We start from the raw sequence: 57,671 nt of genomic DNA on the forward strand, positions 1-57,671 counted from the left end.
TACACTTTAATGCGCAGAGAACTCGAATCGGTGAGAGGAAAAAGACTGCCAGATCTTAAGATCTGGCAGCCTGCTGATTAAAGGGAGACAGGGACAGTAGACATAGAGAAAAATTCCTCATATAAGGCTTGAACAGCTTCTTTTTCTTGAGCCGCTTTGACGCCAAACATCATGCTGACCTCTGAAGAACCTTGATTGATCATTTCAATATTGACCTTCGCTTTTGACAGCGCTTTTGCCGCTCTTGCTGTTGTGCCAACATTATGACGCATCGCTTCTCCTACAACCATAATCAGCGAGAGATTCCGCTCTAAAACGACCTCATCTGCATCAAGCACGAGCTTTAAGCGGTCTAGCAGCTCTTCTTCAATATGCTGCTCCTCCAGCTGATCCTGCCGTAAAATAATGGTCATATCGTCAATGCCAGAAGGAACATGCTCATACGTAAGCCCATATTCCTCTAGTGTTTGCAGCACCTTACGTCCAAAACCGACTTCTCTGTTCATCAAATATTTACTAATGTAAATACTGCAAAATCCATTGTCTGAAGCGATTCCAACAACAGGTCCATTTGTATGGTCCCGCTGATTCACGATTTTTGTACCCTTTGCCGACGGGTTATTGGTGTTTTTAATCTGAACTGGAATGCCTGCACGGAAGGCCGGAATAAGTGCTTCATCATGGAACACAGAAAAACCAGCATAAGACAGCTCGCGCATTTCCCGGTATGTCAGCTCTGTAATCTCTTTCGGTTCATGAACGATCGTTGGATTGACAGCATAGACAGCATCCACATCTGTAAAGTTTTCATACACATCTGCCTTTAGACCGTTTGCCAAAATGGAGCCGGTAATATCGGAGCCACTTCGCGAAAAGGTGACGATGTCTCCTGTTAGGCTAAAGCCAAAAAAGCCAGGGAATATAATAATGCCAGAGCGCTCTCTTAATTTGTACAAATGATCATATGACTCCGGCAGGACTTGCGCTTGGCCAGGCTCATCGCTCACAAACAAACCAGCTTCCTTTGGATTCACATAATGAGCTTCAACACCCTGGTGGCGGAAATAGGCAGCAATGAGCTTAGCGTTATTGTCTTCACCGCTTGCTTTAATGGCATCAAGATAGCACTCAGGGCGGGATGAATCAGCCTGTAATAATGTGTCGAGATCTTGCCTGATGGTATCGATAATGTCTTGACCTAATCCGAGTTCATCCGCTATTGAGGCATATCTCTCGATGACGGCTTCCTTTAAATCATGTGCTTCGCCTAAACGTAAATATTGTTCACCACAGCTAATTAATAGATCGGTGACCTTCGTATCCGTTGAATGCCGTTTTCCTGGTGCGGAAACAACGACTGCTTTTCGAGCTGGATCTGCTGTTACAATGTCAAATACCTTTTGCAGCTGCTTGCCAGATGCAAGTGAACTGCCACCAAATTTCACGACCTTCAATGCATACATCTCCTATAGTAAAAATTTTCTCACAAATTGAATAGTTCCTATTATCAACTCTTTTCTTTAAATTATCAAGGTTTTTCTTTTCTAGAAATACAAATGTATTTACAGAGAGGACGGTGCTGTATGATGATATGAAAAAAGAGCCGGCCATAAGCCGAGCTCTTTTTCTTATGAAGAAGAGGAGGAGGAAGATATCTCCTGCTTCATCACTTTGTTATCACGTTTTGCCTTTAAGAAAAAGGAGAGGATGAGTCCAATGACTGCAATCAGACCAGAAATGAAAAATGACGTATTCATTCCATGAACGGCTGATTTTAATGGATTGGCCAATTCTGCATTTGCAGCAGAGCTGCTCATGATGGAAACAAGCACAGCCGTTCCAATGGAACCGCCTACTTGTCTCATCGTGTTATTCATCGCTGTCCCATGCGGGATCAAATGAGGCGGTAATGCGTTAATACCTGCCGTTGTCAGCGGCATCATGATCATCCCAACCCCGATTAAGCGAAGCGTATAGGCGACCGTAATGAGAGCGATCGATGAATCAAGGGTGAGCAGCATAAATGGCAGGGTGGTAACGGTGAGGATCGTAAATCCGCCTAATGCCAGCCCTCTTCCGCCGACTTTATCAAAAATCCGTCCAATAATCGGTGACAGGAGTCCCATGAAGAGAGCACCCGGCAATAAGATCAGCCCTGTATCAAGTGCAGACAGCCCTCTGACATTCTGCGTATAAAGCGGCAGAATCGTCTCTGTACCAATCAATAAAGCAAAGACAAGCATCCCGAGGAAAGTTGTTAAGCTAAAGATCGCAAATTTAAATACGCCAAACTCAAGCATCGGTCTTGTTAAGTTCGACTGGCGCAGGATAAAGAAGAACAAGCTCACGGCGCCGACAATCAGCGAAATGAGAACAGTTGCACTCGTCCATCCATATGTGCCGACACTAGAAAATCCGTAAAGCAGCCCGCCGAAACCGAAGGACGACAAGATGACAGATAACACATCAATACGTGTCTCTCTTTGCTGCGTCACATTTTTCATTAAGAAGAAAGCAAGAATGAGATCAATGATACCGATTGGCAGAACAATATAAAACAGAGCCTTCCAGCTGAAGGAATCGACAATCCAGCCGCCAAGTGTTGGTCCAAGCGCTGGTGCGAACGAAATGACAAGTCCGACCATGCCCATTGCCTGTCCGCGTTTTTCTTTCGGGAAAATGGTTAAAAAGATCGTTTGCATCAGCGGCATTAAAATCCCTGCGCCGGCTGCCTGTACGATACGCGCTGCAAGTAACACCGGGAAATTCGTTGCAAATGAAGCAAGAATTGTACCGGCTGTAAAGATGCTAAGTGCCGTTAAAACTAAAGAACGGCTCGAAAATTTCTCAATTAAGAAAGCCGTTATCGGGATGAGAATCCCGTTTGTCAGCATAAAGGCTGTTGTAAGCCACTGTCCTTTGCTGACCTCAATATTGAAGTCCTCCATGATATGTGGGATCGCTGGAATAAGAAGCGTTTGGTTTAATATCGCGACGAATGCCCCAACGAGAAAAATCCCAACAATCACAGATCGATTGTAAGATGTTGTTGATTGGTTCATGTTATCCCTTCTTTATCTATAAAATGATGCTTTTCAGCTGTGACACGTTTTGTGATAAAACGCTGTTTTTGCCTAAATAATCGAGCAGTGAGCTGATTAAAAAGGTTCTCGGTTGGTCCTTTGATAATTCCTGATTGAGCAGCTCATACGCAGAGAGGAGATCATCTTTTTCTTCTCCGTTTGGCCATGAGTGAAGCTCTTGTTTGATCTTTGTTAAGTACGAATTGACAAGTTTTTCTTCGTCATATTCGTCCTGTGAGGAAAGCAAATAAGAGTTCATCAGCTCGTCTGTTAACACAGGTTCAATGGAACAAGGCTTTTTCGATACACGATCCATTACACCGATGATCATTTCGGCAGCAATTTCTAATTGGATGTTTTTTTGCTCAATCGCCAGCATTAAGATGAATTCTCTCATTAATCCATTGAGAACAATCACTAAATCCCAGACATATGGAGCGACAGATTCACCATACGTACTTAAAATAATGTCTCTGTGCCGCTGCATGATAATGGAGCGTGTTTCACGTAAATGCTTAATGACAATGGGCGAATGCTGAGAAAAAGCTTCAAAGGACAGCATGTTCAAAAATTTATGATTCTCTTTAAACTCTTCAAGCTCAAGCTTGATCTTCTTTGTGAATTTTTCCTTTTTGGACAGCGTCGTTTCTGAATGAATGATGCGGGAAATCTCTCTCATTTTGCGCTGATTGTATTTAATCAGTTCTAATAGAAGAGCTTCCTTTGAATCAAACAGTTTATAAATAGACGCTTTGGATATTTTACAGGCATCGGCAATTGACTGCATGGAGACACTCATATAGCCTTTTTGAGAAAACAATTTCTTCGAAACCCGCAAAATCTCTTCTTGCTTTTCGTTCATCTTCTTAAGTCCTTTCCGAATCGGCAAAACCATATGGTCACAATGGAAACCGAGTGGTCACTTTGGCTATCATAACAAAACCAATGCCTTAAGACAAGAAAATGAACTTAAAAAATACCCGTCTGTATGACAGGTACTTTACCCTTCCGCATGTGCGACATATATTTTTGTTTTGCCGTGAAGTTCAACGACCAAAAGGTCTTCTCTCTCCTTCACAGAGTAAATAGCGGTCCCTTTTTGCAGCCTAGAAGCTGTACCATGTTCAAAATTTTTGGCGGCTGTTTTCTGAATGACACCTACTTGCTGATGTTTTGTGACGTGTAAGGATGTCGTCCAATCTACATTTGTTTCATACACGGTTCCTTCCCATTGAAATAAATCTGCCTGCTGATCCATAGCTAATAACTCTTCCGCACTAGGTGGTTTTGACTGGGAATGATATTGGACTGACTGGCAGGCGCATAAGGAAAACGTGAGCAGCAAGAGCAATAAACTAAACCATATGTTACGTATCAAAAAAGGTTCCTTCCCTTCAATACAGCGTCTCTTAAGTAATGGACGTGAATGAAGTTAAATCGTTACATGCCTAGTCAGTTCATGAGTTTTAGGTGAATGAGATTGTATGTTGGCACAAAATACGATACATTTATCGTATGACGAATCCAAACCATCCAAACAAAGAAGATATGAGACTGATTTCTGTGCTGCACGCATTGGCTGATCCAATCCGGTTAGAAATTGTCCGCTGCTTGGCAGAAGCGGGGGAGAGGACATGCGGCACGTATGAGATGAATATTGCCAAATCCACGCTTTCCCATCACTTCAAAGTGCTGAGGGAGGCAGGCGTCGTGAAAGTGAGAATTGACGGGAAGCACCGTTACTATTCTTTAAGAAAAGAAGACATCGAGACCGCTTTTCCTGGACTCATGTCATCGATTCTAGCTGTAGATAAAAAGCGGTGGTAAGCCAGCTGTCTATAAAGAGCAGCTGGCTGTTTTATTTCCCGAAAATGGCATCATACAGCCTTTTCACTGCCGGCTGAATATCCTCTCGCCTCATATGTGAGAAGCCGAGGACTAGCGGAACAAAGCCTGGCTGATGCCCCGGCAATTGCTCATCAAGGGTAAACCGATCCATACCGTACATTTTCAGCTTCCTTTCTTTCGCTCGCTGTAAAATCTCATGCTGCGTCCGATTTGAGCGGAACTCTGCGATAAAATGAAGCCCGGCATTTTCTCCAATAATCCGCACATTGTCAGCAAAAACCATATTGAGCTCTTCAATGAGCTGCTTCCGTTTTTCCTCATATAAACCATTCATGCGTTTAATATGCCGTTGATACGCCCCATCTTTTATAAAATGAAGAAGGGTGTATTGTGTAAAAAGATTAGCAGTTTGAATGAAAAAATGCTGTTCCTCCTTATATCGTCTTAATAAATGCTGAGGCAGCACCATATAGCTTAGCCGCAAGCCGGGCAGCAATGATTTTGAAAAGGTGCCCATATAAATGACTTTGTCATATCGATCGAGACTTTGCAGCGCTGGAATGCTGTCTGTGCCATATTTAAATTCACTGTCATAATCATCCTCAATGATATAACGATCTGGCTGATCAGCTGCCCAGTTTAACAGCTGAATGCGCCGGGAAATCGGCATAATCACCCCTGTTGGAAATTGATGTGAAGGGGTGATGATCAATACATTCGGCTGTTTCTTATAAATGTCGTTCATCCGCACACCTTTTTGATCAATGCCAATCGTTTCAATTTGATGATGATTGTTTTTCAGCATTTGATACAGCCGGCGGTAGCCAGGGTTTTCTAGCCCGTATACTTGATCGGCTGGAAGAATGCTTGATAACGAATGGATCAGTGACTGTGTGCCTGCACTTAAAATGAGCTGTTCTGGATAGCATTTGACTCCTCTCGCAAGTCCGATCAGCCGGGCAATCGTTTCCCTGAGCTCATACACACCTTGTGGATGCGGAAGCTCACCGAAGGCATCTTGGTGGAGATGGATCGCCTTTTGTTCGCTTTTTAGCCAGCTTTTAAATGGGAAGTTCGCTGTATCGACGGAGATATGTGAAAAAGAATACCAGTCGTCTCGTGCAATCGGTTCTTCCTTTAAATCTACAGGAAGAGAAGAGGGTTTTAGCTGACCAGATTCATGAAACGTTTCTAGTGACTCCACGAAAAAACCTTTGCGCTCAACCGAGTATAAATACCCCTCGGCAAGCAGCTGCTGATAGGCGCCATTCACTGAATTAACGCTGACGTTTAATGTATCGGCTAACTCTCGTTTGGACGGTAATTGATCGTGTGGCTGCAAGTTGCGATTTAAGATTTCTTCTTTGATTTTCATATAAATTTGATGATAAATATATCCGTTTTGCCCTGTTTGATCTAGTTGAATTGTCAGCATCTCACCATTCCATCCTCTCTGGTACCATGAAAAAAATGATATTGGTACTTTCTATCATACCAAAAAATATTCAGAATAATAAAAAAGGATATAAAGGGGATGGATGACAATGAGTCAAACGACAACAAACCGTTTTTCAACTGAAGAATGGCAGGGGAAAAGAGATCAATACGTCGCAAGAGGCGTGAGTAATGGCAACCGTCATCTTGCAGCGAAGGGGAAAGGAGCCGAGCTGTTCGATATTGATGGGAAGCGATTTATCGATTTTGCAGGCGCCATTGGCACATTAAACGTAGGACATTCACATCCAAAGGTGGTGGAAGCGGTCAAAGCACAGGCAGAGAGCCTGATTCATCCAGGTTTTAACGTGATGATGTACGAATCGTATATCGAATTGGCAGAGAAGCTTTGCCGCCTCACACCAGGAGACCATGATAAGAAAGCCATTTTCCTTAATTCAGGTGCAGAAGCTGTTGAAAATGCCGTGAAAATAGCCCGTAAATATACGAAAAGACAGGCCGTTGTGTCGTTTACAAGAGGTTTTCACGGCAGAACGAATATGACAATGAGCATGACGAGCAAGGTCAAGCCATATAAATTTGGCTTCGGACCATTCGCATCTGAGGTGTACCAAGCACCGTACCCTTATTACTATCAAAAGCCTGAAGGATTAAGTGATGCCGCGTACGATGAGTACATCATTGATCAATTCAATCAATTCTTCGTCGCAGCCGTTGCACCAGAAACCGTTGCTTGTGTGGTCATGGAACCAGTCCAAGGGGAGGGCGGATTCATTGTGCCATCGAAGCGTTTCGTTCAGCATGTTGCATCATTCTGTCAGCAGCACGGGATTGTCTTTGTTGCAGATGAAATCCAAACCGGTTTTGCGAGAACAGGGAAATACTTTGCGATTGAGCACTTTGATGTGGTGCCGGACTTAATTACTGTGTCAAAATCTCTTGCAGCTGGCTTGCCGCTGAGTGGTGTCGTTGGTAGAAAAGAAATGCTTGATGCGGCAGATCCAGGGGAGCTCGGGGGAACATATGCAGGAAGTCCGTTAGGCTGTGTAGCAGCAATGGCTGTTCTTGATATCATTGAAACTGAACAATTGAATCAACGTTCTGAACACATTGGACAAGTCATTGAGGACAAAGCCAATGAATGGAGAACAGCGTATCCATTCATTGGGGAAGTACGCCGATTAGGGGCAATGGCGGCCATTGAAATTGTAGAAGATCAAACAACACGTACACCGGATAAGAAAACAGCCGCAGCGATTGCAGCATATGCAAATGAGCACGGGCTGCTTCTTTTAACGGCAGGGATTAATGGGAATATCATTCGCTTTTTAACACCACTTGTCATCACAGATGAGCTGCTTCACGAAGGACTAGGGATCATCGAGGACGCCTTCAAAGCACGCTAAACAACAAAGGGGGATGGTTGTATGCAAAAACAACAAATGGCAAAAACGATGTCGCAGTCAGACGTGCTGTTTTTGTCCATTGGTGCAATGCTTGGCTGGGGCTGGGTTGTACTTCGGGAGATTGGATTTTAACAGCGGGCTTTTTAGGCAGTGTGATTGCTTTCGTTATAGGCGGTATTCTCGTCATCTTTATTGGACTTACGTATGCTGAGCTTTCGTCTGCGATTCCAGAGACAGGCGGAGGGCTCGTCTTTGTCCAACGGGCATTTGGGATGAAAGCAGCGTTCGTCTCAGCATGGGGCGTATTGTTTGGTTATGTGTCTGTGATTACGTTTGAAGCTGTCGCCTTGCCGACCGTCATTGATTATGTGATTCCAACACAGCATGCTGGCTTTCTATGGAATATAGGGGGCTGGGACGTGTATTTCACGTGGGTATTGATTGGATCTGGCGGTGCATTGTTTTTAACAGCGCTGAATTACATTGGGGCGAAGCCTGCTGCCATTTTTCAATCCGTGTTCACAGTGGCGATTATTCTGACAGGTTTTCTCCTTTTAGGCGGCGCAACATTTAATGGAGATTTTGCAAACCTTGAGCCTATGTTTCAAGGCGGGGCTGGTGGTCTCATGGCGGTATTAGTCATGATTCCCTTTTTATTCGTTGGGTTTGATGTCATTCCACAAGTAGCAGCGGAAATTCATGCACCAAAGAAAATCATTGGGAGAATCTTGATTATTTCTATCGTAAGCGCGGTCGTTTTTTATCTGCTTATTGTCTTTGGGGTAGCTGCTGGAATGTCAAAAGGACAGCTTGAAGCCTCTTCATTAGCGACAGCAGATGCCATGGTTCAGCTTCTCGGTCATCAAGCATTTGGAACAGTGTTGGTTATTGGCGGTGTAGCAGGGATTGTGACAAGCTGGAACGCTTTTATCATCGGGGCAAGCCGTATCCTATATGCCATGGCGGAAAGAGGCATGATTTCCAAATGGTTTGCGTATATTCATCCAAAGTATAAAACACCGACAAATGCGATTTTGTTTCTTGGGGCATTGGCCTTTTTTGCTCCATTATTAGGCCGTCCTGCCCTCGTGTGGATTGTGAATGCGGGCGGTGTCGGAATCATCGTTGGATACTTAATTGTATCCATCGCCTTTATGAGACTTCGCAAAATAGAACCCGAGCTTGAGCGTCCATACCGCATTAAATATTGGCGAACGACAGGCGTTCTAGCCATTGGACTGAGTCTTCTTTTTCTTTCATTTTACTTTCCAGGAATGCCGGCCTCCTTATCATGGCCAGGTGAATGGATTTTGCTTTTAGGTTGGGTACTCATTGGGTATATACTATATGTAATGAATCCAAGAACGAAGGAGACGGTAGAGCATGACAAACGAACTCAAAGTGTATAATCCTGCAACAGGAGAAGAAATTGCTTCAGTTGCTCAGCATACAAAAGAACAGATCGAAGACGCAATTTCCCGCTCACATAAAGCATTCAAAGCATGGGCCAAAACGTCAGCGCATGAGCGTGCCAATATCATTCGCAAGTGGTTTGATCTGATGATTGAACATAAAGAAAGGCTTGCGAAAATCATTACAGAAGAAAACGGGAAGCCGTATCAAGAAGCATTAGGGGAAATCGTCTATGCGGCTGGTTATATTGAATGGTACGCGGAGGAAGCAAAGCGAATCTACGGCAGAACCATCCCATCACATACGACAAGTAAACGCCTTTTCGTCACAAAACAGCCAGTTGGTCCTGTTGCTGCCATTACTCCGTGGAATTTCCCTGCGGCGATGATTACGAGAAAGGCAGCCCCAGCGCTTGCAGCAGGCTGTACGTTTATTGTAAAACCTGCTGAAGACACACCGCTGACAGCTATTGAACTAGTAAAATTAGGTCATGAAGCTGGTATTCCAGAGGATGCATTGCAATGGGTTGTCGGAGATGGCAAAGAAGTGGGTGAAATCTTCACAGATAGTCCATTGATTCGAAAAATCACGTTTACAGGCTCAACGCCCGTCGGAAAGCATTTGATCAAAAACAGTGCGAGTACAGTGAAGCATGTATCAATGGAGCTTGGCGGCCATGCCCCGCTTATCGTAGACAAGGACGCAAATCTTGAGTTAGCTGTCAAACAAGCAGTGGCGTCTAAGTTCCGTAATGCAGGACAAACCTGCGTCTGTGCCAACCGCTTAATTGTGCATGAAGACATTCATGAAGCATTTGCGCAAAGGTTCAGCAAAGAAGTAGAAAAGCTGAAAGTGGGAAATGGCTTTGAAGAAGGCACATCTATCGGTCCAATTATCAACAAGCGCGGCTTTGATAAAATTGTCGGCCAAATTCAAGATGCAGTGGATAAAGGGGCGAAAGTTCTTGTTGGCGGCGATACGCATTTCGACGATGACAAATCATATTATTTTGTCCAGCCAACGGTTCTTACACATGTGGACACTTCAATGAACATTATGCATGAAGAGACCTTTGGTCCAGTGGCGCCGATTACAACATTCAAAACGTTAGACGAGGCAATTGAATTAGCCAACGATACACCTTTTGGCCTTGCAGCTTATTTCTTTACAGAAAATTATCGGAACGGGCTCTACATTTCCGAACATCTCGATTATGGAATTATTGGCTGGAATGATGGCGGTCCATCAGCTGTCCAAGCACCGTTCGGCGGTATGAAAGAGAGCGGGATAGGGCGAGAAGGCGGAATCGAAGGAATCGAACCATATTTAGAAACAAAATATGTATCTATTGGTTTAGACGAATAAACGTGAAAAAGACTGTCTGAGGAATCTCAGCAGTCTTTTTTATGTTATACAGCCGGCGGGAAAAGCTGGTCCACCGTTTCTTTCGTTTCTTTCAGAATTTCATGTATGTAATCTGCAGATGCCTGTTCCATACTGCTGAACAAAAGCCGTTCGACAGGCTGAACCCCAATAAGATTAAAGACTTCTGTATCCGTTGTCATGTGATGAGAGGAGGAGAAGCTCATATTGGAATCAAGAAAATTCCTCGGGGCATCGTGCGTGTTGATAATGACCCCTTTTTTGTGCCGAAGTAAATTTTCAATCACTCCATGCTCATTCTTTTGATAAGCAAAGCCCTCAGAAAAGACGCGCTCTACATAGCCCTTTAGCATAGCTGGCAAGCCTGTCCACCATATTGGAAAAATAAACGTCAGCACATCCGCTTGCTGAATCAGCTTCTGCTCTCTTTGAATGTCGATCGGGACATCACCGCATTTGATCGCAGCCTTTTCTGCAATGGTGAGCTCTGGCGAAAAACCTAGGGCATAGACATCACGAACAGTCACTTTATGACCATTGTTCAATAGAGTGCTCACAACAAGATCTAATAAGGTTTGATTTAAGCTTTGCTGGGGATGAGCAAAAATGATTACATGGTTCATCTCATAGCCTCCTATGTGGTCATCTGTCTCATTATGGCATGTGGATTTATCCTATTCAATCCTATATTGGTAATAACAAGTTGGGAAAATGGAAAATAATTGATTTTTAAATGTGTAAAGGAAGAAAAAGCGATCGTTTCTAAGAAAACGATCGCTCATACAGCTTTTATTTTTTTCTAAAAGCAAGTCCCAGTGCAATCAGTGCCACGACTAGAGCAGCAATGGACAGACCAAGGACAAGTGGTGAGGAAGAAGCAGAGGCTGTTTCAGAGGCCTTCTCTTCTTTGGGTTTTTCTTGACCATGTGAATCCGTTACGGTATTAGATGCCACAATGTTTGTGATGGAATGAGGTTTATCAGCATCTTTATCGCCAGTCCATTCAACGACTGTTCCATCCTTATAATATTGATACGCATCCCATGCAGCTTCACCAGCTTTTTCAGGGTTTTTCGCTACAAAAACGAATTGCTGAAATTGTCCAGCAAGCACACCTTTACCAGTTGCCTCCCAAGTCACTCTTGTCACCTTGCCATCTTTCTCTTCAGTTGACGTTTTCCAGCCAGGTACAGGCTCATATTGCTGGAATTCTACGCCTTTAGGAATTGTCACGACAACCTTAGTCGTTGGACTGTCACTTTCAGAAGGAACCTTTAATGTATAGGTCTCCCAAGCATTTGTCGCAGACGTATCAGGCTTGACTGTTACGTGCGCACTCACAGGAATCGCCAATAAAAATGAAGCGAGAAGCATTGGTAATAAAGCTTTAACGTATTTTTTCATATGTGATGAACTCCTTTTAGTTTCTTCTAATAAAGGTGGTATCGATATTCTCAAAAGAACCAGTTAACGCATGGATTTCAATTTTCCATGTGCCTTTTTCATTTAATAAGAGATTTTCAGCAGAGAAATGACCGTTTTTTAATCGTTTCAGCTGAAATTCACTTGGTGTCTCATCACCGAATAAAGCCACCTTATGAATCTTGGCTGTCACAGATTGAATATCAGTCATCGTTTCACCATTCTTCTTTGTAAATGCCACTTCGAATGAGTTTTTCCCCGGGGCATTCGGGGTAATGCTCAAGGACACAATGTCACGATGCTCGACCTGATTTGCGCCAAAGAAAGGCTCAGGTGCAGGCGGAGGAGGGCTCGGAATATTAGTAAAGACAGCCGTTAATAACAAAATGGCGATCCCGATCATCCATTCAGCTCGTAAGGAAAAGCTGCGTTTCTGCTTTTTTTCCCATCTCAGCATCAAGTAATGCATAAGTCCAAGCAGGCCCATGATGATAAATAAACCAAGCTTGATTAAAAAGGTGCGTCCGTATGCTGATTGGAAAAGAGCGTCAAACGATTGCAAAATAAAGATGGCATTCACAAATCCTGAAAACACAATAAGTCCAACAGAGAGCAGTGCCCAAGGATGAAATGCTGCGAGCGTATTCCGTATGAGCGGCTCATCTTCATTTGGCAGTTTCTTCATCAAAAGAAGGACAATGGCTGTTAAACCACCGACCCAAATCGAAGCAGAGACGAGATGGATGAAATCAAGTGATGTTGTGAGTATTTTATTGTCTGTTGCGGCTGGATGTCCGATTTGTGCTTTCAGCCAAAGCAGCACTGTGAAGAGAAGCAGTGGAAACAGCCAAACACGAAAAGAAGAGAAGTCCCCTTTTCTCATCGCCACAATTGTCCAGATGGTGAGAAGTACAAATGACGCCATAAGCATCATCCACAGACTACCGCCAGAAGTGGACGCAATCGTTTCTTGTAAAAGCGAAGGCTGAAATGCCCCAAAAAAGGACACGTCTGCCGCTGATTTTGTCTGAATCGGCAGCTGGAACACAAGTGCTCCACCCATCATGATCAATGACAATGTCAAAAGCCGCTTCATTCGTTTCGCCAATACAGGTGAAATCGCTGCCCTGAACCAAAGCAGTCCAAACAAAATGGTGCCAAGGAATAAGCTGAATGACGTATAAAGAAAGGCTTTATCAATAGTTGAAGCCACATCAATGGATTCATCCGTCTGACCTTGCTCTAATTGGTCAAAACCGCCAGCCGCTTTTCCAATACTAAACGGAATCATGCCAGAGACAGAGTGTCCGTCCGCTGATACCGCATTCCACTGAATGGTGTAAATCCCTTTAGGTAAATTCTTTTTTAAAGCCGCTTCCATGATCTTTTGATCTTTAATGACCGTATCTCCTTTATCCACACGATCACCTTTTGCATTTAGCACCTTAATGGCATGAAACCCGCTTTCAATTCCTTCACTAAATGTGATCGAGACTGAAGGAGGCTGCTGATCCAGCTCTTCATTTGCCGCTGGGTTCGAGCTCACGACGTATGCGTGAGCAAATGCTTCCTTTGGAATGAAAAAAGCGAACATGACCATAAGAAGCAGAAGCCACTGACTATTTTTAAACAAAGTGAATAACCGCCTTTCTACCTATGAAAATGTCTCATGTATCAGAAAGAAAGCGGCAGTAAACTGTGAGTCACAGAAAAAACCGCTCCTTCTATTGTACCGCCCTCTCTAAAAGGTAAACGAAACAAATAGCAAGATGGTTCACTTTTTCTGTGTCATGTCTGCGCAGACATTTCTTAATTGAATAGGTTTGATCAATTATAAGCCTATTCGATTTAAGAAGAGGAAACAAGAAGTGACCATTTGAAAGTTGTGAAATTCCCATGAATTTTGCGTGAAAACAACGGCATATCAAGCTTTCCACCCATTATATGTTGAGATCTGACAGAGAATTCACATCATTTTTCAATTTTGTCACACACGATGTGACAAAGTGACATTTAGTTTCAATTGATGAGAAAGTGAAAGCGTTTTACGATAGGTATAAGGGCTTCACTGAATCCTGTTCTTATATCTTTTGACCTATAAAGCCCTAAATAAAGGGAGAGAAGAAAGGAGTTTTCATAGATGCAGGAAAAAAGCGGATTTCGCGTAAAAGTACAGCGCTTTGGAAGCTATTTAAGCGGTATGATCATGCCGAATATTGGAGCGTTTATCGCTTGGGGACTCATCACTGCATTGTTCATTCCAAGTGGTTATTTTCCAAATGAACAATTAAATACACTCGTTGGTCCAATGATCAACTACTTGCTGCCGCTCTTAATCGGTTACACAGGCGGTAAGCTCGTATATGACCATCGAGGCGGGGTACTCGGTGCCACCGCTACGATTGGGGTTATTGTCGGTTCGGACATCCCAATGTTTTTAGGTGCGATGATCATGGGACCGCTTGGCGGTTATCTCATTAAGAAAATTGACCAGCTGTTTAAAGACCGAATCAGATCAGGTTTTGAAATGCTGATTAATAATTTTAGTGCTGGTATTCTAGGTGCCATTTTAGTCGCCATTGCTTTCTACGCCATCGGCCCAGTGGTACTAGGTTTAAATAAAGCCCTTGCGGCAGGTGTAGATATTATTGTCAATGCACATTTGCTTCCGCTGGCAAGTATCTTCATTGAACCAGCAAAAGTATTGTTCTTAAACAATGCAATTAACCAAGGAATTTTAGGTCCATTAGGGGTGGAGCAAGCGGCGAAGACAGGCCAGTCCGTTCTGTTCTTGCTTGAAACAAACCCAGGACCAGGTCTCGGTGTTCTTCTGGCCTACATGTTCTTTGGAAGAGGGACAGCAAAGCAGTCTGCACCGGGTGCGATTGTCATTCAATTCTTAGGGGGAATCCATGAGATTTACTTCCCATACATCTTAATGAAGCCAAAGCTCATTTTAGCGGTAATTGCTGGGGGAGCAAGCGGCGTTCTAACTTTTACACTGTTAAATGCGGGCCTAAAGGCTGTACCGTCTCCAGGAAGTATCATCGCTCTTATGCTCATGTCACCAAAAGGCGGCCATCTTGCCGTTCTAGCAGGTGTTGTCGTGGCAGCGGTCGTATCATTCCTTGTCGCTTCTGTCATTTTGAAAGCGTCTAAAGCAGTGGATGAAGACTTAACAGCAGCAACAGAAAAAATGCAAGACATGAAAGGCAAGAAAAGTGCAGCAGCAGCTGCTCTTACAGCACAAAAAGAAGGTGCTGAAGCAAATGAACAAGCAGCATCTCCAGATGAGATCAATCCAGATGACGTGAACAAAATCATCTTTGCCTGTGATGCAGGAATGGGCTCAAGTGCGATGGGCGCATCCGTTTTAAAAAATAAAGTCAAAAAGGCAGAGCTTGATATTGATGTGACAAATACATCCATCAGCAACATTCCAGATGATGCCGATGTAGTCTTTACTCATAAAGATTTAACAGATAGAGCGAAGGCAAAACTGCCAGGAGCTGTGCATATTTCAGTTGATAATTTCTTAAACAGTCCGAAATACGATGAGCTGATTGAGAAATTGAAAAAATAACATGACGAAACGGGTTGAGTCCAATTTTTCTAATTGAACTCCCCGTTTTGGTTGTTTTCTGATTTTCCATTCTAAAAAAGGTGTGTGATCTTTCATGAAACAAGTACTTTCAAAAGACAATATTTTTCTAAACGAACAAGCGGGCTCTAAAGAAGAAGCCATTAAAAAAGCAGGCGAAGTCTTAGTGGCAAAAGGTTATGTCACAAGTGATTATGTGGACAAAATGTTTGAAAGAGAACATATTTCTTCTACATTTATGGGCAACGGAATTGCCATTCCTCATGGAACAGAGGATGCGAAAGCGGCTGTCCTTCATTCAGGGATTTCCATTATCCAAATTCCAGACGGCGTTGAATACGGCGAAGGAAATGTTGCCAAAGTCGTATTTGGCATCGCTGGTAAAAACAATGAACATCTCGATATTCTTTCTCAAATTGCGATTGTCTGTTCAGAAGAAGAAAACGTAGAGCGTATCATTCATGCAAAGGATCAGGATGAACTGATCGCCATCTTTAACGAGGTGAACTAACATGAAGGCACTTCATTTTGGAGCAGGAAATATTGGCAGAGGGTTTATCGGGTCTTTGTTAAAAGCATCAGGATTTGAGCTCGTTTTTACCGATGTAAATGAAGCGGTTATCAACGAGCTGAATGAAAAAGGAGAATACACGGTTGAACTCGCAGCACCAGGGCAGCAGCAAGAAGTAGTCGGTCCTGTGTCAGCCATCAATTCCGCAAAAGATCCAGCTGCTTTAATAGAGGCGATTGCAACAGCTGATCTCATTACAACAGCTGTTGGACCAGCCGTTTTGAACATCATTGCTTCGTCGATTGCTGAAGGTTTAAAACAGAAAAAGCCTGATCATATCATCAACATTGTGGCATGTGAAAATATGATTGGCGGTAGCTCTCATTTAAAGAAAGCCGTTTTCTCTCATTTAACAGCTGATGAACAAGAAGCGCTGTCTCAAACAGTAGGTTTTCCAAATGCTGCGGTTGATCGCATTGTCCCAATTCAGCACCATGAGGACATATTGAAAGTATCAGTCGAGCCATTTTTCGAGTGGGTGATTGATGAATCAGGCTTTATTGGAGACGTTCCTCAAATTGACGGAGCGACCTTTGTACAAGATTTGACGCCATTTATTGAGCGTAAACTCTTTACTGTCAACACAGGACATGCACTAGCTGCTTATGTCGGGTACGAGAAAGGCGTGCAAACGATTAAAGAAGCTGTCGATACACAAGAGATTCGTCAAGTGGTCGAAGGTGCACTTCACGAAACAGGCAGTTATTTAATCGACACATATGGCTTTCAAAAAGAAGAACATGATGTGTATATTCAAAAAATCATTAAACGATTTGAAAATGCCTTTATCTCTGATGAAGTCACGCGTGTCGCACGCTCTCCACTTAGAAAGCTCGGAGCAGATGACCGTTTAATCGGTCCAGCGAAAAAGATCAAACAGCCACATTATTTAATTAAAGGCATCGTGGCAGCTTTGGCTTACGACTTTACTAATGATGAAGAAGCTGTTCGTCTGCAGGCATTACGAAAAGAAAAAGGCATTGAAGGTGTGCTGGAAGAGGTATGTGGACTCTCGCCAACAGACGATCTTTATCAAGCCATTTTTAAAGAAGCAACTCGATAATTTGAACATCCCTTTCCAACGTGCGAAAGGGATTTTTTTCTATGGCTTTTTTTAATACTTTCCCCAGCTTGACGATATATAAAGTAAGGGGGAATTTGTTTATGAAAAAGAAAGCGCTTGCTTCAAAAAGTGTATTTTTTCAATTAATGTCTGCCATTATCGTGATCACGATTTTAACGGGCGGACTTGTTGGAACTACGGGATATTTGTTAGCAAAACATGTATTAATTGATGCAGGGAAAGCAGATTTAAAGCACATCGTCAGCGGAGCAATGGCCACACTTGAACAATTGAATGACCGTGTGGAGAAAAAAGAACTGACGCTTGAGCAGGCGCAAGAACAGGCCCGCCTTTACTTGAGCGGACCCAAAAATGACAACGGGAAGGGATACCAATCTCAAAAATCAGACTTTATCTATAAAAATAAAGGCTATCTGATCGCATATGGCACTGACTACTCAACCCAGGTCCATCCGGTCAACGACATCGGCGTCATTCCAGATAACACGACCAATCGTGAAAAAATGGTCGCCGGCGCGAATGCAAAAGATGAGGATGCACACTATGTGACCTATATGGATAAGGACGATGCAACCGGCGAAGAAAAGGAAAAGCTTGCCTATATGAGCCAGTTTACACCGTGGAATTGGAGTGTAGGCATCGCTGTCTTCCAGGACGAATTTTATAAAGAATTAGAGCAGATGAAGCTCTATATTATTCTCATTACAGCAGGTGTCGCCCTTCTGAGCCTAGGCGTCTTTTATTTAGCTGCTCGAGGAAAAGTCAGATTGCTCAAGCAAGTCACTGCTGCTTCAAAGGAAATTGCAGCGGGGAATATTGAACGCACGAGCTTAAAGGAAACAACGGATGAAATCGGACAGCTGGCAAAAAGCTTTAACCATATGTCAGGAGAGCTCAGAACACTGGTGAGCGGTTTACAAGAAACGAGCAGTCAGCTTGTGGAATCAGCGACAGATTTATCGGCGATATCTGAAGAAACCTCAGCCAGCAGTGAAGAAATTGGACGAGCCATCGGAGACATTTCGACTGGAACACTTCATCAAGCATCCGATCTTGAAGTAGCCAATCAACAAATGACCCAGTTTAATCAATCTATTGAGAATGTGAAAGAACAGAGTGATCAAATTAAACGGATTTCCGACCAATCGAGTCAATCATCACAGCACGGCCAGCAAATCGTACAGCAATTAAAACAATCGAATGAACAATCGATTCAGGCGTCTCAAGGCATTAGAGCAGGAATCGAGCAGTTAAGTACAAAAGTACAGGATATTTCTCAAATCACAGATACGATTGAAAGCATTTCAAATGAGACCAATTTACTGGCACTGAATGCCAGCATTGAAGCAGCACGTGCAGGAGAGCACGGCAAAGGCTTCTCAGTTGTGGCGAGTGAAGTGCGGAATTTAGCTGAGCAGACAAAACAATCAGCCGTTCAAATTCAGCAAATGATTCAAGGCATTAAAGAAGAAACGACAACAACAGCTGGTATCATGTCTAACACAATGGATCGTTTTGCCGAGCTGGATGAAGCGGTGCATGCAACAGAACACGAATTCAATGCCATCTCTACATTGATTTCACAAACCATCGTTGAAACAAACGCGATGGCAAAAGAGCTGAATACACTGCTGGCGCAAAACGACCTTATCACAAAAGCCATGCACGGCGCAGCACATGTTTCTCAAGAAAACGCAGCGGCGATCGAAGAAATCACTGCATCCACAGACGAACAAGTGACAGCCATCTCTAATGTGGCAAAAGCAGCAGAAAGACTCAATGAACTTAGCATGCGATTGAATCAGGACATTGCGCGTTATCGTCTATAATTCATTTTGACTATGTGGTACTATGAAGTTAATCAAAACCTTGCTCACGCAAACAAAAGGAGTGTTTCAGTCATGAAAAAGAAGATATTGATGTTCTTACCTTGTGGCTATGGATACTCCACTGCTGTTTTCTTTGAAGGTAGATAGAAATTGGTGAAGTCTGTCTACAAAACGAAGAAACTAGCAGAAAAATAAACGTGAGTGAGGGACATAACATGGGAAAAATCACGAGAAAAAACCCAGAAAGTATGCCGAAACCTGTTGGTAACTACAGTCATATTACAAGGGTGCCAAAGGGTGCGGGATTATTTGTTACATCGGGTCAGGTAGGGACAGATATAGATGGGCAGATCCCATCAAGCTTAAACGACCAAGTAACGAATACGTTTGAAAATATCAAAAAAATCCTTGAATCAGAGGGATTGAATGAAGAACATGTGATCAAGGTCAATATATGGGCAACAGAAGAAATAGACTGGGATCATCTATATCCTCAGTGGGATACGATTTTCAAAACAGCTTACCCATCAATGACGGTTGCGTATGTATCAGCTTTAGGATGGCCTGAGCTAAAAATTGAAATTGAACTATGGTGTGCGGATATATGATTTAAAAAAAAGAACAGCGATGCTGTTCTTTTTTACTTGAGCCGCTTTGTAATCCATCCAGCAAAGAATGTAAAGACGGTATAGACAATAACCCAAATGAGAAAAGATTCATTCCCGCCAATATAGGTGAACATGAAGATCATGCTCGCTAACAGCACAATCAAAGTAGGCATCCAAACATTCTTCAAAAGGAGCGTACCGAAAATACCAATCAGCACAGAGATAATGGGGAAGCCAAATACAATGAATAAAATAAAAACAGCCATACGACTAACTCCTTTTAACAAGTGTTTACATCAAAACATAAAAGACCGACGCAGCCATGTGCGGAAGTGCAAAAATGATCAAAAGAAAAGCCGTATCAAGGCGCCACAAGCGGTGTTCTTTTGTTTCAGAATGATAGGCTGCTCGTGTCTCTTCTCCACTTGTCCAAGCACCCATTAGCACCCCAGACATCACGACCCCAATAATAGAGATTCCGCCACTGATAAACCCAATCCATTCAAGGTGCTGCAACAGGATAGCGGCGCTGCAAATCACAATCATTGAGCAAACACCGACGAAAAAAACATGTTTTTTCTCATTTTGGTTCACTCCCTTCAAAAACAATTAGGAGATCGCATCACATATTTCAATGAAATGACCATCAGGATCAGACACATAAGCGACCGTTTGACCCCATGGTTTTTTTGCAGGTTCCTTGATGATCGGAACCCCTTTATCTTTCATTGAAGCAATTGTTTGATCCACATCATCCACAACAAAGCCAATCTCAAACGTTTGAGACGCTTGATTTGCTTCTGGGACAGGCAATCCGAGTGCCTCTTTGACATCCTGGCGTGAATTAATCGATAACGTCACGTCCCCAGTATCAAACTCAACATAAGATTCAACCCTCAATTTTATTGGGAAACCAAGAACATGTTGATAGAAATGAATACTTGCCTCAACATCGTTTACATATAGAATGGTATATTTCATTTTCATGTGAAAAACTCCTCTCTTCATATACGTGTCAAAAACGGAAAGGTTTCCCACTCATTGTACCATATAGGATATAAGGTGTATTTCATGCCAAAAAAATCAAAATAATTAGATCAATAGTCTTGAAAAACAAAAAGTGGTGACATATGATAAAAATGTAAAATTAGAAAAAATAGGGGGATCTTACATGTTGAAAAAAATCATGGTAGCTGTCTTGTCTTTAGGTCTTTTATTTAGCTTTACACAAGTCGACACCCACACAGCAGATGCAAAAACGGTCAAGTCTTACAAAAACTGCAAAGCGCTGAACAAAGTATATAAAGGCGGCGTAGCAAAAAGCAAAAACACGAAAAACAAAGGCGGAAAAACAAAGTACAAGCCTTATGTATCAAAAGCACTTTATCAAAAAAATATGCGGCTTGACCGCGATAAAGACGGCATTGCGTGTGAACGCTAAGCACCTGTGAAAAGACCTGTCACAAGGTCTTTTTTCTATGGGATCAAACTCGTCCCTTTGTGCAAGCTTCATCTTTATATTAAAATAAAGATAGTTTCAAAAATCGATACAAAGTGGGGTACTCAATTTGTCAACACAAGCTCATAAGAAAGACATCCGATTGATTGCCATTGATATGGATGGCACGCTGTTAAACAGTGAGCACATCATTCCAGAGGAAAATAAACAAGCGATTAAAGAAGCTGAAGCAAAAGGGGTCCATGTGGTCATTAGCACAGGACGGACACTGATGACATGCCGAGAGCTGGTTGAGCCGCTCAAGTTATCTTCCTACCTTGTGACAGCAAACGGAAGTGAGATCTGGGATTCAAACTTCCAGCTGATCGAACGAGATCTGCTGCATCCTGATCACGTCCAAATGATGTGGGATTTAAAAAATAGGTACGAAACCGATTACTGGGCTTCGACTGTGGATAAGGTGTGGAGAGGTGAATTCCCAGAACGAATTCATGACCATGAATGGCTCAAATTTGGCTTTGATATTCATGATGATGACGTTCGTGAGGAAGTCCTCAATACATTGAAAACAAATAATCATCTAGAAATCACAAACTCAAGTCCAACGAATATCGAAGTCAATGCAGCCGGCATTAACAAAGCGGCAGCTCTTGCAAAAGTAGCAGAACGCATTGGCTGTACGATGGACAACGTCATGTCACTTGGCGACAGTCTCAATGATATGGCGATGATTCAAGAGGCCGGATTAGGCATTGCCATGGGAAATGCGCAGGAAGTGGTGAAAGAGGCCGCTGATTGGATTACAGCGCCTAATACAGAACATGGCGTTGCAAAAGCCATCCAACATTGGGTGCTGTCTAAATAGAATGCATTTCATACAAGAAAAAGTGAGAGGACTTTGCCTCTCGCTTTTTTTGTTTTCTCTAGTTCTATTGTTATGTTTTCTGCCAATTTCATGTGCAGTCTATGCAAAGTTGATATAATCAATATAAATTCGAATATTCGGACTTTTGATTCCGTATTTCGGAACAGCAAGGAGGGGTTCTATGTATCAAGTGGATATCAACTGTGATTTGGGAGAAAGCTTTGGTCAATACACAATCGGTGCAGACGAACAAATCTTAGAATATGTCACCTCAGCCAACATTGCTTGCGGTTTTCATGCAGGAGATCCAACGGTTATGAGAAAGACGGTCAGAATGGCATTGGGTAAAGGGGTCAAAATTGGTGCACATCCTGGTTTGCAAGATTTGGCCGGCTTTGGCAGACGTCCAATGGCTATCTCTGCAGAGGAAGCTTATGATCTTGTCATCTATCAAATTGGTGCTCTATCAGCCTTTCTCAAGGCCGAGGGCGGCACAATGCAGCATGTCAAACCACACGGAGCCCTCTACAACATGGCGGCTAAAAATACTGAATTATCTGAATCTATTGCGAAGGCTGTGTATGATGTGGATCCAAACCTTGTGTTATTTGGTCTGTCAGGGAGTGAACTTGCGTTAGCAGGTGAACGGATAGGTCTGCAAGTGGCTCATGAAGTTTTTTCTGATCGGACGTATCAAACAGACGGGACGCTGACATCGCGCCGCGAACCGCATGCACTCATTGAAGAGGATGAACGGGCTGTCCAGCAGGTTGTTCGTATGGTGCGAGAAAGCAAGGTTCGTACAGTTCAAGGGGAAGATATCGAGCTCAAAGCAGATACGGTCTGCATTCACGGAGACGGCAGCCATGCGCTTCAATTTGCAAAAAACATTACAGCAAAGCTAAAAGAAGCTGGCATCCATCTCAAGGCCTTTCAATAAAAATCGTCATCAAAGGGGGAAACAGCATGAAAACAGAGAAAGTCAAACACATGAAGGCACCAAAGGGGAATCGGTCTATGCTGATGGGCGCTGCCTTTTTAATGGCGACGTCCGCGATTGGACCGGGATTTTTAACACAAACGACCGTCTTCACACAGCAGCTTGCGGCTAGCTTTGGATTTGTCATTTTGATCTCAATTTTATTAGATATTTTTGCACAAACAAATGTATGGCGCATCATTGCCGTGTCAGAAAAACGAGGTCAGGATATTGCAAATATGGTGCTCCCGGGTCTCGGGTATGTGCTCGCCTTTTTGATTGTTATTGGAGGACTTGCCTTTAACATCGGAAATATTGCTGGGGCTGGTCTTGGTTTTCAGGTGATCTTCGGTGTCGATCCGCGAATTGGCGCAGGGATCAGTGCTGTGATTGCCATTCTCATCTTTGTAATTAAAGAGGCTGGGAAAGCGATGGATCGTTTCACACAGGCAGCAGGCTTTGTCATGATTGGCCTGATGCTGTATGTGGCGATTTCAACAGCGCCGCCAGTTGGAGAAGCGGCGGTGAGAACATTTGTCCCAGAGGAGATTGATATTTTATCCATTGTGACACTTGTGGGCGGAACGGTAGGCGGCTATATCGTCTTTGCTGGCGGGCATCGCTTGCTGGATGCAGGTATTAAGGGGAAGGAAGCCCTGCCGCAAGTGACGAAAAGCTCTATTTTCGGTGTCTTAATTACTTCTGTCATGCGTGTAGCACTCTTTCTTGCCACATTAGGAGTTGTTTCAAAAGGCTTGCAGATAGATCCATCCAACCCGCCTGCCTCTGTTTTTCAATTAGCTTCAGGAAATATCGGATATAAAATGTTCGGGATTATTATGTGGGCTGCGGCGATTACATCCGTCATTGGAGCAGCATACACATCTGTTTCTTTCTTCAAAACCTTCTCACCAAAAATTGAGCAAAACCAGCGTGGCATTATCATTGGTTTTATTGCTCTTTCAACCCTTTGTTTTATTACGATTGGAAGACCTGTGAACATCTTGATATTAGTTGGAGCGATCAATGCATTGATTTTGCCGCTCGCCCTTGGCACATTGCTTGTTGCGGCTTATAAGAAAGACATTGTCGGAGATTATCGCCATCCTTTCTTTTTGACAGTGTCTGGTGCATTTGTTGTGGTCATCATGGCGATAATGGGCGGTTATACCATCATCAATGAAATCCCGAAACTATGGAGTTGATTCAGATGAATACTTACCAAACATATGAACCTTCACAAATTAGAGAATTGATTCGCGAAAAAAAGATCACAGGACCAACGGCTGGCTTTGCTGAGGGATTTGCTCAGGCTAATTTGATGATTGTCAAAAAGGAACTAGCCTTTGATTTTCTCCTATTTTGTCAACGGAATCCAGCTGCATGTCCCTTGCTTGATGTACTGGACCCAGGTGATCCAGTGCCAAGACGGTCGGCGCCTCAAGCGGATATTCGTACGGACTTTCCTAAGTACCGTATTTACCGAAAAGGGATTCTTGAAGAAGAGGTTACAGATATCTCTGCTTATTGGGAGGATGATATGGTTGCCTTTCTCATTGGATGCAGTTTTACGTTTGAGCACGCGCTTATGCTGAATGACATCCCTGTCCGCCATATTGAAGACAGTCATAACGTACCCATGTATCAAACGAATATAGCTTGTGAAAAAGCAGGAGACTTTCATGGCCCAATGGTGGTCAGCATGAGACCCATTCCGGCGCATCAGGTCACAAGAAGTGTTCAAGTGACGTCTCGATTTCCATCAGTCCATGGCGGTCCAATTCATATAGGGGACCCAGCGGTGATTGGTATTTCCGATGTGAACCAGCCTGACTTTGGAGAACCATCTGTGATCAAAGAAGGAGAAGTCCCGGTGTTTTGGGCATGTGGTGTGACACCGCAAGCCATTGTCATGCATACAAAACCCGACATTGCGATCACTCATGCACCTGGGCATATGTTCATCACAGATCGAAGAGATCAAAAGCTCGGTGTCCTGTAGAAAGAGAGGTGTCCTCAAGTGGCTTTTTCAACGATAAAAGATTCCATCACCTACCACCCGCTGGGAGATGCAGCGATCGTCATCCAAGCTGGAGCTGACATACATGAGGAGATTCATGCACGTGTTGAGCAGCTGTTTGCATGTATTGAACAGCACCCATTTGAAGGTTATATTGAAGCGGTTCAAGCCTTTACAAACGTGACTGTTTTTTACGAGCCTTATACCGTTCATCAATCGGCCCAGCTTCAAACACAAGATCTGTCTCCGTACGAATGGGTCAAAGGCTATATTGAACAACTTCTTGAAGACAAATGGCAGGAGGGAGTTCAGATAAAGCGCCGCATTGTGGATATTCCAGTCTGTTACGGGGGAGCGCTGGGCCCTGATTTAGAAGAGGTTGCTCGTATCAATGGTTTAACGCCAGAGGAAGTCGTGCGTATTCACACTGCCGGGACGTATCTTGTCTATATGATTGGGTTTGCCCCCGGGTTCCCATTTTTAGGCGGACTTTCTGAAAAAATTGCAGCTCCGCGCAGACAAACACCAAGAATGTCGATTCCAAAAGGGTCTGTGGGTATTGCGGGAAAGCAGACAGGCGTTTATCCAATTTCCACACCAGGGGGCTGGCAGCTCATTGGACAAACCCCGCTGCCGCTTTTTCGCCCAGACGAGGAAATTCCGAGTCTATTGAAAGCAGGGGACGAGGTCAGATTTGTCCAAATGTCTGAAAAGGAATTTTTCAGCATGAAGGAGGAAGAGCGTTGAGTATTCATGTCATCAAACCAGGGATGTACACAACCATTCAAGATAAAGGGCGGCAAGGCTATCAAAGGTATGGCGTCTTAACGAGCGGCGGCATGGATCCGCTTTCACTTAGAATCGCCAACATTCTCACTGGCAACCAAGAAAACGAAGCCGTACTGGAAGTCACGTTGATGGGGCCGGGTCCTGTGCTCACATGTGAGAAGGATCAGCTCATTGCAGTCACTGGTGCTGATGTAGAGATTGATATTGACGGAGAGCGGGCACCTTTATGGAAGCCGCTCTTTGTCCGATCAGGAAGCACGATCACCTTTGGTCTTTGTAAGAGAGGCTGCCGCGTTTACCTTGCTGTGGCAGGTGGATTGGATGTAGAGCCAGTCATGCAGAGCAAAAGCACCTATGTAAGAGCAGGAATCGGCGGACTGAAAGGACGACCGCTTGAAAAAGGCGACGTTCTGCCCATTGGAGAGCCGTCTATCGTAGCGGATCATTTGTTTGATAGGCTAAAAAATAAAGTGAATCAGGTGGGATATGGTGCACCAGATTGGACAGTGAGTCACGATTATTTTTTGCCGCTGCGGAAATCGCCAGTGATTCGTGTGCTGGCAGGGAGGCATTTTTCTCATTTTCAAGAAACATCTCAAACCGCATTTTTTGAGCAGCCTTATCAGGTCACACCTCAATCAGATCGTATGGGCTGCCGGCTGAAGGGAGAGCCGGTTCATTTAAAAGAAAAGCTGGAATTGATCTCAGAAGCTGTCGCCTTTGGATCCATTCAAATTCCTCCCGATGGCCAGCCAATTATTCTGCTGGCAGATCGGCAAACGACAGGCGGATACCCGCGTATTGGAGAAGTAGCGACTGTAGATTTGCCGCTTATTGCACAGGCGATGCCTGGAGCAAAGCTGTATTTTGAACAAATAGATCATCGGGATGCAGAGCAGGCATTATTTAAGCAAGAAGCAGAACTGAGAGAGCTTACCGCAAGAATCAAGCTGGAAGCATTCTCGTTTAGAAAAGGTGAAGAAGATGCAAAACACAAATAAAACGGTTGTGAAATCAATGGAGATTTTGCGGCTGTTTATCGCTCACGATCAATTAACATTAAATGAAATGATCGAGCTATCTGGTATGCCGAAAACATCTGTCCATCGCATGGCGAGCTCATTAGCCGATATGGGACTGTTAGAAAAGCAAGAAACAGGTGCTTATCGATTAGGCTTAATGTTCCTTGAATACGGTCAGCTTGTGGCGGACCGCCTTGATATTCGGAGGATTGCGAGACCATTTATGGAAAGCTTACGTGATGAAGTGGGAGAAGCTGTACAGCTCATTGTTCGCGAGGGTGACGAAGCCATTTACGTCGAAAAGATAGAAGGTACGCAGCCTGTTCGTCTCTACACCGCCGTCGGTAGACGTTCCCCCCTATATGCGGGTGCCTGTGCGAGAAGTATTCTTTCCTTTTTGCCAGAGAGCGAAAGACTTGCCTATATTGACTCAATTGAGCTGGGTAAGATCGGAATTGGGACTATTACAGATAAAGAGGTGCTAAGAAACATGCTCGAAGAATCAAATGCGCGGGGATATACGCTAAGCTATTCTGAGCTTGAAAACTATACAGCGGCCATTGGAGCTCCTATTTTCAATCATCTGGGGGAAGTGGCAGCAGGTATTAGCATTGCAGGATTTGAAGCAGGCTATCAAAAAGAACGTCTGCCTTACTTAATTCAACAGGTGAAAAAAGCCGCCAGTGATATTTCGAGAGAATTAGGCTTTTCGTCTGAACAAATAAAAAGCCAATGACCGTCAAGATCATTGGCTTTTTTGTGTGCAGTTATTAGAAAGTTTTTCCTAAAGCTTTTGCACGTTCGATTGCATCTGCTTTAATTTGCTCTGCTTTCGCAGGCTCAGCATTGTGACCTTCAACGATAAGACCTTCGAAAGAAGGAATTCCGAAGAAGTTCGCAATTGTACCAAGGTAACGGTGACCTGCTTCAAGTTCAGCAGCAGGACCTTCAGTGTAGTATCCACCACGTGCTTGGATGTGAAGAGCTTTTTTGTCTGTTAATAAACCAACAGGACCTTGCTCAGTGTATTTGAATGTTTTACCAGCTACAGCAACAGAGTCAATGTATGCTTTAAGAACTGGTGGGAATGAGAAGTTCCAAAGTGGTGAAACAAATACATATTTGTCAGCAGAAACGAATTGATCACTTAATTCGTTTAGGCGAGCAACTTTTGCTTGCTCTTCAGCTGAAAGTGTATCGAAGCCAGCACCAGATTGAAGTTTGCCCCAGCCAGCGAATACATCTGCATCAATGTGAGGAATGTTTTCTTTGTACAAATCGATATGTACAACCTCGTCACTTGGGTTTGCTTCCTTATAAGATTCGATAAATGCCTTAGCAGTAGCCATACTGTAAGAAACTGTTTCATCATGCGGATGTGCAGTGATGTATAAAACTTTTGCCATGTTCATTCAATCCTTTCTGTTTCGGTTATTTTTTTAGCGTATCCCAAAGGTACGCTGAATATGTGGCATCTTTAATCATATTGGAATGCTATGAAAAAGATGTAACAAGCACAGTTACATAAAAACTGATATTTTCATTGTAATCACATTGTAGTTTGAAGTCAAGATATAAAGTCTCGAAATCAAGATAAAAAGTTTGTAAATTTTTCTGGAACGCATAAACACGCAGATTTCAGCGCAAAAAACCTACTCTTATTGAACAAAAAATCGTTCAATACCGCAAGTAAAGAGTTTGTAAAATAAAAAAAGATGGATGCCCCTAAGTCATCTGCTACAAGCATCTGTTCTCCAAATTCGTATATATAAGAGAAGGCAGGAGAGAGTGAGGGATAAGAGTGGGACGATCCTATGTTGCGATTGGGGATTCCTTAACAGTTGGGGTGGGGGCACGTTTATTTGGTGGAGGATTTACTCAGCGGTTTCGATGGCTGCTTGAAAAAAAGACGCATGCACCGGTCGAGCTGTCTGTATTTGCAAAGTCAGGGTTAACGACCGATGAGATTTTACAGCTCTTCAAACGGTCTGAGGTGAGACGTGCCATTGCAGCTGCTGACATCATCACCATCACAGGCTGTGGGAATGACCTTGTTCAAGCTGTTCAGCAGTATGAAGAAGGTGAAGATGAAAAGAAATTGCTGCAAGCGGTCATGCATTGCCAGGCGAATTTTAGCAAGATGATTCACGAAATTGCTCAGATCAAAAGAGGGCAGCATGAGCCCTATTGCGTATATCTCATGAATTTATATAATCCTTTTCCACAAATACCAATAGCCGGGCGGTGGCTTCAGCAATATAATCAACAACTTCGTTTGCTTGCTGCGAATCCACATGTAGAAGTTGTGGATGTATACAAAGCGTTTGAAGGGCATGAAAGAGCTTACTTATCGATTGATCAATTTCATCCAAATCCTAAGGGGTATGATGCAATGGCAGAAGCATTGTATCAACAATACTGTAAACAGCTGTAATCCGGTGGGATTGCAGTTTTTTTCATCCTTTTCAATAAATGACGGTTTCGATATGATAAAAGAAACGAAGGCGAAAGAGGTGTGCAGGCATGGAGGAGATCAATGCGTTTTTTCAAAAGATGACAGGAACGGCTTATGAAGTAGGAAAACAGCAGGCTCTCTGGTTGAAGGAGAACCAGCAACTGCAGACACAATATATTCGAACAGAACCGGTAACACAACAGGCTGTGAAGGAAACGAAGCAGCTGATCCGTCCTTTTCTTCCTCAATTAGATGAAGAGATTGCTGGGTTTTGTGATGAAATGCAATTAGATGAGCGTTATTTGACCTTTTTCTATTCATCGCATCTTCAGCCAGGCTGTTCCCATTGTGTGAGGCAGGGGAATATGGCAGCCGGTCAACAAACGGTCATGCTGCGTAACTATGATTTCTCCCCGATTTTTGATGATATGCGTCTTGTGACGACACATGTGAAAGGCTTGGCATGTCATACAGGTTCGTCGCTGCTGTTGTTTGGCAGATCTGATGGAATGAATGAGCATGGTCTTGCTGTGACTTTCTCCGCTTGCGGTCCGCCGGTTGGCAATGAACCCGGTTTAAAGCCTCCAGCAGTCGCCGGTTTGCAGGTGTATCATGTGATTCGCTCTGTTCTGGAATCTTGTCAAACGGTCGAGGAAGCCATTCGCTCAATCCAGGAAATGCCCGTTGCCTCAAATGTTCATATCATGCTTGCGGATCGAAAAGGAGAGGCGGCTGTGATTGAAATCATCGATGGTCAAAAAAGGGTGAGAAGACCGGAGACAGGTTATATTGCCGCAACGAATCATCCGGTAGCTGATCAAACAGCAAAAGGGATGACCAAACATCATTCTATTGTCAGATACGATATGTTAATGGAGGCTTTAAAAGAACAACGATCAAATGATTCTCTTGTGAAGCTGTTTCAGACAGAATATCCTGATGGTCTAACTGTGCACAATTATGAGGAGCTGTTTGGAACGATGCGAACCGTCATGTTCCGTCCGGAAGAAGGCACAATCGATTATTGCTTTGGCTCTCCAGTGTACAATCCGACTTATTCTTTAAAAGCCGGGGGTTCACTACCTTTTCATGGACAAAAGGTACAATTTCATCAAAAGGATTATGGACCGTCATTTTGGAGGAGTGTCTAATGATCACTTGTTTATATTTTGTCACAGCCGCTGTGCCAAATTCAGATCAACTTAAGATTGCATCGCTCGTTGAAAGCGTTTTATATTAAGGTGTGACAATAGACCTATTTATACAGAAGGAGGCATTTCATGTACATAACGGCACGAGAACAGAAAGTCATTAAATACATCATTCAGCAAAATCGTTATGTCACCATTCGTGAGATAGCCGATTCTGTTCAGGTGAGTACAAGAACGATCCATAGAGAACTAAAATCTATTAAACCAATTTTGAAAGATTATCATCTTTCATTAGATAAACAGCCGGGAAAAGGCTTAAAGGCAGTTGGCGAACAGGAGGATAAACAGCGGCTTCTTGCTCATATGTCAAGTGAGGATCAAATTGAATATAGCTCGGATGAACGAAAGCTCTTAATCCTATGTGCGCTGCTTGAAGCGAAGGAACCGGTGAAATTATACACACTCGCAGCTGACTTGCAGGTAACAAATGCGACGATCAGCTATGATTTAGATGAACTGACGGAGTGGATTGCTCCATACGGTTTGCAGCTTATCCGCAAGCGCGGGTACGGCATTGAATTAAAAGGGCCGGAGGAAGCAAAACGGAAAATTGTCGGCAATCTCATTGTTGACCGGCTCGACATTCAATTGTTTTTAGAAACGATTGAAATGAATATCAAACATCGAACGAAAGCAACGGAAAAGGTGTTTGGCGTTGTCAGCAGAGGTCAGCTGCTCAAGGTAGAAAGACTGCTCTTTCATTTGAAGGATCGGCTGTCACTTTCCTTATCTGATAGTGCCTATATCGCACTTGTTGTTCACTTAACCTATGCTATTGAACGTATTCAGCTTGGGGAAACCATTCGAATGGAAGAGGAAGAGCTGCTGGAATTAAAGCGGACGAAGGAGTTTGAATCATCACTCCGAATGGCAAGAGCGCTTGAACGCATGTTTAATGTGGAGATCCCTGAAGCGGAGGTCGGATATATGACCATCCACCTTCGCAGTGCAAATCGCAGCTTTGGGGCAGAATACCGTATTGATGAAATCGAGCTGGATATCGCGCTGAGAACGAAAAAGCTCATTGATTTTATTTCAAATAAAACCGGCTATCATCTTAATGAAAATGATTCATTGTATGAGGGACTCGTATCTCATCTCGAACCTGCCATGAACCGTCTAAAGGAAAAGATGAGAATCTATAATCCGCTCACACAACAAATTAAAAAAGACTACTTTTTGCTGTTTATGGCGATTGAAGAAGGAGTCGATCGCTTCTTTCCTGAGATTGAATTTCCAGAGGATGAAATCGCCTTTATTGTGCTTCACTTTGGTTCAGTGCTTGAAATCAAAAAAGAAGAAATAAAAATTCATGCGCTGGTTGTTTGCTCAAGCGGCATCGGTTCCTCAAAAATGCTCGCCTCCCGGTTGAAAAAAGAATTGCCGGAGATCGCCAATTTCGATCTATCCTCCTTGATAGAGCTAAAGGAAATCGATGCATCGAGCTATGACATGATTGTCTCGACCGTTCCGATACCATATGAGCATATCGATTACATTATGGTCAGCCCCCTCCTAAACGAGGATGATGCCATGCGTGTGAAGGCTCATATTAAACGGAAGATTCCTTATATTATCGAGAAAAAAAGAACAAAAGAACCTCCCAAAGAATTGGAGCAAGAAACCGTAAATATGATGACGGTTGCAGAGCAGGTGACGAATTATATGTTTGTGATTCGCAGTATCCTGTCCCGTTTTACCATTGAAAAAAGAAAGACGATGCCGAAGCATGATGAAACCATCAGTCAGCTGCTTCGTCAGCTTGAAGAGGAAGGGCTTATCATACATGCGGATGATGTAGCGAGCGGCCTTTTGGAACGTGAACAGCAAGGCGGCTTAGGCATACCTGGTACTGAATTTGCTCTTTATCATTTAAAGCATGCATTCATCAAGGAACCAATCTTTCATATTTATGATCTTGATCAAGCATACGAGGTTAAAAGCATGGATGGCGGGCAGCAGCAGATGTCACGAATGCTCATGATGCTGGCGCCGCAAGAGCTTGGCAAGGAAGGGTCAGAAATGTTTAGTCTGATCAGTTCATCCATCATTGAAAGTGAAGAAAGCATGGCGCTTTATGGACAAGGGACAAAGGAAGACATTGAACAGAAATTACATCAGCTTTTCTATCAATTTGTCAAAGAGGCAAAGTGGTAAGAAAAAGGCCGAGAGCTTAGTCGCTTCTCGGCTTTTTTGCTGTGACACAGACAGCAAGGGTAGGACGAATGTCTTCATACTCAATAGAAAATTGGTCAAACCCTGCAAACTGCATGTCATTTAATATGCTTTCACCCATCTCTTTTGTCCGATTGGCGTCAGCTCCTTTTTCTCTTGGCTGCATGACAATAACGAGTGTTCCACCTGGTTTCAAGGTGTGGTAAAGATTGAGTAAGCCCGTCTTTGGATCATCCCAAATTGTAAAATTATTAACAGACAGCACTTTGTCATACTGCTCTCCGGGAAGGCGTGTTTTCTCGATTTTTCCGACATACAATCGGACCTGTTTGTCTTTTGTTCGTTTGCTGACGCGGGACTGTGCTTGCTCCTGCATGGTCGAAGAAGCATCCAGCCCATCAATGTGAAGATCTTGATAATACTTGAGCATATGTTTAATGCTGTAGCCGGGTCCATAGCCAATCTCCAAAATGTTTTCACCATCTGTCAGATTTAAGTGGCGGATGGCCCACTGATTCAATGCTTTATTTTCATTTGCCATAATGAATCCAGCGATGCTTCCGAGCCAGCCTTTTGGTCTGCTAAAGGTTTTTGAAAGGGTAGACAGCATGTGAGAACGCTCCTTTTTGATGATCATGTAACCGATTTTTCTTCTCTTCAAACATGTTGATTTTCGGGAACACATCTGTACAGCTTCATGATGTTTGAGTGGAAAAATGAGGTGGTAATGAAAGGATACATCAACAAATCAAGGAGGAGCTTACACATGGATTTACGTGAATATTTAACAAATGGCATTCCGCGCCAAACGCAGGATCAGCAGCCAGGCAGTGAAAGAGAAATGAATCCAGCGCCGATCTTTGAGGATGAATCATATCAAGGTTCTGGCAAGCTAAAAGGAAAAGTGGCACTGGTTACAGGCGGAGATAGTGGAATCGGACGGGCAGTATCTGTTGCCTATGCAAAAGAAGGAGCACATGTCGCCATTGTGTATTTAAATGAACATGAGGATGCAGAAGATACGCAAAAACGTGTAGAACAGGAAGGCGTCAAATGCTTAACGATTGCAGGAGATGTCGGTGACGAAGCCTTTTGCGAGAAAGCAGTAGAAAAAACAGTTGAAGCCTTTGGACAATTAGATATTTTAGTAAATAATGCGGCTGAACAGCATCCGCAAGAACGTATTCAAGATATTTCAAGTGAACAGCTTCACCAAACCTTTAGAACCAACTTCTATTCCTATTTCTATTTTACGAAAAAGGCACTGGATTATTTAAAACCGGGAAGCTCCATCATTAACACAACGTCAATTAACCCATATCGAGGTAACCCAGTGCTGATTGATTATACGGCGACAAAAGGAGCCATTAACGGCTTTACGCGTTCTATGGCACAATCGCTTGTGAAAGATGGGATTCGGGTAAACGGTGTAGCGCCAGGTCCAATTTGGACACCGCTCATTCCATCTACATTTGATGAAGACAGTGTGGAAAGCTTCGGGGCAGAAACCCCGATGGGAAGACCAGGACAGCCTGTTGAGCATGTCGGCTGCTTTGTGCTGCTGGCTTCTGACGAATCGTCTTATATGACAGGACAGACACTTCACGTCAATGGCGGTTCTTTTATGAATACATGATCTACGCGGCACCGCCCAGCTTTGATTGGGCGGTGTTTTTAGTATTTCTTGCGATTCTTCTGCACAGATGTGACAGACCATACGATAATGCCCACAACAACTGCCGCAATGACAAGTGAACTCAAATGGAACATCGTTTCATGATGCATGTTCAACTTCTCCCTTCATTGAACCTGTTTTCTATAGCATCAGCCAGAAAGTATCTTTTTATGAAAAACACATTTCTTTGTTTAATGAATGGGCTGTCGTGGAAACCTACGAATACGGATGAAATTTTGAAGGAGTGAAACGATATGTCTCAAGAAGAATTAAAACAGAAGGTAATAAACCTATTAGATGAACAAAAGGTCGGAACATTGGCGACTGTTGAACAGGATAAGCCGCATACTCGCTACATGACGTTTTTCCATGAAGGTTTGACGTTATATACACCAACGAGTAAAGAAACACATAAAGCAGATGAAATTGAAAAAAATCCAAATGTTCATATTCTCATTGGATATTCAGGCGAAGGATTTGGTGATACTTATGCAGAAATTGCAGGTACCGCAACATTAACCGATGATCCGGAACTGATCGACCGCCTTTGGTCTGATGAGATGGAGAAATGGTTTAAAGGAAAAGATGACCCGAATCTAGTGATTCTGAAGATTGACCCAACCTCCATTCGTTATATGAATGAAGGAAGCCGTACACCAGCAGAATTATCACTTTAACACTTGCGTAAGCAGGGGGAATGTGTTATAGTTTGATATTAAGTGTTGAAATAAGCAAATAAATAAAGAAAGTAAACTTTCTTTTTTCTATAACACAATGAGAAGCAATAGAGCTTCTACTTGATAAGAACGAGACGCTGTCAAAGCGAACAAACTTATTCTTTTCCTTCTGCACCCGCCCCCCTATATAAGCGGAAGAATGGAAAAAAGACGTTTTGATTTACAATTCACACTGGCACGGCTTCGGAGCCGTAAGGACGAATGAGAGGTAGGGCTTTCGTTGTCTTGTTATCCAGAACTTCCATGGCGTTTACTTTCAAACGTAGGTTCACTCGGAACACATATGACACACTGATATGATCGAATCTTAATTCATACACTCCGTAACGGAGATTAAACATTGATTATTTATTTGCATGAAAAGAGTAAGTAACAGGCTGCCATCTATTTGGCAGCCTTTTTCATTTGGTCAAACAAGAGGAACCCAAAACCAATGAGCCCAAGAAAAGGGAAGATGGAGATAGAAACCAATCGCATAGTGTCCGCTCCAAAAGGGTTCGATACTAGCAGCAGACCGATGAATGCGCAGATGATTAGAGTGAATAAGGCGGGCTTCATGATCATTTTCTTTGCCCTTTCTTCTGATACCGCCAAATCCGTTCAATAAAAAAGAACATCACTGCAAACAAAATAGAAAACATGAACATATCCAGCAGTGTCACGCCTCTATTTGGGTGCACAAGACCAAACCAAACGAATTGCAGAACAAAAGAGATCGCAAAATATAGAATTAATTTTTTCATCTTTTTCCTCTTTTCACTTATTTTTTTGACCCTTAAGCCACATCAGCCAAATGATGAAGGAACCAATCACACATGAGAGCAAAGTGCTAGGCGGCAAGGTGTGCCAGCTAGTCAGCCCCTTTACAAAACACATATAAAAAAAGAAAATGGAAATGGATACGAGTACCCATTGCTTGAGCCAGCGAGGGACACGCAGCCACGCCGCTAGAATGATTGATGATAGCTTATCCAATGAGAGAACTCCTTTTTTCAATCTGATTGGATTTTATCGTAAACAACAAAGTTTGTAAAATATGGATTTCAAAGGCTTTGATGGTATTCTTCTAGCGTGAAACATTTTCGCTGTACTGACGTATAAGTGAAAGGAACCTCATGAAAGGAAGCGATCAAGTGAAAAGAATACCAGTCATCTTCCTAAGGTATATTGTCTTCTTTATTCCAGCAATCATTCTCAGTGTCTTGGTGTGGAACCATTATCAAGATGATTTGTCAGATGGGAAAGTAACAGAGAATAACGTCAAACGAATTTTCACATTTGATGAAGGCAAACGAGTGGTGAGTGCGGTATCAAAAGACCAGCAGCTCCATTTTGCAATGGTTGATCCTCAATCAGGGAAAAGAATGAGTGAATGGACCACAGAAAGTGATTCGTTTAATGAAATGCTGCCATCCATTCAAGGAAACAATCTCTTGCTTGCTTTAAAGAATAAAGACGGGCAGCTGATGATTGAAAAGTTGTCTCCAAATGGAGAAAAGAAAGAACTCGCTCAACAGAAACTACAGATTCCCTCATTTCTAAATACGAATACATATCAATGGAATGGACGACTTGTATTTACAGGAGAAATGGAAGGCGCCGCTACAGTCATTGGTGAGCTGAAGAACGGGCAATTTTATGTACACAATCTTAACGAGCTAAAGCTGCCGGCAAGGCCTGTCTCCATGGATGCTGTCATGAATTCCTTTAGAGGGCAGACCCCTATTCCTATATTTGAAGTAGCCTTGAAAAATGATCAAAAGGCTTATGTCAGCGGCATTTCAAACGAGAAGCATCAGCTTGGCCTCTATGTCTCAAAAAATGCTGAACCGTTTAGCCTTGTGGAAGATACAGTTGAGCAGAGGCTGCAAAAAACGATCGGATCATCACAAAACTTTGCTGTCGCCGTGGAATCGGAATATCCAAAAAGGGCAAGGAAAGTGAATGCAGAAGGAAGGCTTGGGGAAGTCGTTCCAACGCCAAAGCCAATATACCAAACGTATGTGTACCAGCTTAATGAGGAAGAAGTGCTGATTGCAGGCTCTACAGCAAAGGACGAAGCAAAAGGTAAGCTGACGGGTTATATTTATAACCATCGCACGAATAAGGCGGTGTCTGCCAGCAAGCTGTTTCAATCATTGTCTTATGAATCTTTACAAAGAGAAGGGCTCTCTTTCAATAAAAATGTGAAGAGCGATTGGCTCTATTATTCATTTGACAATCAATTAACGGGTGCATTTGAGACGAAAAGCAAAGAGCTAAAGGAATTTCCTTTGCAAAAGGTCATCTCAATTGAAAACGCCAGTCCAGCCCACCAAACGTCTGTTGATACCTTTATGCAATATGTAATGAAGGGTGGACCGCTCATTCTTAACTGGGCGATATGGATCTTGATCCCGCTGTTATTATTTGTGCTAGCGATCTTCCTGCCGCCGATTTTGAGACTGGTGAGAAGAAACAAGATAAAGGACAGTGTCACATTACAAGCCTATATTGTGTCTGTTAAAGAAACGGGCACTTACATCAACGAACAGCCAGTTGTCAGCATGCGGCTTCAATTTGAATATGAAGGGCAAAGTATAGAAAAGACGGTTAAAACGGTTGTATCCTACACCCAGATACCACAGCCAGGCCAGCCTATTGTCATTCACTATGATCCGAAGAAGCAAAAGGCAATGCTTTTAAAAGAGGGTGACTTCTCGCAGCCAAGTGTGCCAAAGTTCATCAAAGGCGCTGTTTTAAGAAATATAGAATCATATGGAACCGTAGGACGGGGCACTGTCTTATCACTCACATTTGAATTAGATCAGAAAACGTATATCATTCCGATGATTCAAGCCGCTGGTTTTGAATTTAGAACAGGAGAAAAAGCTGATCTCGTCGACATCAATGGCCAGTTGAAAATGGCAGCCTATGGCTATGAAATTCGGAATCGATCGGGGAAAGATGTGACGTTAAGAGGAACCATCCAGCGTGTGAAGCAATATTCAATTGCCATCCATGAACAAAAGCCTATTCAGCTGGATGTGACAGTGTCAAACGGAGATCAGTCCATCACCAAAACGGTCAGCCAGTTCATCCCTGATCATATGCAGGTCGCAGTGGGCACTCAAATTACGATCCAGACAAAGAAAGAAGAGCTGGATAGAGAAATGAGCCTCATGCAAGAGAAACAAGGAAGTGCAAAAGTGACCAATGTCGAATTTACTGGCGTCATCGGCAATCTGCCATTAGCGATCATTCAAGTTGAGAGAAATGGCATGATGTATGAAGTGAAACAGCCAATCGATCCAATCACCAGCGTCTTGCCTGGTGATGAATTATGGGTGGCATATCAAGATATGACGCGTCAAGCAGCCATTGTGAAATATGCATCAATATAAAAAAGCGTTCCTTTTAGGAACGCTTCAGCGTGTAGACAAACCCTCGCATTCGTTGTCAGGTCTGCGCTTCGGTGCTCACGAATGTCAAATTTGCTCCGCAAAGGTAGCCGTCCTTCCTAGACTGCAAAGGTTTTCTATCACGCTGAAAAGAAGACAAAGGGCTAAAATCAAAATCATTTTAGCCCTTTGTCAACAATCTGAAGCGTTCCTTTAAGGAACGCTTTTTCTATTAAGCTTTTGTATCATATTGGCGGAGCACCTTATCGTAGGCGAAATTGCCGAAAGGAATGAATGCCGCAAAAAAACCGGCGATGGACCATTTCAAATGCCAGCGAACTTTAAATGTCACATATGCCAAAATGAGCATATAGATGACAAACAATGCGCCGTGAAGAGAGCCTACAATGGTGACTGCCATCGGAATATCCGCAAAATATTTTAGAGGCATGGCAATTAAAAGAAGGGTTAAAAGAGACATACCCTCAATAAAACCCGCCTGTCGCAGACGGCTAATACTTGTATGCATATACAAATCCTCCTGTATAAAAGCTAGTTTCTCATCTTCTAATATAAACGAAAGATCGTCTGGACATGCTGAAATCTACGAAAAATTCAAAATATGTTCATGGATTGCTTAAAAAATGGGAAAAGTCCTTTACTGTTTGTTTGTTTCAGAGAGTACTTGCTTTAAGTGCATCACATCATGTAATAAATGCTCCGTCATTGCTTGAACCGCTTCTGTGGAGCGGCGCTTTTTTATTTCAGAATAGATCGCTGCATGCTCTCTTTGAATGGTTTCAGCACGAGCCCCGCCGCTAAAATGGAAAATGCGGCAATAGTGAATGAGTGCATTCACGTGATTCAATTGTTTGGATAAACGGTCATTGTGACTCGCCAAAATGATTTTTTGGTGAAAGGATTCATGTAACTGGACGATCTCTTTAGATGGCAGCTCCTGCTTGATCGCTTCGTCCGCCTCCGTGAGAACCTGCTCAATTTCATCCATTTCTCTTTGCGTGGCTTCCTTACAGGCAAGCTCAACAGCAAGTGTTTCTAAGGCAACCCGAATTTGATAGAGCTCCTCGACATCTTTTTCTGTTAACGTATAGACGGAATAGCCTGATCGATGATCCGCAATTAAAAGCTCGTCTTTTTCTAACAGCCTCATCGCCTCTCTTACAGGTGAACGGCTTACGCCAAATTGCTTGGCAAGCTGTGTCTCATTAATGCGCTCCCCTGGCTGAAACTGGCCATCAAAAATCATTTGCTTCAGCTGTTCATAAAATTGCATGTGATACGGTGCTGGTTTTTCCAACTCGAATGAATTCATCCCATCATTCCCTCTTTTGTACATCATCTTTTGTCTCATGTTATCCAAGTTTTTCCCTCTAGGCAAGCCTGCATCGAAAAGTCAATATCGTACAATCCAAGAGAAAAAGGGTGTGCTACACTAATGATGAGTTCAGTGAAAAGAGGGGATCGACATGAGAACATTAGAGGAACGAACAGTCCATTTTGATCAGGACTTGCAAATAGAGGCGTATCGCTTTCATGCCATCATCAAAAAGTTCCCAAAACATTTTCATACATACTATGTGATTGGATTTATTGAAGGCGGTCAAAGACGTATGTTCTGCCAAAATCAAGAATACATCATTGGAAAAGGAGATATCCTTCTTTTCAATCCGTACGATAATCACGGATGTGAACAATTTGATCACAAGCCGCTAGATTATCGCAGCTTAAATATTGAACCAGAGTTGCTGGAGAAGATCTTTCAGCACAAGCCGCATTTTAAAGCCCCTGTGGTTTCACAAAGTGAACTAGCAAAGCAATTATATGATCTTCATCAAATGATCACAGAAGAAGCTCCTGCTTTGAATAAACAGGAAGCCTTTTACTTTTTGATGAAGCAGTTGATCGAAACCTATTCTGATACACCAGAGGAAAAAGCATCAGCAGCCAATGCCAATGCCAATGAACAAAAAGTCCAAGACGTACAGCAATATATTGAAACACATCTCACGGAAAATATATCGTTAGATGACTTAGGTGAGCTCGTGTCCATGAACAAATATTCATTGCTGCGTGCTTTTACAAAGTTTAGAGGAATTACGCCGTATCGTTATTTACAGACAATCAGGGTGAACTATGCGAAGGAGCTTCTCGCCCAAGGAATGAAGCCAATAGATGTAGCTGCTGCCGCTGGATTTTCTGATCAAAGTCATTTGACTCATTTCTTTTCGGAATTTATTGGGCTTACGCCAGGGCAGTATCAGCAAATTTTTGAAAAGCAGGTAACAGCAAAATGAAAAATAAACAGCTTCTTGGTCATCTAGCAGCCATGTTCACCATTTTTTTATGGGGATCTACCTTTATATCAACCAAAATATTATTAACGGCTTTTTCTCCAACAGAGATTTTATTTTTTCGTTTTTTCCTTGGGTACCTTACCCTGATGATCATTTATCCAGTCACCATGAAGGTGCAGCATAGAAAGCATGAAGGGATGTTTGCGCTCGCAGGGTTATGTGGTGTGGTCTTATACTATTTTTTAGAAAATGTTGCACTTACCTATACGTTCGCTTCGAATGCAGGTGTCATCAGCTCCGTTGTCCCATTTTTCTCTTTTCTATTGTCTTATTTTTTATTAAAAGATGAGCCGCTGCACAGCCGCTTTTTTCATAGGCTTTTTCATCGCGATGATGGGAATTGTACTGATTAGCTTTAATGGGATGACGACGTTCCAATTGAATCCGCTCGGTGATGCTTTAGCATTTATGGCTACCATCGTCTGGGCATTTTATTCCATTTTATCGAAAATGATCAATCAATATGGCTACCATATTATTCAGGTGACAAGACGTGTCTTCTTTTACGGGCTGCTATGGATGATTCCGCTGATCTGGCATTTTAAGATTCGTTTAGACTGGGAGCGGTTCACGAATCCATCGTTTGCCTTCCACTTGCTGTTTTTAGGCGTCTTTGCATCTGCTATTTGTTTTCTGACATGGAGTTTTTCCGTGAAGACGATCGGTGTGGTGAAATCAAGTGTGTATATTTATGGAGTGCCCATTATCACGATGATCATTTCAATGATCGTTCTTCACGAGAGTCTGACCTTCATGTCGGCACTAGGAACGGTACTGACCTTAGGAGGTTTGCTGCTTTCAGATAAAAAAGGTGCGGGAAGAAAGAAACAGAAGTCCCCGATACTGGTGCAGGATAAAAAGGCGCTTTGATCAAAAAGCGTCTTTTGTCCATTGTAAGAACAGGCACTCTTTAGTAAACTCAAATTAAACGGTCGACGGTCGACCGATAACAAAGGGGGAAAAATCAATGAAGCATGTTTCAATTGCAGCGATACCAGGAGACGGAGTTGGAAAGGAAGTTGTGCCTGAAGCCATCCGAGTTTTGAAAGCGATATCAGAGGTGCATGGCGGTCTGTCTTTCACCTTTCAGGATTTTCCGTGGAGCTGTGAATATTATTTAGAGCATGGCGAAATGATGCCAAAGGATGGATTGGAACAACTAAAAGCCTTTGACAGCATTTTCTTAGGGGCCGTCGGAGATGCCAATTTAGTGCCGGATCATGTATCACTTTGGGGATTGCTCATTAAAATTAGACGTGAATTTGAGCAGGTGATCAACGTTAGACCTGCAAAACAGCTGAGCGGCATTCGCTCACCGCTTGCTCAGCCAAAGGATTTCGATCTTCTTGTTGTAAGAGAAAACGGTGAAGGTGAATATAGTGAAATTGGGGGCCGTATCTATCAAGGAGAAGATCAGCTTGCCATTCAAAATGCTGTTTTCTCCAGAAAAGGGACAGAGCGAGCCATGCGTTTTGCCTTTCAATTAGCGGAAAAGAGAAGAAAGCATGTGACAAGTGCAACCAAATCGAATGGAATCGTTCATACAATGCCATTTTGGGATGAAGTGTTTCAAGACGTAGCAAAGGATTATCCAGAGGTGACAGCAGACTCACAGCACATTGATGCACTCTCAGCCTTCTTTGTGACAAGACCTGAGAAATTCGATGTGATTGTCGCCAGTAATTTATTTGGCGATATTTTGACTGATCTTGGAGCCGCCATTATGGGAAGTATTGGCGTAGCGCCTGCTGCCAACATCAATGTGAATGGCAAATATCCGTCCATGTTTGAGCCTGTACACGGATCAGCCCCAGACATTGCAGGAAAAGGGATTGCCAACCCAATCGGTCAAATTTGGACGGCTAAACTCATGCTTGATCATTTCGGAGAAGAAGAACTGGGCACACACCTACTCGAAATCATCGAGTCAGTCACAGCAGACGGCTTCTTAACAGCAGACATCGGCGGAGCCTATCAAACACAAGAAATCACCAACGAAATCATCAAGCGATTGAAGAAATAATCCGTCATTAGAACCGCATCTCCACGTCTGCTATAATAAAAGGATGGATAGAAGAAAGAGATGTGAACTCTAGTGTCAAAAACAGTTGTATTAGCAGAGAAACCTTCAGTAGGACGTGACTTAGCGCGTGTGCTGAAGTGTCATAAAAAAGGAAATGGTTTTTTAGAAGGAGACCAATACATTGTGACGTGGGCGCTTGGCCATTTGGTCACACTGGCTGATCCAGAAGGCTACGGCAAAGAATTTCAATCCTGGCGTTTAGAGGATTTACCGATCATTCCAGAGCCGCTCAAGCTTGTCGTCATGAAAAAGACAGGCAAACAATTCCAAGCAGTGAAAGCGCAGCTTGCAAGAAAAGATGTAAAAGATATTGTCATCGCAACAGATGCTGGACGTGAAGGGGAGCTAGTCGCAAGATGGATTCTTGAAAAAGCGCATGTGAAAAAGCCACTGAAACGACTATGGATCTCATCTGTTACGGACAAAGCCATCCAAGAAGGCTTCAAACGATTAAAAGATGGCAGAGAATATGATAACCTGTACCGCTCAGCGGTTGCACGTGCAGAGGCAGACTGGATTGTAGGGATCAACGCAACAAGAGCGCTGACGACTAAGTTCAATGCACAGCTTTCCTGCGGACGGGTACAAACACCAACGATTGCCATGATCGCCAAACGAGAAGAAGACATTCAGCAATTTCAGCCGAAGCCGTTCTATGGAATGACTGCACAAGTAGATGGGCTTACGTTGACATGGCAGGATGCCAAAACAAAGCAAAACCGCACATTCCAAGAGAATGTCATAAAAGAGCGTTTGGCAGGCTGCAAAGGAAAACCAGCAGTGATCGATGCATTGAAAAAAACAGCGAAAAAAGCTTTTGCTCCAGGGCTGTATGACCTGACTGAATTGCAGCGTGATGCACATAAACGCTACGGCTTCTCAGCAAAAGAAACCTTGTCTACGCTTCAGCGATTGTATGAGCAGCATAAGCTTGTGACATATCCGCGTACAGATTCAAGATTTATTTCAGCGGATATCGTTCCTACATTAAAAGATCGTTTAAAAGGAATGAACGTCAGACCGTACGCACAGCATGTGAACCGCATTTTACAATCAGGCGTGAAAGCGCACAAAGGCTTCGTCAACGATGCAAAAGTGTCAGATCACCATGCGATCATTCCAACCGAGGAAGAGCTGTATCCTGGTGCACTAAGTGATAAAGAGCGTAAATTATATGATCTTATTGCCAAACGATTCCTTGCTGTACTGATGAATCCTTTTGAATACGAGGAAACAACGGTGATTGCCAAGATAGGCAGTGAAACGTTCACGGCAAAAGGAAAAACCGTACAATCAGCCGGCTGGAAAGCCGTGTATGATGATTCCTATGAAGACGAGGAATCAGCCGAAGCAGATCAGCATCTGCCGCTGCTCTCAGAAGGGCAGTCACTTGAAGTACGCCAGCTGAAAGAAACAAATGGAGAAACGAAACCTCCTGCCCGTTTTAATGAAGCAACTCTGCTATCTGCTATGGAGAACCCAACGGCATTTATGCAAAATCAGGAAAAGGACTTAGTGAAAACCCTCGGTGAAACAGGCGGACTAGGAACAGTGGCCACAAGAGCCGATATCATTGAAAAACTGTTCAACAGCTTCTTAATCGAGAAAAAGGGCAAAGACATTTTCATCACATCGAAAGGGAAACAGCTGCTTTCCTTAGTGCCTGAAGACTTAAAGTCACCTGCGTTAACAGCGGAATGGGAACAAAAGCTTTCTAAAATCGCAAAAGGACAGCTGAAGGCTTCTCAATTCATGAGTGAAATGAAGTCCTATGCAAAACAAGCCGTATCTGAAATCAAACAAACGAATCAAACCTTTAAGCATGACAATGTCACTGGCACCCATTGTCCTGACTGCGGAAAACTTATGCTGAAAGTGAACGGAAAACATGGCACAATGCTCGTGTGCCAAGACCGAGAATGCGGCCACCGTAAAAATGTAGCGAAGAAAACAAACGCACGCTGCCCGAACTGTCATAAAAAGCTCGAGCTGCGCGGAGAAGGTGATGGCAAAATCTTTGCTTGTGTGTGCGGCCATAGAGAAAAACTGTCTGTTTTCGAAAAACGCAAATCACAATCCAATCAAAAGAAAGCCAGTAAGCACGATGTGTCAAAATATATGAAGAAACAAAAGAAAGTGGAAGAACCAATCAATAACGCACTGGCTGAGCAATTAAAGAAATTAAAATTAGATCAATAGTAGTGTATAAACCCATGTTGAAATGCATGGGTTTTTCTGTGCAATCAAGTATATCGGCATATGGTTTTTCTGAAAATGGGAATATGTATGCAAAAAGACTCGTAATTTGGTATAAAATATTTATTTAAATTTTAACAAAAACACTCTATAATAAATCGTTGGATGCTAAGAGAACGGGAGTTGAAAGGGGACACGAATGGTTACAGCCATACATCGCACGGCTATTGTTTTACTCATTGTTTTTTTATTAGGTGGATGTACCTGGGAACAGCAGAAGGAATCAGCTGATCCAGTATCTCCACAGCCTGTATTGCCTGGAGAATATTTTATCACTCATCACCTCATGACAGATCAAGGCATGATTCGCACTTCATTAGCAGAGCAGCACATCTACTTATCTGAGTCGCTTGGACTTTGGATGGATTATCTTGTTCGAAAAAAAGATCAAAATTCTTTTGACCAACAATTTGGTGTCCTGCAAGATGAATTTTTACTAGATGATCATCTTCTCAGCTGGCAAATCGAATCTGATCAAAAAAGTAAAGCCAATGCTCTAGTTGATGACTTACGGGTAGTGGCGGCACTTCAAAAGGCAGATCGTTTATGGAAGAATGTAGCGTATCAAACCACAGCAAAAGAAATCGCACAAGCGTTAAAAGACAAGAATATGTATAGAGGCATCTTGTCCGATTATTATGATGCATCAACAAACCGAACTTCACACACAATCACACTCTCATATTTAGACCCAAAAGCAATCAAAGAATTGGAATCCCTCAAAATATTCACGAAACAAATGACGAGTAACCAATTGACCATTCTAAAACAAGCACCGAGAAAAAAAGGATTCTTTCCTAAATCCTATGATATAAAGAAAAAAGCCTATTCATTTGATCGAGAAATCAATATGATTGATCAACTCTATACGGCTCTACATGCCGATCGTGCAAAGGTGAGTACGTCCGCGATCATGAAATGGCTGAAAACGACTTTTAAAAAAGAAGGAAAGCTGTACGGTAGATATAAACTGAGCACATTGCAGCCATCGGTGACGTATGAATCGCCTTCTGTATATGCACTGGTCATCTTGTATGCTCTTAAACGAAACGAACCGGAATTCGCAAAAGAGGTTTATGACCGCATGAAAGAATTACAAATTCAAGATCCTCTCAAGGATTATTATGGAGGATACATGAACGAAAAAGACACACACTCATTTGACAACTTATTGCCTCTCATTGCAGAAAGGGAGCTTTTTAATGAATCGGTTATTCAGTAATACGTATCGTTTATATTATTCTCTGCTCCTCACGTTTGCAGGTCTTATTTTGTTTATGAGCTACCTTGGCTTGCATGATGCAGAGAGCTTTTTGATGATCACACTGACTTTTGTCGTGTTAGGATGCGGGATTTTATTTGGCATCTTACCAGCATTAATTTTTACCTTGCTGATGTTGTTCTTTATAGGAAGTGCTATGTTCTTTACAGAGCTTGGCCACACAAATCCTTTATTTTCCAATCGAACATTGCAGGATGTGGTGGTTTGGGGCGTAGCCCTTCTCTTTTTCGCGATTTCAGCAGGAAGCTTGCATGAGCGGATCAAGACGATGCGTCACACCATTGAACAACAAAAGCAGGCGATGAAACAATTTGTGGCGATTGACTCGACAACTGGATTTGACAATGCAGATCGGATGAAGCTGGAATTATCCGAGGAAATGAAACGGGCAGAACGTTACAAACAGCCATTCGTTTTTATCCTTCTTCATATCCATTATGCAGCGGAATTCAAATCGTTATATGGAGAAAAAGAAATGCAGCACCTATTTCAGCAATTAAGCATCAAGATTCGCGAAAGTGTCAGAGAAACGGATAAGAAATTTCGATTATCCGAAGAACGAATAGGCTTGCTGCTTACTCACACACCAGAAGAGAATGTCTCTGTCGTCCTTGAGAAGCTAAAAGATAAATTGCAAAAGCATGTGCTGTTAAACGGTCGTGAAGTCACCCTGACTTTTCATGTCTGTCATTTAACAAGCAGTTCGGATTATCGTACGCCAGAGCAATTTTTAGAAGAACTAGAAAAAGAGATGATGATGAATGAACTTTAATTCTTTGATGAAATGCTGTTTGCTGCTTGCTCTTTTTTTGATTTTTTCTTTTAAATACATGGCTTCAGCCGACGCACTTGCCAAGTCAGATACCCTGATCGTTTATTCGACAGAATCGGGGGAAGCGACTCCAGCAGTGCATATGCTGGATCTACTCGCCGGACATTTTTCCAAACAGCTGACGATTGTATCTGATGAACATTTGGCTGAAAAGAAGATCAGTGAATTTCAGCAAGTCATCTACCTAGGGGAAATAAAGAGAACCTTACCGAAGCAGACCGTTCGTATGATGAATGAAGCACAGAAGGTAATAGCCATTGGATACAATGCGGAACAGCTTCGCCCATTCTCCAAGCTTACTTTTCACAAACAAGATCATACAAGTCAAATCAAATATACAGATGATCAAACTTACCGTCAGCTAGAGAAAAGTATCAGTGCGTTAACGGTTCAAGGGGCAGACTTGCAAAGTGAATTTTTATTGAAGAAGCATGAAGCTGATCTTCCATTTGTGATCCAAACAAAGGAAGGTGCCGACTATATTGGAATTTTAAATGTCGTGCAGCAGAACGAGCTGCTTGCAGAAGTGCTGGAAAAACGCCTGTCTTCTTCTCATCAGCTGACCACAAAGTACTTAAGGTTTGGGAACATCAGTCCTGTCTCTGACGAGAAGAAGCTGCTTGAGCTTGGACAATACGTATCCACTCGGCATATTCCGTTTCTGATAGCGGTAACCCCTGTATGGGTGGATCGAACAACAGGTGATGAAGTTACACTGAGTGACCGCCCGCAGCTCGTAAAAGTGTTAAAACAATTGCAAAGCGATGGAGCCAGCATCATTCTTCATGGATTTAACCGTACGTACCGAACGGAGGATTCTGGTCAGGACTTTGAGTTCTGGGATGCAAAGAATGATCAGTCTATTACGTCAAATGATCCAAAAAAAGCTGAGAAGAAGCAAAGTGAAAGCCATTTTTCGAATGAAAAAGACTTCCATGTTTATACGAGATCGAATCAGCAGCAAGAAATCATCTATACAGAAGAAAAAATCACAAAGGGCATTGAGCTTCTTGCGCAGCAAGGTCTATATCCACTGGCATTCGAGGTGCCGCATGATGCCATATCCCAACAAGGCTACGATGTGATATCAAGGCATATGTCCAGTCTGTTTGGACAGGTACAGTTGTCGGATCATACGTGGAAAACAGCCGGTGCTCCGCCGCTGGTGACGAAACCCGCTATGCTTCACGGCATGACCTTATATCCTCAGCAATCAGTAGAGCCAGCATCTGACCAAGAAGGTTCAAATATTTTAACAGAGCAAAAGATTCAATCCATCCAGCATCTTCAATCAGCCGCAATCGGGCTGTCCTATAATGTGGAATCAGGAATAGATGGACTGCAAAATCTGATGACGCAGATGGATGCAATTCCTTCTAGTGAATGGCTGGATTTAAAGAAAACAAAACAGACGGTCCAAACATCACATGTACAGATCAAAACATCAGGGAATGGACATATTCAAGTAGAACAATCCAATAGAGCAGAAACCAAAACAGTCAAACGAAGCGGCATGGAAAATATGCTGCGAATTCTCACAGTCGTGGTGATGCTGTTTATTGCGGCATTTGCTTTTTACACATTGTATTTAAGACTGACAATGAAAAAACGAATTTTTAAGGAGAGAAAACTAGGTGGCTGATGTCTTATTTTATCTTTCATTAATACTGATTTGGATCATGCTCCTATACCACATGTTTCTCATGCAGGGCGGCTTTCAGCACTACCTGACCTACGAAAAAGTGCTGCCTGAATGGACGAAACAAGGGAAAGAGCTGCCGACCGTCAGCATTCTGATTCCTGCTCATAATGAAGAAGTTGTCATCCGGCAAACGCTAAAAGCAATGGTCCAGCTATCCTACCCTAAACATCTCCTTGAAATCATTGTGATTAATGACAATTCCTCCGATGGCACAGGGGACATCGTGCGGTCATTCAGTGATCAATATGATCATGTCCATATGATTGAAACAAAGCCGCCATTTGCAGGAAAGGGAAAATCCACTGCACTAAATGAAGGCTTAAAGGCTTCAACAGGAGAAGTCATCTGCGTATACGATGCAGATAACATGCCTGAACAAAAGGCTGTCTATCACTTGGTTCTTGGTTTATTGAACGACCCAAAGGCAGGCGCTGTTGTCGGGAAATTCAGGGTCATCAATGCAGCCAAAAATCTCCTGACCAAATTTATTAATATTGAGACCATCTGCTTCCAATGGATGGCGCAGGGCGGAAGATGGAAGTGGTTTAGCATTGCGACAATACCAGGCACCAACTTCGCCATCCGCCGGCACATCTTAGAAGAACTTGGCGGCTGGGATGTTCATGCGCTGGCTGAGGACACCGAATTAACGATTCGTGTCTATAACCTTGGCTATGTCATTCGATTTTTCCCGGCAGCGATCACTTGGGAACAAGAGCCTGAGACGTGGAAAGTCTGGTGGCGGCAAAGAACACGCTGGGCACGAGGCAATCAATATGTTGTACTCAAATTTTTAAAGCAGTTTATGAAGCTGAAACGAAAACGAATGATTTTCGATTTGTTTTATTTCTTCTTTACGTATTTCTTATTTTTCTTCGGTGTCCTGCTCTCAAATGGGATCTTTATCGTGAACCTATTTGTTGACCTTCACTTATCTGTAGGAGCTGTTGCCCTGATCCTGTGGGGATTGGCCTTCTTTCTCTTTCTAACAGAAGTGATGATTACATTAAGCATTGAGAAAACAGAGCTCACCAAACAAAATATACTCATTGTGGCGCTCATGTACTTCACTTATTCTCAAGTATGGATTGCGCTAGTCGTGTACTCTTTATTTGTAGAGACAAAGAGCCGTTTATTCAAACAAGAAGTAAAATGGTACAAAACCGAGCGTTACGATCAACAACAAAAGAAAAGCGGGTGACAAATTGAAATCGGTAAAATGGATGATTTTTACATTGATGATATCCCTTGCCATTCAGCCTTTTTTCATGGCGGGGCAAGCACTGGCGCAATCAAATCGAGTACAAGTGAAAGATGACTGGATTCGCTCATCAAAAGGAAGTCAAACAGAAACGCAAGCATTATCAGAAGATGTAGTGACCTTGTATGGACAAGAAGACCGCACTGAATTTTCCTATCAAATAGAGAAAGAAAAAGTAGAGTCTAGCACCCTTACATTGAATATAGAGGCATCACCATTACTCATTTCGCCATCATCGTTCACAGTCATGATTGATGGAGAGATTGAAAAGACCATTCCCGTAACAGGAAAAAACCAAAAGAAATCGATTCAAATCAAATTGAACAAATCGCAATTGAAAAAAGGTTCTCATCGGATTCAGCTCGCATTTTATGGCGTGTTAAAAGAAGGTGTGTGTATCAACCAAGAGACACCTGCCAACTGGCTGAAAGTATATCCTGAAAGTGAGCTGGATTTCAAAGGAACTCAAACGACAGACGTGACGTTAGACAGCTTCCCTTCACCTTTCATTCAAACAGGTGATCAGAAAGAACAAACAGATATTGTGATTCCAAATTCACCAGAAGCAGCTGAATTAGAAGCGGCTATGAAAGTATACCGTACGTTGAAAAACAAAGACCGCCAAGCAGACCTCAAAATCGTCCAAGAAAAGGACCTCAAGCAAATCGCGCATCCAACGATTGCTGTTGGAGCGAAAGGAAACTGGGAGGGACGAGTGAAATCGATCGAGCAAGCTGCGAAAATGAAAACAGCAAGCAACCAGCTCACGTTAGCAGTGAGAACACTGACTGGGAAGAAAAAAGAACAGCCCATTTTATTTGTCACTGCTGAACAGCCAAAGACAATTGCGGAAAAAATCAATGTCCTGACTCAACCAGAACTGACCGATCAGCTCACTGGGACAGATTTGCTGCTTCAAAAGGTTACTGCTAAAGCATCAAAACCATCTCATCAAATTCGTTTAAAAGATTTTGGTGGTGATGATGTAACGGTTGGAACCAAAAAGACGGCATCGGATCATTACTATTATCCGAAAGCATTGATCGCTAATCAAAAATCTGCTGCAAAGTTAAATCTATCATTTAAAAAAACTGATACAGCGAACAAAGCGGAACGCTTAACAGTCATGATTAATAATGAACCACACGATGTACCGTTAACAAAACTAGGAAACAAAGATGAGAATGGATTCTATCATGTGTCAATTCCAGTAGATTCACAAGTGCTCCAAAAGAATGAATATATTGATTTGCAATTTGTCACTACAGGCTTTAAAAACATGGAGTCCTGCAGACATACGGATGAAGAAAGCTGGATTTACATTGATAAGAATAGCTCTCTTCAAATACCAGAAGGGACAGCTAGTGATACACCGGATTTAGCTGCATGGCCGCTTCCTTTCACATCAAAAACGCAGCAAGGAAAAACATTGATCATCATGCCAAATCAAATCAAGCAAGAAACGATCAATCAAATGGCGATGCTGACAGAATCATTTAGTCAGCCGGAAGCTGCTCAATATCAATTGATCAAAGCTTCAAATGTGACAAATGATCAATTGAAAAATCACTCTCTTATTTTCATCGGGGGCATTCAAACGTTCTCTCTTTTAAAAGAAAAAGCAGACGATCTCATCGTTCCAGTGACAAAGGATCAGTATGATGTATCCTCCTTTGATATGATCAACGAAACGACTGCTCGTATTGTATGGACGCAGCCATCTGTATGGAATAAAGAACAAACAATGACCGTCTTTTCAGGAATGAAAGCAGCTGACGCTGATCTTTCACATGAAGTGCTTCATTTCCTGCAAACAAATACGGAAACGGCAACAGTTGCCATCGAGAGCAAAAACAAAGACATGTTCTCTAATCATCAAACGGTCAGCAGCACAACAAATGATCTCAAAAAAGGTGAAAAGCAAGGCGTCGGTGATTCTTGGATTTATTTTGCATGTATCGCTGTGCTAATTATTTTTGTGGTCGGAATGATTATTTATTTCGTACGAAAAAACCGCAAAAAGACTGATAGATAAACGATCAAAAGACCTTGAAAAAATGTCTTTACTTTGGTGTCAAACGGGAGTATGATCTCTTTTATAAAAGACCAATCGCTGAATCATTTCGATGAGCGGGGGAACCATTAGTGGTGCAGGACACCACGTGGGGTGAATCCTTTTTAGGTAGGGCAAAGTCTCATGCGCCCGAATCCGTCAGCTAACCTCGTAAGCGTTAAAGAGAGCAAAGACCAACCTGTGATCTAAACAATAGACGCAGGGGCATTCTATTGCCTCTGTGTCTTTTTGGCGATCCATCTTTTGTAACTTAAATCGTTTGACACTAAAGGAGCGGGCATCACATGTACAGTTTGATGAAGCGTATTTTAATTGGGAAACCATTAAAATCACAGGCAGCAGGAGAACAAAAACTATCAAAAATCAAAGCGTTGGCATTATTGTCATCAGACGCATTGTCATCCGTTGCATACGGTACAGAACAAATCTTGATTGTTCTTTCAGTCGTTAGTGCAGCAGCATTTTGGTACTCACTCCCGATTGCAGGTTGTGTATTAATTCTGTTAATGGCGTTAATTCTATCTTACCGCCAGATTATTTATGCTTATCCAGAAGGCGGGGGGGCCTATGTCGTCTCTAGTCGAAACTTAGGTGAAAAGCCAGGACTGATCGCTGGGGGATCATTGCTTGTAGATTATATTTTGACGGTAGCAGTGAGCATATCAGCGGGTACCGATGCTATCACATCAGCTTTTCCGGCACTATATCCATATCATGTGCTGATTTCAATTGTATTGGTCATCTTGATTATGGTGCTCAACCTTCGTGGATTGACAGAATCAGCATCTATTTTGGCTTATCCCGTATACTTGTTTGTCATATCACTCCTTATATTAATTGGAGTCGGCGGCTTTAAATTATTAACAGGAGGCGTTCCTCCAGCACCTGAGCATACTGCAATAGGTACACACGTACCTGGCATTACATTATTTCTTTTATTAAAAGCATTTTCGTCTGGCTGTTCTGCACTGACTGGGGTAGAAGCCATTTCAAATACCATTCCATCCTTTAAAAAACCAGCTGCACAAAATGCAGCGAGAACATTATTGATGATGGGTGGATTACTAGCTGTATTATTTGTTGGCGTGACATTACTTGCGTTTGGTTTTGGCATCTCACCAAAGCCAGAAGAAACGGTTGTATCACAAATTGCATCAGATACATTTGGACGTACATTTTTCTATTATGTCATTCAGGCTGTTACAGCTTTAATTTTGATATTAGCGGCAAACACCGGCTTTTCCGCCTTTCCTTTATTGGCGGTCAACTTAGCAAAGGATAAATATATGCCGCGCATGTTTACAGTAAGAGGGGATCGTCTCGGTTACTCTAATGGCATTATCTTCTTAGGTGTAGCTTCCATGCTGCTCATTTGGTTGTTTGATGGGAAAACGGAACACCTTATACCGCTATATGCTGTCGGTGTATTTATTCCATTTACCTTGTCACAGACAGGTATGTGTGTGAAATGGATTCGTGAAAAACCGCAGGGCTGGAAAACGAAAATGCCTATTAATATAGTCGGAGCACTGATTTCCTTCACGGTTCTCATGATTCTCATTTTGACCAAGTTTCATCTTGTATGGCCAGTATTTGTTTTCATGCCAATTGTGCTATTCATCTTTCATTCCATTAAAAAGCATTACCTGTCTGTCGGAGAACAACTGCGTTTAATGAATGAAGCAGAGCCTGTTGAGATTAAAGGGAATGTGGTCATTGTGCCAATTGCCGGTGTAACACGTGTCGTTGAGCAATCTGTTCAATATGCAAAATCCTTATCAGAGCAAGTCATAGCAGTTCATGTATCCTTTGATAAAGAAAAAGATAAGAAAATTGAAGCAGATTGGGAAAAACTGAACAGTGGTGTGCGGCTTGTGATGCTGCATTCGTCTTATCGAAGTCTTATTCATCCGCTTGATAAATTTCTTGAAACGGTTGAGGCAAAAGCAAATGCGCATCAATATAAAGTGATGGTGCTCGTACCTCAATTTATCCCGAAAAAAAGATGGCACACGATCTTGCATAACCAATCTGCCTTTTTATTAAGATTCCGTCTGTTATGGAAGCGGGATATTGTGGTCGCCACCCTTCCATATCATTTTAAAAAGTAGCAGCAAGTTGAAACGTTTGATCAAAAGGGTGCGGTGGTATGGAGTAAGAAAAAAGGAGTTTTCTCACATGCCGCAAAGAACCGCAGGAAAAGAAGTAACAGCGCTACTGGAAGAGTGGGGCGTAAAACATATCTATGGAATGCCCGGCGACAGCATAAACGAATTGATTGAAGAGCTTAGGCACGAATCAAGCCAAATACAATTTATACAAACGAGACATGAAGAAGTGGCGGCACTTTCAGCGGCGGCTGATGCCAAACTAACAGGTAAGCTCGGTGTCTGCTTATCCATCGCTGGACCGGGTGCTGTCCACTTATTAAATGGACTATACGATGCAAAAGCAGATGGCGCACCCGTTTTAGCAATTGCAGGGCAGGTTGCGTCAACTGAAGTAGGGAGAGACGCCTTTCAAGAAATCAAATTAGAGCGGATGTTTGACGACGTTGCTGTCTTTAATCAGCAGGTACAAACAGCAGAAGCTCTGCCTGATTTATTGAATCAAGCCATTAAAGCAGCTTATACTCACAAAGGTGTGGCAGTTCTCACCGTATCGGATGACTTATTTTCTCAAAAAATTAAGCGCAAGCCTGTTTATACATCTCCTCTTTATGTTGAGGGAGAAGTACGGCCAAAGAAAGATCAACTGCTAAAGGCAGCACAGCTAATTAACAATGCGAAGAAGCCAGTCATCTTAGCAGGTAAAGGATTACGAAATGCAAAAGAAGAGCTTCTTTCATTTGCAGAAAAGGCTGCTGCGCCTATTGTCATCACACTTCCTGCAAAAGGTGTTGTGCCAGACAGGCACCCATATTTTTTAGGAAACCTAGGTCAAATCGGAACGAAGCCAGCATATGAAGCGATGGAAGAGTGTGATCTCTTAATTATGCTTGGAACTTCCTTTCCATATAGAGACTACTTACCAGAGAACACACCTGCCATTCAACTGGATATTAAGCCAGATCAAATCGGTAAAAGATATCCGGTAGACGTAGGAATCGTGAGTGACAGCAAGAGTGGTTTGCATGAACTGACCTCCTACATTGAATATAAAGAGCAGCGTGGTTTCCTTGAAGCTTGTACTGAGCATATGATGAAATGGCGAGAAGAAATGGATAAGGAAAAATCCGTTGCTACATCACCGCTTAAACCTCAGCAAGTCATTGCTAGATTAGAAGAAGCAGTAGAAGACGACGCCATTCTTTCTGTTGATGTAGGGAATGTGACCGTATGGATGGCACGCCATTTTGAAATGAAACAGCAGGATTTCATCATCTCCAGCTGGCTTGCCACAATGGGCTGTGGTTTGCCTGGTGCTATCTCTGCTAAGTTAAATGAACCGAATCGCCAAGCGATTGCTGTCTGTGGCGATGGTGGCTTCACAATGGTTATGCAAGACTTTGTGACAGCGGTCAAATATAAACTGCCAATCGTTGTGGTGATTTTAAACAACAACAATCTTGGAATGATTGAATATGAACAACAAGTAAAAGGAAACATCAATTATGGTATAGAGCTAGAAGATATTGATTTTGCTAAGTTTGCAGAAGCATGTGGCGGCAAAGGAATCTCCGTGTCATCACATGAAGAACTAGCTCCAGCCTTTGATACAGCTCTTCAATCAGATAAACCTGTCATTATTGATGTTGCTGTCACCAATGAACCGCCGTTACCTGGAAAAATTACGTACACACAAGCAGCCGGTTTTAGTAAGTACTTACTGAAAAAATTCTTTGAAAAAGGCGAGCTGGATATCCCTCCACTCAAGAAAAGTTTAAAACGCTTTTTCTAAACAAAATGTAGTCGGTCCTCTCAAAAGAGGACTGACTTTTTTGTGATGAAAGGAAAAACATTTCAATTATCACTTGTTTTATTAATATGGACATTATTTTTGTAACTTAAAGCCTATTTTTCCAATTCGCTGAGAAAGGTAAAATAGACTTTATGATCAATAATGGAGGGAGTGACTTCTTCTGGGGAAGATACTTGATGCAAAAGCACTAACAAGTGCCATGGACACAAGAGCAAAACACTATCAGGAACTCCGTGAACAAATGGTAGATTTAAAAAAGGCATTACAAGGTGTTGCCAACCTCGGTGATGATTTTACTGGAAAAGGTGCCGATAACATTAAAAGCTTTTATAAAGAACTAGCGGGTAATGTTGATATGTTTATCAATTTCATTGATAAGCAAAAAGCCTTTCATGAAGGTGTTTCTGGGACACTTGATGATACAAACTTTGGCGGCGACACCTTTGTAGAAGAACACTTTTTAGACAACGCAGTACATATGGGCATCAAGAATGCCAAAAGCATTGTGAAGGATCAAAAAAAGGCACTCAAAACCATTTTTCAAGACATTGATGACCTCATTTCCCTAGAGGTATTTGATAGCCAAACCTTTGATGAAAAAATAGAAGATGCGGAAGATGAACGAAAAAAGACGGTCAAAGATCTAAGAGAGCTTGATCAAAATTTAAAAGATGAATATGCTTTGTCAGAGACGGAACAGCAAGCTACAATGGCATTGTACGCAGAAATGATGAATGCGACAAATGACGGAAAAGCGATTTCGCCTATGAATTTTGACAAGAAAGCGTATCAAAATAGCGACATCTACAAGGCAAAGAGCGATATTGAGAAGCAAACTTCTGAATATCTGAAAATCAAAAAAGAACAAGAAGAAGCCCGCAAGGTCGCAAAGGAACAAGAAGCGCTCGCCAACCGCCCTTGGTATGAAAAAGCGCTCGATTATGGTGGAAACATCGTGAATGAACTGACCGGCGTGAACGATTCAAAACGTGCCGCAACAGGCGTTGATCCAATCACAGGCGAGGAACTCACCGCAGGCCAGCGAGTCGCGGCAGGAGGCATGGCAGCAGCAGGCTACATCCCAATCGTCGGCTGGGCAGGCCGCATTTTCAAAGGCGGAAAAGCTGTCTATAAAACGACCCAAGCCACATCAGCCGCGGTCAGGGCAGTCGACATTTACAAGACATCACAAAAATCCTTTGACGCCCTGAAAACATCTCAAAAAGGATTATATGGCCTAACCGCCACCAACGGCTTCAGCGAAGCAATCACAGGCCGAGACATGTTTGGAAACAAGATCTCAAAAGAACAGCAGGAAGCAAGTATGAACGCGGCTCTGGGGATGCTTTTGCCGTTCGGGGTGAAAGGGTTTCATGGGAAGATGGGGGTTAAAGAGAACACGAAAAGTCGAATTG

General features: G+C 42.7%; 49 protein-coding genes, 2 pseudogenes and 1 riboswitch (1 of these 52 running past the window's edge). Of the genes and pseudogenes, 35 read left to right on the forward strand and 16 right to left on the reverse strand.

Features of this window, described 5'->3' with window-relative positions; genetic code table 11:
- Positions 1-77: 77 nt before the first annotated feature.
- The 4 genes from AOQ70_RS09710 to AOQ70_RS09725 form a co-directional block, all read right to left on the reverse strand.
- Positions 78-1,454: an aspartate kinase gene (locus AOQ70_RS09710; RefSeq protein WP_059375985.1), complete on the reverse strand. Its 1,377-nt coding sequence runs from the start codon at positions 1,452-1,454 to the stop codon at positions 78-80.
- Positions 1,455-1,628: 174 nt separating this feature from the next.
- Complete coding sequence (locus tag AOQ70_RS09715; protein ID WP_059375987.1) at positions 1,629-3,062, reverse strand: MDR family MFS transporter; 1,434 nt, start codon at positions 3,060-3,062, stop codon at positions 1,629-1,631.
- Between the two features lie 16 nt (positions 3,063-3,078).
- Positions 3,079-3,945 (reverse strand): TetR/AcrR family transcriptional regulator, encoded by an 867-nt coding sequence (locus tag AOQ70_RS09720; RefSeq protein WP_228285979.1) that lies wholly within the window; start codon positions 3,943-3,945, stop codon positions 3,079-3,081.
- Between the two features lie 138 nt (positions 3,946-4,083).
- Positions 4,084-4,461: a hypothetical protein gene (locus AOQ70_RS09725; RefSeq protein ID WP_039176531.1), complete on the reverse strand. Its 378-nt coding sequence runs from the start codon at positions 4,459-4,461 to the stop codon at positions 4,084-4,086.
- 137 nt (positions 4,462-4,598) lie between these two features.
- Between AOQ70_RS09725 and AOQ70_RS09730 the strand changes: the two genes are divergently transcribed.
- Positions 4,599-4,910, forward strand: coding sequence for an ArsR/SmtB family transcription factor (locus tag AOQ70_RS09730; RefSeq protein WP_039182979.1), 312 nt, complete (start codon positions 4,599-4,601; stop codon positions 4,908-4,910).
- A gap of 31 nt (positions 4,911-4,941) precedes the next feature.
- On the opposite strand, the gene gabR is transcribed toward AOQ70_RS09730, so the two are convergent.
- On the reverse strand, positions 4,942-6,366 hold the full coding sequence (gene gabR, locus AOQ70_RS09735; protein WP_059375990.1) for a MocR-like transcriptional regulator GabR: 1,425 nt from the start codon (positions 6,364-6,366) through the stop codon (positions 4,942-4,944).
- 109 nt (positions 6,367-6,475) lie between these two features.
- Between gabR and gabT the strand changes: the two genes are divergently transcribed.
- The 3 genes and pseudogenes from gabT (at position 6,476) to AOQ70_RS09750 (ending at position 10,570) form a co-directional block, all read left to right on the forward strand.
- The gene (gene gabT / locus AOQ70_RS09740) at positions 6,476-7,792 is read left to right on the forward strand and encodes a 4-aminobutyrate--2-oxoglutarate transaminase (protein WP_059375992.1); all 1,317 of its coding nucleotides are present in this window, start codon (positions 6,476-6,478) and stop codon (positions 7,790-7,792) included.
- Between the two features lie 21 nt (positions 7,793-7,813).
- Positions 7,814-9,201: pseudogene (locus tag AOQ70_RS09745) on the forward strand (APC family permease).
- Positions 9,176-10,570 carry an NAD-dependent succinate-semialdehyde dehydrogenase gene (locus AOQ70_RS09750; RefSeq protein WP_059375994.1) on the forward strand — a complete coding sequence of 465 codons (1,395 nt, stop codon included), beginning with the start codon at positions 9,176-9,178 and terminating at the stop codon, positions 10,568-10,570. The pseudogene AOQ70_RS09745 and the gene AOQ70_RS09750 overlap by 26 nt, the downstream one beginning before the upstream one ends.
- Positions 10,571-10,614: 44 nt before the next feature.
- On the opposite strand, the gene AOQ70_RS09755 is transcribed toward AOQ70_RS09750, so the two are convergent.
- The 3 genes from AOQ70_RS09755 to AOQ70_RS09765 form a co-directional block, all read right to left on the reverse strand.
- Positions 10,615-11,211, reverse strand: coding sequence for an NAD(P)H-dependent oxidoreductase (locus AOQ70_RS09755; protein WP_039176546.1), 597 nt, complete (start codon positions 11,209-11,211; stop codon positions 10,615-10,617).
- Between the two features lie 166 nt (positions 11,212-11,377).
- Positions 11,378-11,992: a YcnI family copper-binding membrane protein gene (locus AOQ70_RS09760; RefSeq protein ID WP_041089100.1), complete on the reverse strand. Its 615-nt coding sequence runs from the start codon at positions 11,990-11,992 to the stop codon at positions 11,378-11,380.
- Between the two features lie 16 nt (positions 11,993-12,008).
- A complete protein-coding gene (locus tag AOQ70_RS09765; protein ID WP_059375996.1) occupies positions 12,009-13,643 on the reverse strand; it encodes a copper resistance CopC/CopD family protein in 1,635 nt (544 codons plus the stop codon).
- 507 nt (positions 13,644-14,150) lie between these two features.
- Between AOQ70_RS09765 and AOQ70_RS09770 the strand changes: the two genes are divergently transcribed.
- From AOQ70_RS09770 to AOQ70_RS09790, 5 genes are all read left to right on the forward strand, one after another.
- A complete protein-coding gene (locus AOQ70_RS09770; protein ID WP_059375998.1) occupies positions 14,151-15,593 on the forward strand; it encodes a PTS mannitol transporter subunit IICB in 1,443 nt (480 codons plus the stop codon).
- A gap of 94 nt (positions 15,594-15,687) precedes the next feature.
- A complete protein-coding gene (locus tag AOQ70_RS09775; protein ID WP_059376002.1) occupies positions 15,688-16,122 on the forward strand; it encodes a PTS sugar transporter subunit IIA in 435 nt (144 codons plus the stop codon).
- Between the two features lies 1 nt (position 16,123).
- Positions 16,124-17,245 carry a mannitol-1-phosphate 5-dehydrogenase gene (locus AOQ70_RS09780; RefSeq protein ID WP_059376004.1) on the forward strand — a complete coding sequence of 374 codons (1,122 nt, stop codon included), beginning with the start codon at positions 16,124-16,126 and terminating at the stop codon, positions 17,243-17,245.
- Between the two features lie 101 nt (positions 17,246-17,346).
- On the forward strand, positions 17,347-19,095 hold the full coding sequence (locus AOQ70_RS09785; RefSeq protein WP_059376005.1) for a methyl-accepting chemotaxis protein: 1,749 nt from the start codon (positions 17,347-17,349) through the stop codon (positions 19,093-19,095).
- Positions 19,096-19,310: 215 nt separating this feature from the next.
- Positions 19,311-19,703, forward strand: a complete 393-nt coding sequence (locus AOQ70_RS09790; RefSeq protein WP_059376008.1) for a RidA family protein — start codon at positions 19,311-19,313, stop codon at positions 19,701-19,703.
- A gap of 32 nt (positions 19,704-19,735) precedes the next feature.
- Here AOQ70_RS09790 and AOQ70_RS09795 read toward each other — a convergent pair whose 3' ends face one another.
- From AOQ70_RS09795 to AOQ70_RS09805, 3 genes are all read right to left on the reverse strand, one after another.
- Positions 19,736-19,969: a DUF2651 family protein gene (locus AOQ70_RS09795; RefSeq protein WP_039176568.1), complete on the reverse strand. Its 234-nt coding sequence runs from the start codon at positions 19,967-19,969 to the stop codon at positions 19,736-19,738.
- A gap of 25 nt (positions 19,970-19,994) precedes the next feature.
- Positions 19,995-20,249 carry a DUF5316 family protein gene (locus tag AOQ70_RS09800; RefSeq protein WP_059376067.1) on the reverse strand — a complete coding sequence of 85 codons (255 nt, stop codon included), beginning with the start codon at positions 20,247-20,249 and terminating at the stop codon, positions 19,995-19,997.
- Between the two features lie 63 nt (positions 20,250-20,312).
- Positions 20,313-20,690 carry a VOC family protein gene (locus AOQ70_RS09805; protein WP_041089114.1) on the reverse strand — a complete coding sequence of 126 codons (378 nt, stop codon included), beginning with the start codon at positions 20,688-20,690 and terminating at the stop codon, positions 20,313-20,315.
- A 184-nt stretch (positions 20,691-20,874) separates the two neighbouring features.
- Between AOQ70_RS09805 and AOQ70_RS09810 the strand changes: the two genes are divergently transcribed.
- From AOQ70_RS09810 to AOQ70_RS09845, 8 genes are all read left to right on the forward strand, one after another.
- Positions 20,875-21,144 (forward strand): excalibur calcium-binding domain-containing protein, encoded by a 270-nt coding sequence (locus AOQ70_RS09810; RefSeq protein ID WP_082700836.1) that lies wholly within the window; start codon positions 20,875-20,877, stop codon positions 21,142-21,144.
- A gap of 127 nt (positions 21,145-21,271) precedes the next feature.
- A complete protein-coding gene (locus AOQ70_RS09815) occupies positions 21,272-22,027 on the forward strand; it encodes a Cof-type HAD-IIB family hydrolase (RefSeq protein ID WP_082700837.1) in 756 nt (251 codons plus the stop codon).
- Between the two features lie 181 nt (positions 22,028-22,208).
- Entirely contained in the window at positions 22,209-22,967 is a 759-nt protein-coding gene (locus AOQ70_RS09820; RefSeq protein ID WP_059376009.1) for a LamB/YcsF family protein, read from the forward strand.
- A 26-nt stretch (positions 22,968-22,993) separates the two neighbouring features.
- Positions 22,994-24,211, forward strand: coding sequence for an NRAMP family divalent metal transporter (locus AOQ70_RS09825; RefSeq protein ID WP_059376011.1), 1,218 nt, complete (start codon positions 22,994-22,996; stop codon positions 24,209-24,211).
- Positions 24,212-24,216: 5 nt separating this feature from the next.
- Positions 24,217-25,008, forward strand: a complete 792-nt coding sequence (locus AOQ70_RS09830) for a putative hydro-lyase (protein ID WP_041089122.1) — start codon at positions 24,217-24,219, stop codon at positions 25,006-25,008.
- An 18-nt stretch (positions 25,009-25,026) separates the two neighbouring features.
- Entirely contained in the window at positions 25,027-25,773 is a 747-nt protein-coding gene (gene pxpB / locus AOQ70_RS09835) for a 5-oxoprolinase subunit PxpB (RefSeq protein WP_059376014.1), read from the forward strand.
- Positions 25,770-26,816 carry a biotin-dependent carboxyltransferase family protein gene (locus AOQ70_RS09840; RefSeq protein ID WP_059376016.1) on the forward strand — a complete coding sequence of 349 codons (1,047 nt, stop codon included), beginning with the start codon at positions 25,770-25,772 and terminating at the stop codon, positions 26,814-26,816. Before pxpB ends, AOQ70_RS09840 begins: the two co-directional genes overlap by 4 nt.
- Positions 26,800-27,573, forward strand: a complete 774-nt coding sequence (locus AOQ70_RS09845) for an IclR family transcriptional regulator (protein WP_059376019.1) — start codon at positions 26,800-26,802, stop codon at positions 27,571-27,573. Before AOQ70_RS09840 ends, AOQ70_RS09845 begins: the two co-directional genes overlap by 17 nt.
- A gap of 34 nt (positions 27,574-27,607) precedes the next feature.
- On the opposite strand, the gene AOQ70_RS09850 is transcribed toward AOQ70_RS09845, so the two are convergent.
- Positions 27,608-28,243 (reverse strand): FMN-dependent NADH-azoreductase, encoded by a 636-nt coding sequence (locus AOQ70_RS09850; RefSeq protein WP_024720223.1) that lies wholly within the window; start codon positions 28,241-28,243, stop codon positions 27,608-27,610.
- 395 nt (positions 28,244-28,638) lie between these two features.
- On the opposite strand from AOQ70_RS09850, the gene AOQ70_RS09855 reads away from it, so the two are divergent.
- From AOQ70_RS09855 to AOQ70_RS09865, 3 genes are all read left to right on the forward strand, one after another.
- Entirely contained in the window at positions 28,639-29,271 is a 633-nt protein-coding gene (locus tag AOQ70_RS09855; protein ID WP_059376022.1) for a GDSL-type esterase/lipase family protein, read from the forward strand.
- Between the two features lie 89 nt (positions 29,272-29,360).
- Positions 29,361-30,443, forward strand: coding sequence for a C45 family autoproteolytic acyltransferase/hydolase (locus tag AOQ70_RS09860; RefSeq protein ID WP_059376025.1), 1,083 nt, complete (start codon positions 29,361-29,363; stop codon positions 30,441-30,443).
- Positions 30,444-30,572: 129 nt separating this feature from the next.
- Complete coding sequence (locus AOQ70_RS09865; protein WP_059376027.1) at positions 30,573-32,660, forward strand: BglG family transcription antiterminator; 2,088 nt, start codon at positions 30,573-30,575, stop codon at positions 32,658-32,660.
- Positions 32,661-32,676: 16 nt separating this feature from the next.
- Here AOQ70_RS09865 and AOQ70_RS09870 read toward each other — a convergent pair whose 3' ends face one another.
- Positions 32,677-33,288 carry a class I SAM-dependent methyltransferase gene (locus AOQ70_RS09870; protein WP_059376032.1) on the reverse strand — a complete coding sequence of 204 codons (612 nt, stop codon included), beginning with the start codon at positions 33,286-33,288 and terminating at the stop codon, positions 32,677-32,679.
- Positions 33,289-33,444: 156 nt separating this feature from the next.
- Here AOQ70_RS09870 and AOQ70_RS09875 point away from each other — a divergent pair, with 156 nt between their 5' ends.
- Positions 33,445-34,314 carry an SDR family oxidoreductase gene (locus AOQ70_RS09875; RefSeq protein WP_058837349.1) on the forward strand — a complete coding sequence of 290 codons (870 nt, stop codon included), beginning with the start codon at positions 33,445-33,447 and terminating at the stop codon, positions 34,312-34,314.
- A 293-nt stretch (positions 34,315-34,607) separates the two neighbouring features.
- On the forward strand, positions 34,608-35,030 hold the full coding sequence (locus AOQ70_RS09880) for a pyridoxamine 5'-phosphate oxidase family protein (RefSeq protein WP_059376035.1): 423 nt from the start codon (positions 34,608-34,610) through the stop codon (positions 35,028-35,030).
- Positions 35,031-35,650: 620 nt separating this feature from the next.
- On the opposite strand, the gene AOQ70_RS09890 is transcribed toward AOQ70_RS09880, so the two are convergent.
- On the reverse strand, positions 35,651-35,833 hold the full coding sequence (locus tag AOQ70_RS09890) for a hypothetical protein (RefSeq protein ID WP_041089145.1): 183 nt from the start codon (positions 35,831-35,833) through the stop codon (positions 35,651-35,653).
- Between the two features lie 390 nt (positions 35,834-36,223).
- Here AOQ70_RS09890 and AOQ70_RS09900 point away from each other — a divergent pair, with 390 nt between their 5' ends.
- Positions 36,224-38,473, forward strand: a complete 2,250-nt coding sequence (locus tag AOQ70_RS09900; RefSeq protein ID WP_231730861.1) for a hypothetical protein — start codon at positions 36,224-36,226, stop codon at positions 38,471-38,473.
- A 229-nt stretch (positions 38,474-38,702) separates the two neighbouring features.
- On the opposite strand, the gene AOQ70_RS09905 is transcribed toward AOQ70_RS09900, so the two are convergent.
- Together AOQ70_RS09905 and AOQ70_RS09910 are read right to left on the reverse strand one after the other, a co-directional pair.
- A complete protein-coding gene (locus AOQ70_RS09905; RefSeq protein WP_008347156.1) occupies positions 38,703-38,999 on the reverse strand; it encodes a DUF3817 domain-containing protein in 297 nt (98 codons plus the stop codon).
- Positions 39,000-39,128: 129 nt separating this feature from the next.
- Positions 39,129-39,803: a GntR family transcriptional regulator gene (locus tag AOQ70_RS09910; protein ID WP_059376071.1), complete on the reverse strand. Its 675-nt coding sequence runs from the start codon at positions 39,801-39,803 to the stop codon at positions 39,129-39,131.
- 154 nt (positions 39,804-39,957) lie between these two features.
- Between AOQ70_RS09910 and AOQ70_RS09915 the strand changes: the two genes are divergently transcribed.
- The 12 genes and pseudogenes from AOQ70_RS09915 to AOQ70_RS09970 form a co-directional block, all read left to right on the forward strand.
- Positions 39,958-40,785, forward strand: coding sequence for an AraC family ligand binding domain-containing protein (locus tag AOQ70_RS09915; protein ID WP_041089152.1), 828 nt, complete (start codon positions 39,958-39,960; stop codon positions 40,783-40,785).
- Positions 40,782-41,715: pseudogene (locus AOQ70_RS09920) on the forward strand (DMT family transporter). Before AOQ70_RS09915 ends, AOQ70_RS09920 begins: the two are co-directional and overlap by 4 nt.
- A gap of 97 nt (positions 41,716-41,812) precedes the next feature.
- Positions 41,813-42,868: a tartrate dehydrogenase gene (locus tag AOQ70_RS09925; protein ID WP_059376042.1), complete on the forward strand. Its 1,056-nt coding sequence runs from the start codon at positions 41,813-41,815 to the stop codon at positions 42,866-42,868.
- Between the two features lie 72 nt (positions 42,869-42,940).
- Entirely contained in the window at positions 42,941-45,127 is a 2,187-nt protein-coding gene (locus AOQ70_RS09930) for a DNA topoisomerase III (protein ID WP_059376045.1), read from the forward strand.
- Between the two features lie 196 nt (positions 45,128-45,323).
- Entirely contained in the window at positions 45,324-46,406 is a 1,083-nt protein-coding gene (locus AOQ70_RS09935; protein WP_059376047.1) for a glycosyl hydrolase family 8, read from the forward strand.
- A complete protein-coding gene (locus tag AOQ70_RS09940; RefSeq protein ID WP_039176658.1) occupies positions 46,387-47,238 on the forward strand; it encodes a GGDEF domain-containing protein in 852 nt (283 codons plus the stop codon). The genes AOQ70_RS09935 and AOQ70_RS09940 overlap by 20 nt, the downstream gene beginning before the upstream one ends.
- A complete protein-coding gene (locus AOQ70_RS09945) occupies positions 47,228-48,940 on the forward strand; it encodes a DUF2334 domain-containing protein (protein ID WP_059376049.1) in 1,713 nt (570 codons plus the stop codon). Before AOQ70_RS09940 ends, AOQ70_RS09945 begins: the two co-directional genes overlap by 11 nt.
- Positions 48,941-48,977: 37 nt before the next feature.
- Positions 48,978-50,201 (forward strand): glycosyltransferase family 2 protein, encoded by a 1,224-nt coding sequence (locus tag AOQ70_RS09950; RefSeq protein ID WP_285858380.1) that lies wholly within the window; start codon positions 48,978-48,980, stop codon positions 50,199-50,201.
- Positions 50,202-50,205: 4 nt separating this feature from the next.
- Positions 50,206-52,296, forward strand: a complete 2,091-nt coding sequence (locus AOQ70_RS09955) for a cellulose biosynthesis cyclic di-GMP-binding regulatory protein BcsB (RefSeq protein WP_059376052.1) — start codon at positions 50,206-50,208, stop codon at positions 52,294-52,296.
- Positions 52,297-52,362: 66 nt separating this feature from the next.
- A riboswitch (cyclic di-AMP (ydaO/yuaA leader) is annotated at positions 52,363-52,507 on the forward strand.
- 112 nt (positions 52,508-52,619) lie between these two features.
- Positions 52,620-54,446, forward strand: a complete 1,827-nt coding sequence (locus AOQ70_RS09960) for an APC family permease (RefSeq protein ID WP_039176669.1) — start codon at positions 52,620-52,622, stop codon at positions 54,444-54,446.
- 67 nt (positions 54,447-54,513) lie between these two features.
- Complete coding sequence (locus tag AOQ70_RS09965; RefSeq protein ID WP_059376054.1) at positions 54,514-56,235, forward strand: pyruvate oxidase; 1,722 nt, start codon at positions 54,514-54,516, stop codon at positions 56,233-56,235.
- 220 nt (positions 56,236-56,455) lie between these two features.
- Positions 56,456-57,671, forward strand: partial view of a T7SS effector LXG polymorphic toxin gene (locus AOQ70_RS09970; protein ID WP_082700839.1) — the 5' portion only. 491 nt of this gene lie beyond the right edge of the window; 1,216 of the gene's 1,707 nt are visible here — the first part of the coding sequence; its start codon is at positions 56,456-56,458; the stop codon falls past the right edge of the window.

Origin of the sequence: Bacillus sp. AM 13(2015) (assembly GCF_001518755.1) — a bacterium.
GTDB lineage: Bacteria > Bacillota > Bacilli > Bacillales > Bacillaceae > Bacillus > Bacillus safensis.

Bases quoted from the DNA above. Each gene is read 5' to 3' on its own strand.
- AOQ70_RS09775 (WP_059376002.1), top strand. From the start codon at position 15,688: ATGAAACAAGTACTTTCAAAAGACAATATTTTTCTAAACGAACAAGCG.
- AOQ70_RS09860 (WP_059376025.1), top strand. From the start codon at position 29,361: ATGGAGGAGATCAATGCGTTTTTTCAAAAGATGACAGGAACGGCTTAT.
- AOQ70_RS09850 (WP_024720223.1), bottom strand. From the start codon at position 28,243: ATGGCAAAAGTTTTATACATCACTGCACATCCGCATGATGAAACAGTT.
- AOQ70_RS09870 (WP_059376032.1), bottom strand. From the start codon at position 33,288: ATGCTGTCTACCCTTTCAAAAACCTTTAGCAGACCAAAAGGCTGGCTC.
- gabR (WP_059375990.1), bottom strand. From the start codon at position 6,366: ATGCTGACAATTCAACTAGATCAAACAGGGCAAAACGGATATATTTAT.
- AOQ70_RS09910 (WP_059376071.1), bottom strand. From the start codon at position 39,803: ATGAATTCATTCGAGTTGGAAAAACCAGCACCGTATCACATGCAATTT.
- AOQ70_RS09945 (WP_059376049.1), top strand. From the start codon at position 47,228: ATGAACTTTAATTCTTTGATGAAATGCTGTTTGCTGCTTGCTCTTTTT.
- AOQ70_RS09830 (WP_041089122.1), top strand. From the start codon at position 24,217: ATGAATACTTACCAAACATATGAACCTTCACAAATTAGAGAATTGATT.
- AOQ70_RS09890 (WP_041089145.1), bottom strand. From the start codon at position 35,833: ATGAAAAAATTAATTCTATATTTTGCGATCTCTTTTGTTCTGCAATTC.
- AOQ70_RS09820 (WP_059376009.1), top strand. From the start codon at position 22,209: ATGTATCAAGTGGATATCAACTGTGATTTGGGAGAAAGCTTTGGTCAA.
- AOQ70_RS09845 (WP_059376019.1), top strand. From the start codon at position 26,800: ATGCAAAACACAAATAAAACGGTTGTGAAATCAATGGAGATTTTGCGG.
- gabT (WP_059375992.1), top strand. From the start codon at position 6,476: ATGAGTCAAACGACAACAAACCGTTTTTCAACTGAAGAATGGCAGGGG.
- AOQ70_RS09875 (WP_058837349.1), top strand. From the start codon at position 33,445: ATGGATTTACGTGAATATTTAACAAATGGCATTCCGCGCCAAACGCAG.
- AOQ70_RS09800 (WP_059376067.1), bottom strand. From the start codon at position 20,249: ATGATTGTGATTTGCAGCGCCGCTATCCTGTTGCAGCACCTTGAATGG.
- AOQ70_RS09915 (WP_041089152.1), top strand. From the start codon at position 39,958: ATGAGAACATTAGAGGAACGAACAGTCCATTTTGATCAGGACTTGCAA.
- AOQ70_RS09880 (WP_059376035.1), top strand. From the start codon at position 34,608: ATGTCTCAAGAAGAATTAAAACAGAAGGTAATAAACCTATTAGATGAA.
- AOQ70_RS09790 (WP_059376008.1), top strand. From the start codon at position 19,311: ATGGGAAAAATCACGAGAAAAAACCCAGAAAGTATGCCGAAACCTGTT.
- AOQ70_RS09720 (WP_228285979.1), bottom strand. From the start codon at position 3,945: ATGAACGAAAAGCAAGAAGAGATTTTGCGGGTTTCGAAGAAATTGTTT.
- AOQ70_RS09715 (WP_059375987.1), bottom strand. From the start codon at position 3,062: ATGAACCAATCAACAACATCTTACAATCGATCTGTGATTGTTGGGATT.
- AOQ70_RS09730 (WP_039182979.1), top strand. From the start codon at position 4,599: ATGACGAATCCAAACCATCCAAACAAAGAAGATATGAGACTGATTTCT.
- AOQ70_RS09805 (WP_041089114.1), bottom strand. From the start codon at position 20,690: ATGAAAATGAAATATACCATTCTATATGTAAACGATGTTGAGGCAAGT.
- AOQ70_RS09935 (WP_059376047.1), top strand. From the start codon at position 45,324: ATGGTTACAGCCATACATCGCACGGCTATTGTTTTACTCATTGTTTTT.
- AOQ70_RS09770 (WP_059375998.1), top strand. From the start codon at position 14,151: ATGCAGGAAAAAAGCGGATTTCGCGTAAAAGTACAGCGCTTTGGAAGC.
- AOQ70_RS09795 (WP_039176568.1), bottom strand. From the start codon at position 19,969: ATGGCTGTTTTTATTTTATTCATTGTATTTGGCTTCCCCATTATCTCT.
- AOQ70_RS09925 (WP_059376042.1), top strand. From the start codon at position 41,813: ATGAAGCATGTTTCAATTGCAGCGATACCAGGAGACGGAGTTGGAAAG.
- AOQ70_RS09750 (WP_059375994.1), top strand. From the start codon at position 9,176: ATGACAAACGAACTCAAAGTGTATAATCCTGCAACAGGAGAAGAAATT.
- AOQ70_RS09950 (WP_285858380.1), top strand. From the start codon at position 48,978: ATGCTCCTATACCACATGTTTCTCATGCAGGGCGGCTTTCAGCACTAC.
- AOQ70_RS09960 (WP_039176669.1), top strand. From the start codon at position 52,620: ATGTACAGTTTGATGAAGCGTATTTTAATTGGGAAACCATTAAAATCA.
- AOQ70_RS09780 (WP_059376004.1), top strand. From the start codon at position 16,124: ATGAAGGCACTTCATTTTGGAGCAGGAAATATTGGCAGAGGGTTTATC.
- AOQ70_RS09810 (WP_082700836.1), top strand. From the start codon at position 20,875: ATGTTGAAAAAAATCATGGTAGCTGTCTTGTCTTTAGGTCTTTTATTT.
- AOQ70_RS09760 (WP_041089100.1), bottom strand. From the start codon at position 11,992: ATGAAAAAATACGTTAAAGCTTTATTACCAATGCTTCTCGCTTCATTT.
- AOQ70_RS09785 (WP_059376005.1), top strand. From the start codon at position 17,347: ATGAAAAAGAAAGCGCTTGCTTCAAAAAGTGTATTTTTTCAATTAATG.
- AOQ70_RS09965 (WP_059376054.1), top strand. From the start codon at position 54,514: ATGCCGCAAAGAACCGCAGGAAAAGAAGTAACAGCGCTACTGGAAGAG.
- AOQ70_RS09825 (WP_059376011.1), top strand. From the start codon at position 22,994: ATGAAAACAGAGAAAGTCAAACACATGAAGGCACCAAAGGGGAATCGG.
- AOQ70_RS09865 (WP_059376027.1), top strand. From the start codon at position 30,573: ATGTACATAACGGCACGAGAACAGAAAGTCATTAAATACATCATTCAG.
- AOQ70_RS09940 (WP_039176658.1), top strand. From the start codon at position 46,387: ATGAATCGGTTATTCAGTAATACGTATCGTTTATATTATTCTCTGCTC.
- AOQ70_RS09905 (WP_008347156.1), bottom strand. From the start codon at position 38,999: ATGCATACAAGTATTAGCCGTCTGCGACAGGCGGGTTTTATTGAGGGT.
- AOQ70_RS09755 (WP_039176546.1), bottom strand. From the start codon at position 11,211: ATGAACCATGTAATCATTTTTGCTCATCCCCAGCAAAGCTTAAATCAA.